General features: G+C 56.5%; 50 protein-coding genes, 1 tRNA gene and 1 pseudogene (1 of these 52 running past the window's edge). 17 read left to right on the top strand and 35 right to left on the bottom strand.

Annotated elements, in window-relative coordinates; all coding sequences use genetic code 11:
• The 7 genes from gltA to PZA18_RS15845 form a co-directional block, all read right to left on the bottom strand.
• Window positions 1–739, bottom strand: partial view of a citrate synthase gene (gene gltA, locus PZA18_RS15875; RefSeq protein WP_284101847.1) — the 5' portion only. Its footprint begins 554 nt before the window's first position; 739 of the gene's 1,293 nt are visible here — the first part of the coding sequence; the start codon lies at window positions 737–739; its stop codon lies beyond the left edge, outside the window.
• A gap of 37 nt (window positions 740–776) precedes the next feature.
• Window positions 777–1,037 carry an FAD assembly factor SdhE gene (locus tag PZA18_RS15870; protein ID WP_284101846.1) on the bottom strand — a complete coding sequence of 87 codons (261 nt, stop codon included), beginning with the start codon at window positions 1,035–1,037 and terminating at the stop codon, window positions 777–779.
• 3 nt (window positions 1,038–1,040) lie between these two features.
• Window positions 1,041–1,751 carry a succinate dehydrogenase iron-sulfur subunit gene (locus PZA18_RS15865; protein ID WP_284101845.1) on the bottom strand — a complete coding sequence of 237 codons (711 nt, stop codon included), beginning with the start codon at window positions 1,749–1,751 and terminating at the stop codon, window positions 1,041–1,043.
• 15 nt (window positions 1,752–1,766) lie between these two features.
• Window positions 1,767–3,557, bottom strand: a complete 1,791-nt coding sequence (sdhA, locus tag PZA18_RS15860; RefSeq protein WP_284101844.1) for a succinate dehydrogenase flavoprotein subunit — start codon at window positions 3,555–3,557, stop codon at window positions 1,767–1,769.
• Entirely contained in the window at window positions 3,557–3,904 is a 348-nt protein-coding gene (gene sdhD / locus PZA18_RS15855; RefSeq protein ID WP_284101843.1) for a succinate dehydrogenase, hydrophobic membrane anchor protein, read from the bottom strand. The genes sdhA and sdhD overlap by 1 nt, the downstream gene beginning before the upstream one ends.
• Entirely contained in the window at window positions 3,898–4,272 is a 375-nt protein-coding gene (sdhC, locus tag PZA18_RS15850) for a succinate dehydrogenase, cytochrome b556 subunit (protein WP_284101842.1), read from the bottom strand. The genes sdhD and sdhC overlap by 7 nt, the downstream gene beginning before the upstream one ends.
• A gap of 243 nt (window positions 4,273–4,515) precedes the next feature.
• Complete coding sequence (locus PZA18_RS15845) at window positions 4,516–5,235, bottom strand: GntR family transcriptional regulator (protein WP_284101841.1); 720 nt, start codon at window positions 5,233–5,235, stop codon at window positions 4,516–4,518.
• 317 nt (window positions 5,236–5,552) lie between these two features.
• Here PZA18_RS15845 and PZA18_RS15840 point away from each other — a divergent pair, with 317 nt between their 5' ends.
• Window positions 5,553–6,536 (top strand): malate dehydrogenase, encoded by a 984-nt coding sequence (locus PZA18_RS15840; RefSeq protein WP_284101840.1) that lies wholly within the window; start codon window positions 5,553–5,555, stop codon window positions 6,534–6,536.
• 70 nt (window positions 6,537–6,606) lie between these two features.
• Here the strand turns inward: PZA18_RS15840 and PZA18_RS15835 are convergent, their stop codons facing one another.
• Entirely contained in the window at window positions 6,607–8,439 is a 1,833-nt protein-coding gene (locus PZA18_RS15835) for an ATP-binding cassette domain-containing protein (protein ID WP_308447402.1), read from the bottom strand.
• A 241-nt stretch (window positions 8,440–8,680) separates the two neighbouring features.
• On the opposite strand from PZA18_RS15835, the gene PZA18_RS15830 reads away from it, so the two are divergent.
• Together PZA18_RS15830 and PZA18_RS15825 are read left to right on the top strand one after the other, a co-directional pair.
• The gene (locus PZA18_RS15830; protein WP_284101838.1) at window positions 8,681–9,373 is read left to right on the top strand and encodes a hypothetical protein; all 693 of its coding nucleotides are present in this window, start codon (window positions 8,681–8,683) and stop codon (window positions 9,371–9,373) included.
• 22 nt (window positions 9,374–9,395) lie between these two features.
• Window positions 9,396–10,079 carry a hypothetical protein gene (locus tag PZA18_RS15825; RefSeq protein ID WP_284101837.1) on the top strand — a complete coding sequence of 228 codons (684 nt, stop codon included), beginning with the start codon at window positions 9,396–9,398 and terminating at the stop codon, window positions 10,077–10,079.
• Window positions 10,080–10,082: 3 nt separating this feature from the next.
• On the opposite strand, the gene PZA18_RS15820 is transcribed toward PZA18_RS15825, so the two are convergent.
• From PZA18_RS15820 to apaG, 3 genes are all read right to left on the bottom strand, one after another.
• On the bottom strand, window positions 10,083–10,985 hold the full coding sequence (locus PZA18_RS15820; protein ID WP_284101836.1) for an alpha/beta fold hydrolase: 903 nt from the start codon (window positions 10,983–10,985) through the stop codon (window positions 10,083–10,085).
• Between the two features lie 120 nt (window positions 10,986–11,105).
• Complete coding sequence (locus PZA18_RS15815) at window positions 11,106–13,643, bottom strand: DUF1631 domain-containing protein (RefSeq protein WP_284101834.1); 2,538 nt, start codon at window positions 13,641–13,643, stop codon at window positions 11,106–11,108.
• A 345-nt stretch (window positions 13,644–13,988) separates the two neighbouring features.
• On the bottom strand, window positions 13,989–14,372 hold the full coding sequence (gene apaG / locus PZA18_RS15810; protein WP_284101833.1) for a Co2+/Mg2+ efflux protein ApaG: 384 nt from the start codon (window positions 14,370–14,372) through the stop codon (window positions 13,989–13,991).
• A 165-nt stretch (window positions 14,373–14,537) separates the two neighbouring features.
• On the opposite strand from apaG, the gene rpe reads away from it, so the two are divergent.
• On the top strand, window positions 14,538–15,215 hold the full coding sequence (rpe, locus tag PZA18_RS15805) for a ribulose-phosphate 3-epimerase (RefSeq protein ID WP_284101832.1): 678 nt from the start codon (window positions 14,538–14,540) through the stop codon (window positions 15,213–15,215).
• A 590-nt stretch (window positions 15,216–15,805) separates the two neighbouring features.
• Complete coding sequence (locus tag PZA18_RS15800; protein WP_284101831.1) at window positions 15,806–18,562, top strand: diguanylate cyclase; 2,757 nt, start codon at window positions 15,806–15,808, stop codon at window positions 18,560–18,562.
• Between the two features lie 53 nt (window positions 18,563–18,615).
• On the opposite strand, the gene PZA18_RS15795 is transcribed toward PZA18_RS15800, so the two are convergent.
• On the bottom strand, window positions 18,616–19,224 hold the full coding sequence (locus tag PZA18_RS15795; protein ID WP_284101830.1) for a thermonuclease family protein: 609 nt from the start codon (window positions 19,222–19,224) through the stop codon (window positions 18,616–18,618).
• A 48-nt stretch (window positions 19,225–19,272) separates the two neighbouring features.
• Window positions 19,273–20,112, bottom strand: coding sequence for a squalene synthase HpnC (hpnC, locus tag PZA18_RS15790; RefSeq protein ID WP_284101828.1), 840 nt, complete (start codon window positions 20,110–20,112; stop codon window positions 19,273–19,275).
• A gap of 258 nt (window positions 20,113–20,370) precedes the next feature.
• Between hpnC and PZA18_RS15785 the strand changes: the two genes are divergently transcribed.
• Window positions 20,371–20,997, top strand: a complete 627-nt coding sequence (locus PZA18_RS15785) for a YchE family NAAT transporter (RefSeq protein ID WP_284101827.1) — start codon at window positions 20,371–20,373, stop codon at window positions 20,995–20,997.
• A 94-nt stretch (window positions 20,998–21,091) separates the two neighbouring features.
• Here the strand turns inward: PZA18_RS15785 and PZA18_RS15780 are convergent, their stop codons facing one another.
• Together PZA18_RS15780 and fliW are read right to left on the bottom strand one after the other, a co-directional pair.
• Window positions 21,092–21,658, bottom strand: a complete 567-nt coding sequence (locus PZA18_RS15780; protein WP_284101826.1) for a hypothetical protein — start codon at window positions 21,656–21,658, stop codon at window positions 21,092–21,094.
• A gap of 305 nt (window positions 21,659–21,963) precedes the next feature.
• Entirely contained in the window at window positions 21,964–22,380 is a 417-nt protein-coding gene (gene fliW / locus PZA18_RS15775; RefSeq protein ID WP_284101825.1) for a flagellar assembly protein FliW, read from the bottom strand.
• 238 nt (window positions 22,381–22,618) lie between these two features.
• Here fliW and flgM point away from each other — a divergent pair, with 238 nt between their 5' ends.
• On the top strand, window positions 22,619–22,933 hold the full coding sequence (flgM, locus tag PZA18_RS15770) for a flagellar biosynthesis anti-sigma factor FlgM (RefSeq protein ID WP_284101824.1): 315 nt from the start codon (window positions 22,619–22,621) through the stop codon (window positions 22,931–22,933).
• A gap of 19 nt (window positions 22,934–22,952) precedes the next feature.
• A complete protein-coding gene (locus PZA18_RS15765; RefSeq protein WP_284101823.1) occupies window positions 22,953–23,453 on the top strand; it encodes a flagella synthesis protein FlgN in 501 nt (166 codons plus the stop codon).
• Between the two features lie 14 nt (window positions 23,454–23,467).
• Here the strand turns inward: PZA18_RS15765 and motD are convergent, their stop codons facing one another.
• From motD to PZA18_RS15740, 5 genes are read right to left on the bottom strand one after another with little or no spacing between them, the layout of a single operon-like run.
• On the bottom strand, window positions 23,468–24,247 hold the full coding sequence (gene motD / locus PZA18_RS15760) for a flagellar motor protein MotD (protein WP_284101822.1): 780 nt from the start codon (window positions 24,245–24,247) through the stop codon (window positions 23,468–23,470).
• A 21-nt stretch (window positions 24,248–24,268) separates the two neighbouring features.
• Window positions 24,269–25,213: a S49 family peptidase gene (locus tag PZA18_RS15755; protein ID WP_284101821.1), complete on the bottom strand. Its 945-nt coding sequence runs from the start codon at window positions 25,211–25,213 to the stop codon at window positions 24,269–24,271.
• A complete protein-coding gene (locus tag PZA18_RS15750; RefSeq protein ID WP_284101820.1) occupies window positions 25,206–25,571 on the bottom strand; it encodes a Rieske (2Fe-2S) protein in 366 nt (121 codons plus the stop codon). The genes PZA18_RS15755 and PZA18_RS15750 overlap by 8 nt, the downstream gene beginning before the upstream one ends.
• Entirely contained in the window at window positions 25,550–26,206 is a 657-nt protein-coding gene (locus PZA18_RS15745) for an HAD-IA family hydrolase (protein WP_284101819.1), read from the bottom strand. Before PZA18_RS15745 ends, PZA18_RS15750 begins: the two co-directional genes overlap by 22 nt.
• Window positions 26,207–26,208: 2 nt before the next feature.
• Window positions 26,209–27,156, bottom strand: coding sequence for an RluA family pseudouridine synthase (locus tag PZA18_RS15740; RefSeq protein WP_284101818.1), 948 nt, complete (start codon window positions 27,154–27,156; stop codon window positions 26,209–26,211).
• Window positions 27,157–27,912: 756 nt separating this feature from the next.
• Here PZA18_RS15740 and PZA18_RS15735 point away from each other — a divergent pair.
• Both PZA18_RS15735 and PZA18_RS15730 read left to right on the top strand, forming a co-directional pair.
• Entirely contained in the window at window positions 27,913–31,194 is a 3,282-nt protein-coding gene (locus tag PZA18_RS15735; RefSeq protein ID WP_284101817.1) for an Rne/Rng family ribonuclease, read from the top strand.
• A 413-nt stretch (window positions 31,195–31,607) separates the two neighbouring features.
• Window positions 31,608–32,435: an HDOD domain-containing protein gene (locus tag PZA18_RS15730; RefSeq protein WP_284101816.1), complete on the top strand. Its 828-nt coding sequence runs from the start codon at window positions 31,608–31,610 to the stop codon at window positions 32,433–32,435.
• A 174-nt stretch (window positions 32,436–32,609) separates the two neighbouring features.
• Here PZA18_RS15730 and PZA18_RS15725 read toward each other — a convergent pair whose 3' ends face one another.
• Window positions 32,610–33,548, bottom strand: coding sequence for a fatty acid desaturase family protein (locus tag PZA18_RS15725; RefSeq protein WP_284101815.1), 939 nt, complete (start codon window positions 33,546–33,548; stop codon window positions 32,610–32,612).
• A gap of 8 nt (window positions 33,549–33,556) precedes the next feature.
• Window positions 33,557–34,435: a lipase family protein gene (locus PZA18_RS15720; protein WP_284101814.1), complete on the bottom strand. Its 879-nt coding sequence runs from the start codon at window positions 34,433–34,435 to the stop codon at window positions 33,557–33,559.
• Between PZA18_RS15720 and PZA18_RS15715 the strand changes: the two genes are divergently transcribed.
• Window positions 34,434–35,366 (top strand): fatty acid desaturase family protein, encoded by a 933-nt coding sequence (locus tag PZA18_RS15715; RefSeq protein WP_284101813.1) that lies wholly within the window; start codon window positions 34,434–34,436, stop codon window positions 35,364–35,366. The genes PZA18_RS15720 and PZA18_RS15715 overlap by 2 nt on opposite strands.
• Here the strand turns inward: PZA18_RS15715 and PZA18_RS15710 are convergent.
• The 4 genes from PZA18_RS15710 to PZA18_RS15695 form a co-directional block, all read right to left on the bottom strand.
• A complete protein-coding gene (locus PZA18_RS15710; RefSeq protein ID WP_284101812.1) occupies window positions 35,257–36,033 on the bottom strand; it encodes a phosphatase PAP2 family protein in 777 nt (258 codons plus the stop codon). The two genes, PZA18_RS15715 and PZA18_RS15710, sit on opposite strands and share 110 nt — an antisense overlap.
• On the bottom strand, window positions 36,030–36,896 hold the full coding sequence (locus PZA18_RS15705) for a GNAT family N-acetyltransferase (protein ID WP_284101811.1): 867 nt from the start codon (window positions 36,894–36,896) through the stop codon (window positions 36,030–36,032). Before PZA18_RS15705 ends, PZA18_RS15710 begins: the two co-directional genes overlap by 4 nt.
• Before the next feature lie 99 nt (window positions 36,897–36,995).
• Window positions 36,996–37,442 (bottom strand): SRPBCC family protein, encoded by a 447-nt coding sequence (locus PZA18_RS15700; RefSeq protein WP_284101810.1) that lies wholly within the window; start codon window positions 37,440–37,442, stop codon window positions 36,996–36,998.
• 257 nt (window positions 37,443–37,699) lie between these two features.
• Window positions 37,700–38,332, bottom strand: a complete 633-nt coding sequence (locus tag PZA18_RS15695) for a TetR family transcriptional regulator (RefSeq protein ID WP_284101809.1) — start codon at window positions 38,330–38,332, stop codon at window positions 37,700–37,702.
• A gap of 130 nt (window positions 38,333–38,462) precedes the next feature.
• Between PZA18_RS15695 and PZA18_RS15690 the strand changes: the two genes are divergently transcribed.
• The 3 genes from PZA18_RS15690 (at window position 38,463) to PZA18_RS15680 (ending at window position 40,557) form a co-directional block, all read left to right on the top strand.
• The gene (locus tag PZA18_RS15690; protein ID WP_284101808.1) at window positions 38,463–39,122 is read left to right on the top strand and encodes an O-methyltransferase; all 660 of its coding nucleotides are present in this window, start codon (window positions 38,463–38,465) and stop codon (window positions 39,120–39,122) included.
• A gap of 105 nt (window positions 39,123–39,227) precedes the next feature.
• Window positions 39,228–40,091 carry an SDR family oxidoreductase gene (locus tag PZA18_RS15685; protein ID WP_284101807.1) on the top strand — a complete coding sequence of 288 codons (864 nt, stop codon included), beginning with the start codon at window positions 39,228–39,230 and terminating at the stop codon, window positions 40,089–40,091.
• 82 nt (window positions 40,092–40,173) lie between these two features.
• The gene (locus tag PZA18_RS15680) at window positions 40,174–40,557 is read left to right on the top strand and encodes a darcynin family protein (protein ID WP_284101806.1); all 384 of its coding nucleotides are present in this window, start codon (window positions 40,174–40,176) and stop codon (window positions 40,555–40,557) included.
• 223 nt (window positions 40,558–40,780) lie between these two features.
• Here the strand turns inward: PZA18_RS15680 and PZA18_RS15675 are convergent.
• Window positions 40,781–40,870 (bottom strand) — tRNA-Ser (locus PZA18_RS15675).
• An 88-nt stretch (window positions 40,871–40,958) separates the two neighbouring features.
• On the opposite strand from PZA18_RS15675, the gene mltF reads away from it, so the two are divergent.
• The 3 genes from mltF to PZA18_RS15660 all read left to right on the top strand — a co-directional run bounded on the left by mltF (window position 40,959) and on the right by PZA18_RS15660 (window position 46,384).
• Window positions 40,959–42,398, top strand: coding sequence for a membrane-bound lytic murein transglycosylase MltF (mltF, locus tag PZA18_RS15670; RefSeq protein ID WP_284101805.1), 1,440 nt, complete (start codon window positions 40,959–40,961; stop codon window positions 42,396–42,398).
• Window positions 42,399–42,490: 92 nt separating this feature from the next.
• The gene (locus PZA18_RS15665) at window positions 42,491–44,947 is read left to right on the top strand and encodes a phosphocholine-specific phospholipase C (RefSeq protein ID WP_284101804.1); all 2,457 of its coding nucleotides are present in this window, start codon (window positions 42,491–42,493) and stop codon (window positions 44,945–44,947) included.
• A 372-nt stretch (window positions 44,948–45,319) separates the two neighbouring features.
• A complete protein-coding gene (locus PZA18_RS15660; RefSeq protein WP_284101803.1) occupies window positions 45,320–46,384 on the top strand; it encodes a hypothetical protein in 1,065 nt (354 codons plus the stop codon).
• A 39-nt stretch (window positions 46,385–46,423) separates the two neighbouring features.
• On the opposite strand, the gene PZA18_RS15655 is transcribed toward PZA18_RS15660, so the two are convergent.
• From PZA18_RS15655 to PZA18_RS15620, 8 genes and pseudogenes are all read right to left on the bottom strand, one after another.
• Window positions 46,424–48,553, bottom strand: a complete 2,130-nt coding sequence (locus tag PZA18_RS15655) for a hypothetical protein (RefSeq protein ID WP_284101802.1) — start codon at window positions 48,551–48,553, stop codon at window positions 46,424–46,426.
• 212 nt (window positions 48,554–48,765) lie between these two features.
• Entirely contained in the window at window positions 48,766–49,311 is a 546-nt protein-coding gene (locus tag PZA18_RS15650) for a PulJ/GspJ family protein (RefSeq protein ID WP_284101801.1), read from the bottom strand.
• 50 nt (window positions 49,312–49,361) lie between these two features.
• Window positions 49,362–50,477: a hypothetical protein gene (locus PZA18_RS15645; protein WP_284101800.1), complete on the bottom strand. Its 1,116-nt coding sequence runs from the start codon at window positions 50,475–50,477 to the stop codon at window positions 49,362–49,364.
• Window positions 50,478–51,515: 1,038 nt separating this feature from the next.
• Window positions 51,516–52,589, bottom strand: a complete 1,074-nt coding sequence (locus PZA18_RS15640) for a type II secretion system F family protein (RefSeq protein ID WP_284101799.1) — start codon at window positions 52,587–52,589, stop codon at window positions 51,516–51,518.
• On the bottom strand, window positions 52,576–54,495 hold the full coding sequence (locus tag PZA18_RS15635) for a GspE/PulE family protein (RefSeq protein WP_284101798.1): 1,920 nt from the start codon (window positions 54,493–54,495) through the stop codon (window positions 52,576–52,578). The genes PZA18_RS15640 and PZA18_RS15635 overlap by 14 nt, the downstream gene beginning before the upstream one ends.
• A gap of 15 nt (window positions 54,496–54,510) precedes the next feature.
• Window positions 54,511–55,314 (bottom strand): hypothetical protein, encoded by an 804-nt coding sequence (locus tag PZA18_RS15630; protein ID WP_284101797.1) that lies wholly within the window; start codon window positions 55,312–55,314, stop codon window positions 54,511–54,513.
• Window positions 55,315–55,816: 502 nt separating this feature from the next.
• A complete protein-coding gene (pilO2, locus tag PZA18_RS15625) occupies window positions 55,817–57,148 on the bottom strand; it encodes a type 4b pilus protein PilO2 (RefSeq protein ID WP_284101796.1) in 1,332 nt (443 codons plus the stop codon).
• A pseudogene (locus PZA18_RS15620) lies at window positions 57,145–57,671 on the bottom strand (hypothetical protein); the annotation flags it as partial. The pseudogene PZA18_RS15620 and the gene pilO2, both read right to left, overlap by 4 nt.

Genomic DNA, 57,671 nt, shown 5'->3' with positions numbered 1-57,671 from the left:
AAGAGCCAGACAGGCGAACAGTAGATGTCGAAGCGTTCTGCTCATGATCGGCGTGGAGAATGAAGATACGATCCAGCGCCTTGGCCAGTACGGGGTTAACCTTGTACTCGGAAACCGGGGTCGAGAACATCATATGCAGGAAGTTCTCGGCATAGGACAAACCAGCCTTCGGATATGACAGTGGCAGACCCTTGTTATAGCGATATGCCTGCGCGGCAATCGTCGGCACCTTGGCAATCAAACGGAAAGCCGCCACCTTGCGATGGTGAGGATCATTGATGTCGAGTGAGTCGTGGTAGAACGCCGACAAAGCGCCGACAACCCCTACCATTACCGCCATCGGGTGTGCGTCACGACGGAAGCCACGGAAGAAGTTGTGGATCTGGTCATGCAGCATGTTATGGCGCATCACCATATAGTCGAAATCGGCCTTCTGCTGAGGTGTTGGCAACTCGCCATTCAACAGCAGATAGCAGGTTTCAAGGTAGTCACTGTGTTCGGCCAATTGCTCAATCGGGTAACCCCGGTAATACAGCAGGCCCTGATCGCCATCAATGAAGGTGATCTTCGACTCACAGCTGGCAGTGGCCAGAAAACCAGGGTCATAGGTAAACATCCCGGTCTTGGCGAAGCTACGAATGTCTACAACATCCGGCCCCAAAGAGCCGGATACGACCGGCAGTTCAATTTGTTTTTGTCCGCCATCGTAAGTCAGCGTGACATTGCGCGAATTTTCCATTCGAAATGCTCCTGAAGTCAGTTCAGCGTTGACTGCATTATTGTTGCTTTTTGTCGTTATTCCAGCTTCTTAATCGTGCCAGCATCGGCACGAAGCGCTCGTCTTTGCTTTCGGTTTTGCCGTCAACTAGATCGAGTAAATCGTTGTCCGGTAGGAGCAATAAATCCTGATAAATCTCGAATTCAGCATCTGAAAGCGAGTCGAATTCATGCTGCAGAAACCTGGAAAACACCAGATCAAGCTCCAGCAAGCCGCGCCGAGACCGCCAGCGAAGTCTGTTTTTCTCTGCCTCGTCCATTCCTTATGCAACCCGCTTGATCATCAATTCCTTGATCTTGCCGATGGCTTTGGTCGGGTTCAGTTCTTTCGGGCACACATCAACACAGTTCATGATGGTGTGACAACGGAACAAGCGGTAGGGGTCTTCCAGATTGTCCAAGCGTTCGTTAATCGTTGTATCGCGGGTATCCGCAATAAAGCGATAGGCCGCCAGCAGGCCAGCAGGGCCTACGAATTTGTCCGGATTCCACCAGAATGAGGGGCAAGAAGTGGAACAGCATGCGCACAATATGCATTCATACAAACCATCCAGCTCCTTACGATCTTCAGGCGACTGCAGTCGCTCCTTTTCTGGAGGCGGCGTATCGTTAACCACGTAAGGCTTGATCGAATGGTATTGCTTGAAGAACTGGGTCATATCAACGATCAGGTCACGCACCACCGGCATTCCGGGCAAGGGGCGTAATTCGATCGGCTGCTTCAGCGTGTCGATATCGGTGATACAAGCCAAACCATTCTTGCCATTGATATTCATGGCATCCGAACCACAGACGCCTTCCCGGCATGAACGACGGAACGACAAGGTATCGTCCTTGACCTTCAGTTTCACCAGAGCGTCGAGCAGCTTGCGCTCACCCGGCTCAACTTCGACACTGATGTCCTGCATGTAGGGCTTTTTATCCTTATCGGGATCATATCGGTAGATACTGAATTTAACGGTCTGAGTGGTCATTGTTCATTCCCCCTCTTAGTACGAACGAGCTTTAAGCTCGATGGTTTCAACAGTCAGCGGGGTCAGGTTGACCGGCTTGTACTCCAGCTTGTTCCCTTCGCGATGCCACAGCGTATGCTTGAGCCAATTGGCATCATCACGTCCATTCGGAGTGGCCGGGGTATCCGGTGCGTCATCACGCACATGGGCACCACGAGACTCGGTACGTGCTTCAGCCGAGATCATGGTGGCCTTGGCAACTTCGATCAGGTTATCCAGTTCCAGAGCTTCGATCCGGGCAGTGTTGAATACCTTGGACTTATCTTTGATCTGGGTCTTCTGCACCATTTTCTCGACCTCAAGAATCTTCTCTACGCCTTGCTTGAGCATATCCTTGAAGCGGAACACACCACAGTGGGCCTGCATCGTACGTTGCATGGCCAAACGTGCGTCGTTGACTTCCACGCCATTCGTCTGGTTATTGAGGCGATCAACCCGAGCAAGCGTCCGGTCGATTTCAGATTGTGGAATCTCCGGCATGGATCGCACTTCGCCCTTGACGTACTTAATCAGTGAATCACCCGCGCTCTTGCCGAATACCAGCAAGTCCAGCAACGAATTCGTACCCAAGCGATTAGCGCCATGGACCGAAGCACAGGCCACCTCCCCTGCCGCGTAGAATCCAGGCACGACGACATGGTTGCCAGCGCCGTCAGGAACCACCACTTCACCGTGGTAGTTGGTTGGGATGCCGCCCATTTGGTAATGACAGGTCGGCACAACGGGAATTGGAGCCTTGATCGGATCAACCCCCGCAAACTTGATGGAAATTTCGCGGATGCCGGGCAGTCGATGCTTGATGACCTCTGGGTCGAGGTGCGTAATATCAAGCAATACGTGATCTTTACCTGCACCACAGCCACGGCCTTCGTTGATTTCAGTCACCATGGCGCGAGAAACGACATCGCGCGAAGCCAAGTCCTTCGCAACAGGGGCATAACGCTCCATGAACCGTTCACCAGATGCATTGCGCAAGATACCACCTTCGCCGCGCACGCCTTCCGTGATCAATACGCCAGCACCAGCCACCCCGGTCGGGTGGAACTGCCAGAACTCCATGTCTTCAAGAGGAATACCGGCGCGGGCAGCCATACCCAAGCCGTCGCCGGTATTGATAAATGCATTGGTCGATGAATAATAGATACGGCCGGCACCACCGGTTGCAAACAACGTAGCCTTTGCCTGGAAAATGACGATTTCAGCCGTTTCCATCTCCATCGCAATGACGCCCAGCACTTTGCCTTCGGCATCACGAATCATGTCGAGTGCCATCCATTCGACAAAGAACTGTGTGTTAGCCCGAACGTTACGCTGGTACAGCGCGTGCAACATGGCATGACCGGTTCTATCGGCGGCAGCACAAGCACGACGGACTGGCTTCTCACCGAAATTGGACATATGTCCGCCAAAAGGACGCTGATAGATGGTTCCGTCGTCGTTGCGATCGAATGGCATTCCGAAATGCTCAAGCTCAATCACAGCCTGCGGGGCAGCACGGCACATGAATTCGATAGCATCCTGATCACCAAGCCAGTCCGAGCCTTTCACGGTGTCGTACATATGCCAATGCCAATGATCAGGCTCCGAATTACCTAGCGATGCAGACACACCACCCTGAGCAGCAACGGTATGTGAACGAGTCGGAAAAACCTTGGACAGCACGGCAGTCTTGAGTCCTGCTTCGGACAACTGCAATGCAGCGCGCAAACCAGCGCCACCAGCCCCTACAACTACCGCATCAAACGTACGCTTAGCGAGCTTCGCCATTACACACCCCACACCACTTTAACCGCATAAACGAGACTTGCTACCAGCCACAGGATGGTCAATACATGCAACGTCAGCCTCAGGCCGAGAGGTTTGACGTAGTCCATCCAGATATCCCGCACCCCTACCCAGGCGTGAAGTGCCAACGCAATGATGGAAACCGAAGTAAACACGCGCACCCAAGTCATGCCCATCAGGGCTTTCCAGCCTTGAAAGCTTGCGCCTGAAACCATGACCAGAAAAAAGATCAATCCAATGGTGTACGCCAACATGACAACAGCCGTAATGCGCTGCAAAAGCCAGTCGCGCAGACCATAGTGCGCACCGATAACGTGACGATTTACCACAGCACACCTCCGATCATGACCGTCAGGGCAAGGCTGACAAACATCACTACCTTGGCCGTCAGGCGCGCAGTGTGGAGATCAACCCCTTTGTGAATATCCAAGAACAGGAAGCGGATGCCGGCACAAGCGTGGTGCAGATAGGCCCACAGCAGGCCGATCAACCCAAGTTTGATCACTGGATGGGCGATGAAGCTTCTGAAGTCCTCGAACTGCGTGGAGGAACGCAGCGAACCATCAAGCAGGAACAGAACCGCAGGGAGCGCCAAAAACAAGACGGCGCCACTGACGCGGTGGAGGATGGAAACAAAACCCGGGATTGGCAATCTGATCTTCGGCAGATCAAGATGCTTGGGGCGGGATTTCTGCATGTCGACTTCCCTTATATCTTAATTGGCACCACGTAATGCAGCGCCACTCTCAAAAACCGATTACCCGGCGTCTTTCGCAAATCTCACCAGAATCAGGCTTGACTGCGACACCGAATGAAACCGACGCAATTCAAACAGGGCCGGTATTTCTGTTGCTGACCAGCCGCGGAGCGTGGCGATTGTAGCAAAAAAATACCCCCTTCATTTCCTTGACAGACCAATCAAACACCCCAACAAACCAGCTTAAGCATCGCAATTGGGGCGATATGCGTAGCGATCTGTCCGGCACAGCAAGCGCGACCATTCAATTTTCCGCCCATCCAGTGTCTGCGCGACACGGATAGATTCCAGCAAGGGGAAATCGACCTCCAGCTGCAACAGTCGGGCCACTTCTCGTTCCGCCAGAACCGTTCGTAGCCGCGGCGTCCCTTCCAGTAGCCGCAATCCGAACTGTTTCAGAAAAACACCTCTTGGGTTGCCACCTGCCTGCTTGATCCGGCGGGCATCCAGACCTTCAAACTGATCCGAGGGTACGCAAATCTCTTCAACCCCAAAGGCATCCGCCCCTACACGAATCAGCCGTTTGATCGAGTAAACTTGAATTCCGCGACGCAGCCCCAAGGCAGCTGCCACCTCGTCGGAAGCATGCACCCGGCTACACGCGAGCAGCTCAATTACCGTCGTCAGCGCGACTCCGTAGGTATCAAGCAGCTCTGCACTGCCCCAAGCATCTGGGGCATCGGCAATGAAAGTACCAATGCCCTGGCGTCGAATCAGAACCCCCTCAGCCACCAATGCATCCAGCCCTTTGCGTACAGTGCCTTGGCTTACCCCTAGCTTTTGCGCAAGCTCGAATTCGCTAGGCAGCGCATCACCGACCGGCCAGTCGCCCGCAGCTATTCCAGCCACGATCTGATCTCGGACTTGCAGGTAAAGCGGCGATTTGTTGGGCAGCTCAATCATCAGGCCGAATTGTCACATCGCCTGCCAGCGTTGTCCATAAATGTCTTATATAAGACATAAGATATAGACAACCCATATGCACAGGAAGGTCAAAATCTAGTGCGTTCTCAATCGACTACGTGCTAGACTCGGCGCGGTCGTCAACCGCATCGACCTCTTCAGAGCGCGCGGCTGATCATCTTTGTTTGGCAGGTTTTTGCGTGGTAGTCCAGCTCTATTTAACAACTTTGGTGCAATGCATCACGCCAGCCTCGTCAGGCAATCATTTACCGACTAAAACTAAGCTTGTCGCCCTACCCTTATACGGAGCTTTCGAGATGAAAAAACCCGTTCGTGTTGCCGTTACTGGTGCAGCCGGTCAAATTGGTTATAGCCTCTTGTTCAGAATCGCCAGCGGCGAAATGCTGGGCAAAGACCAGCCCGTGATTCTGCAACTTCTGGAAATCACCCCTTCACTGCCAGCACTCAAGGGCGTCGTCATGGAGTTGGATGACTGCGCATTCCCATTGCTGCAGGGTATTGTCCAGACAGACGATGCGAAGGTAGCCTTCAAGGATGCCGATATTGCACTGCTGGTGGGCGCACGTCCCCGTAGCAAGGGCATGGAGCGCAAAGATCTGCTGGAAGCCAACGGCGCTATTTTCACCGCACAAGGTCGTGCATTGAACGAAGTCGCCAGCCGCGATGTAAAGGTTCTGGTTGTTGGCAACCCAGCCAACACCAATGCCTATATCGCCATGAAGAATGCACCAGACCTGCCGGCTGGTAACTTCACAGCCATGATGCGCCTGGACCACAACCGCGCTCTGACCCAGATTGCCCAGAAAACTGGCAATGCTGTCACTGCAGTCAAGAAGATGACGATCTGGGGTAACCACTCCGCAACTCAATATCCCGATCTGTTCAGCGTAGAAGTTGATGGCAAGTCCGCCGCCGGCCTGATCAACGATCAAACCTGGATCGAAAGCGATTTCATCCCAACCGTGCAAAAACGCGGTGCAGCCATCATTGAAGCACGTGGTCTATCCTCCGCGGCATCTGCTGCCAATGCAGCGATTGAACACATTCGCGACTGGGTGCTGGGCACACAGGAAGGTGATTGGGTTACCATGGGCATTCCATCCGATGGCAGCTATGGTATCCCGGAAGGTGTGATGTTCGGCTTCCCTGTTACTTGCAAGAATGGCAAGTACGAAATCGTGAAGGGCTTGACCATCAGCGAATTCAGCCGTGGCCGCATCGACGCCACCCTGAAGGAGCTGGAAGAAGAGCGCGACGCCGTGAAGCATCTGCTGAACTAAGCACAGCAGCCAACAAAAAGCCCATCCAGAAGATGGGCTTTTTGTTTTTGCGTGCGGCCGTGTGTGCGCCCTACTCTGCCGTCAACGACTCCATCTTTTCCTGCAGATCCAGCCAATGCCCTTCCAACTCGCCAATGCGCTCAGACAGCGTGGCTTGTTTCAATAGCATCTGCTTCAGCTTTTCCTTGTTCTCAGCAAGATAGATCGCCTCTCCAGCCAATTCTGTCTCTATCACCTTTAGCTCTGGCTGTAACTGGGCCAACTGCAGCTCAACTTTATCCAATTCCTTTTGCAGTGGCTTCTTTAGCTGCGACATTTTCTGGCGCAGCTCCGCTTCCTGGCGCTTCTGTGCCTTACGGTCTGAGACGCCGTTCTTGGCATCTGACGTAGCCTGCTCGGCCGCATCAGCCTCAATCCGCCATCGGCGATAATCGTCAAGATCCCCATCGAATGGTGCAACGGTGCCTTGATCCACCAGCCAGAACTGGTCCGTCGTTGCCCGTAGCAAATAACGGTCGTGAGATACCAGCACTAGTGCGCCTTCATAGTCCTGCAATGCCAGTGAAAGGGCATCACGCATCTCAAGGTCGAGATGGTTGGTAGGCTCATCCAGCAGAAGCAGATTTGGTCTCTGCCAGATCAGCAACGCCAAGGCCAGGCGCGATTTCTCACCCCCCGAAAATGGTGCAATGGCTGCCGTCGCCATCTCACCACCAAAGTTGAAACCACCTAGGAAGTTTCGCAGATCCTGCTCTTTTGCTGTGGGGTCCAGCTTTTGCAAATGCCAGAGCGCACTGTACTCAGGCCGCAGTTGTTCGAGCTGATGCTGGGCAAAATAGCCAATCTTGATCCCCTTCCCTTCAACCTTACGACCATCCGACAATGCCAGCTCCTCCGCCAGCAGCTTGATCAGCGTTGACTTACCTGCGCCGTTACGGCCCAGCAAACCGATTCTGGCCCCAGCCTGAATGCTGAAACTGAATTTGTTGAGAATCGTGCGCTGCGGATAACCCACGGCGCCCGACTCCACTGCCAGTACAGGATTTGGGCTTGACTCAGGTGGCGCAAAAGAAAACTCGAATGGCGAGTCAACATGGGCTGCGGCAATCTTCTCCATGCGCTCGATTGCCTTGACACGACTCTGCGCCTGCTTAGCCTTGGTGGCCTGCGCCTTGAAGCGATCAACAAACGACTGAAGGTGCTGGATTTTGCGCTGTTGGCTTTCGAACGCCGCCTGTTGCTGAGAGAGTTGCTCAGCCCGCTGATTTTCAAAGTCCGCGTAGTTGCCGGTATAGAGCGTGATCTTGTTATTGGCCAGATGAGCAATCCGGTCTACGGTTCCATCCAGAAAGTCCCGATCATGGGAAATCAGCAGCATGGTACCGCGATAGGCATTCAGCCAACCTTCCAGCCACATGACCGTTTCCAAGTCGAGGTGGTTGGTCGGCTCGTCCAGCAGCAACAAATCGGAACGGCACATCAGCGCCTGCGCCAGATTCAGCCGCATGCGCCAACCACCAGAGAAGTCGGTCACCGGCCGAGCCAGTTCATCTGCTGAAAAACCCAGCCCAAAAAGCAACTTGCCTGCTCTGGCTTCAGCCTGATATCCACCGGCCTGCTCAAAGCGCGCCAGGCATTCAGCATGAAGCACGCCATCGTGCTCACTGGCCCTGAGCTGAGCCTCGATTTCCCGCAGCTCGCGGTCGCCGTCGATGACATACTCCAGCGCTGACCGGTCTACCGCCGGTGTCTCCTGCGCCACATGGGCAATCACCCAGGAGGGCGGCATCGAGAGTTCGCCGCTTTCCAACGACAAATCACCCATCAGCAAGGCAAACAAGCTGGACTTGCCAGCCCCGTTGGCGCCGATCAATCCAACCCGCTGGCCGGGATGTAAGGTCAACGCTGCATCTTGAAATAATATTTTTGCGCCACGATGCAAGGTGGCATTCGTCAGTCTAATCATAGAGAGGATTGTACCAGCGCCATCGTTGGAAAATTTGTCTTGTTCCCACGCAACCGAATCTGAATCAACGAGGGCTTGGCAATGGCAATTTTTCACTTGCCATCCCCTGCCGACAGAGCCGGTTAAGCGCCAAAACCACTGCTAGAATGTATAACAATCAAGCTCTTGAGCCTTACCCATGTCAACGCCAGACAGCATGCATGCCGATCAAGCTCTGAACGCCTACCTAGCGCTGCTTAAAGCGAATGGTGCAGCTACGGCACATATCAACCTGCGCAAACATCTGCTTCGGCATCTACTGTCGGTTCTGGAAGAAGTCAGCCTGGAACAGACCGAAGGAGCCGACCATGGCTACCGACTTGCCGTAGACCGACTGCTAGGACACTTTCCTGATGAGCAGCACGTCGAGATCATCAGCACCGCTCGCGAGTTCTATCCGTTCTGGGTTGGAGATCTGCGTACCATCGCCAAACTCAATGCCGCCAAAGCGCTGACAACCCAACATATACCACTTGATATCTCCGGCTCTCTGACCGACATGCTGGAGCGCATGGATGCAGACGATACCCAACACGCAGAACCCCCGGTCCTGTGCGCCTATATTGAGATGATGGCCAGTCAGGGCGTAGAAAGCGCCGTCATTGATATTCGCGAGAGGCTTCTGAGGCTATTGCTATATGTCATTCGAAATGCCGACCCAGTCCCGACGGCATATCGGGCTGGAGTAGATGCAATGTTGACGCTATTTCCACGAGAAGACACCCGACAGGCGTTTATTGAAGTCGCCAGAGAGTTTTTCCATTTCTGGAACGACAGCCTTACCTGCCCGCCCCGTCCCGCAAGGCATTCCGAAGCCATTCGTGCCCTGTAGGCTACTGCGATAAGAGGACATCATGCCCGTCGCCAATACCGAGCAAGCCCTGAATCAATACATTGAAGCGTTGAGAGCCCGTGGCGTCGCAACCAAGTCACTAACACTGGCCCGGCACTTCCTGCGTTACCTGCTAAGCGCCCTCAAGGATCAGCCCCAAAATGGCAATGGTTATCGGCGCGCCGCAGATGAAACCCTGCGCAACTTTCCAGATCAGCCTCAGCTTGTAGAATTTGTCCGGCAGTTTTTTCCTTACTGGAGTGGCGAAGTCGATCTGGAATCCGGTCCAGACTCGATCGGGCTGAACTCCAACCAGAATCTCTCGGAAGCTTTCATGAAAATGGAGTCTGACCCCTGGAGCAGCGCCACCATCACCTCGCTCGAACGTCAGCTACACCTGTTGAGAAGTCTGGCGCGTTATGAAGAGCAACTACGCCAAGCTGGCATCAACGAAGAAAACGCCAAGGCCAGAGCCAGACTGATCAAGCTATTGATTTATTCGATTCGCGACTCAGCACAAAATACCGATACCTACCGAGCAGGCGTTGATGAAATGCTGAAGCTATTTAAAGACACCGAAAAATGGCATGTTTTCGTAGGACTCGCCCGTGAATTCTTTTATTTCCTTGCTCACGATAGCGATGCGCCCAGCAAGCTTCAAAAGAATATTGATCTCGAAGATATTCGCGCCCTGATGGCTGGTTAATTACTATTCGTGGGAAGAATGCAGAAAACGGGCTATTTCGGCAGCCAAACCAGCCGGCTGATCATGATGAATATTATGCCCCGCATCCGGTATCGACACTATTTTCAAGGAGCGAATACATTCAGTCCGAGCCGCAAATTGCGCGTTATCTTCTTTTAGCCATTTTTGTATTCCCGAGTCCCCTCCCTCGACCCAAAGCGCAGGCGCTGAAATATTTTTCCAACATGCTTTAGCTTCTTCCAGCCGGTATAAAACCGGATTTACCCAGCGATGGCGCGGATCTGCGCGATATCGAAAACCGTCTGCAGCTTCCACCGCCATGGCAGGGGCCAGATAATTGGCTTTATCTATCGTCAAACGGCTATTTGATTTGATCAGTCGAGCTGCAACTTCACCCAGTGTCCGAAAAGATTTTGTTGGAATGGGGTTTGCACATTCATCCAACCAACGCCGATAGCGGTCTGGAGCTTGTTCTGGCTGAGTTTGTGGCAATCCAAACCCTTCTATTGATACAAGCTTATTTATTCTTCCTGGTCGAATTCCGGAATACAGGCATGCAATCATTCCCCCCATGCTATGCCCGACCAAACTAACCCTTCCGTCTGCTCCTGCGAAATGCTCTATCAAAGCATCAAGATCCGCCAGATAATCTGGAAAATAGTAACTACCGCCAGACCAATCGGTCTTGCCGAAGCCTCGCCAATCGGGTGCAATGAAATGGTAATTGACCGCCATGCGATCCACTAAAAACTGAAAGCTACTTGCACAGTCCATCCACCCATGCAGCAGCAATAGAGGGGGTGCGTCAATCGCGCCCCACGATAAATAGTGGTATACCAAACCACGTATTTCGACCTTGTGCGATCTTGGGGCTAGAATTGGCTGGTAAATTTCTGAATTATTCATATGAATGATCCAACACCCGAAAATTTATTTAGCAGTAGTGCACATTTTTCAATTCATAACAAAAAGCCCCGCATAAATGCGGGGCTCTTCGAGATATGGTGCAACCAGTAAGCCATTCGCTCAACCGGCAACAGGTTGCAGCATATCAATCATGTCGCTCACTGCACGCTCTACCGATGCGGCACTTTCGATAATTCGCACCTCATCCGATCTGAATTTTCCAACCAACTCAGCCAGAGTATATTCCTGCCCATTCTGACCCTGGCGATTGGTAAACAGGAATCGGCTCTTCATGGGGCTCACCCATGCCAGTTTCATGCGATGTAATTCGCCATCCCCATCCGAAAACTCGACCCAAGTCCCTCTCTTCAGCTGATTCGCCACGACATCGTTGTAGTCGCTGTACTTATCCATGCCGCCTTCCCACTGCCCGCCCGCCCCTTCAAACGCGCCGAGATTATCGAGGCTAAACGCAGGCAAATCTGCCAGATGTGAGGAGGAATCTGTAGAAGCAGTCGTTGAGGGTACTGATGCAGGAGCGGCCGCCCCTGGCGCCACAGCTGGTACAGCAGGAGCCGTTGCTACCGACACCGGAGCTCCGGGAACCGCACCATTCGGCATCGGTGCAGCAGCAGCGGGCCGCATGCCGGATTTGATAGCCAGAGCATGGGAATGTACCAGCTCAGAGAAGAAACGCTCGCGCTCCTCTCGCGCCACACCAGCTTCTTCGGTGCCACGCTCTAGAAGCTTAAGCAGCTTCGGCAGCATATTAACCAGACGCAGGCGATCTTCTACACCAGCTTTGGGCGCTACACTCCAGATCAGGTCGTCCATCGCCTGAACATAAGTCTGCCAGTCATTACCTTCCTTGCCGCCATTGCGGAAGGCAAATTCCAGGGCCGGCCGCCAGCAGTCCGAAACGAACTTACGAATCAGATCGGGCATGGCACAAGTCACCATCCTACGGTCGATTTCTGCCGCAGCATGGGCTTTCGCCAGCTCAATCTGCTCCTGGGCCTCAAGAACTTTGGCAGCCTTCTCAGCCTCCAGATCGGCGAGCTTGTCTTCCTCGCTCAGAAAAACATCAAGGTCCGCATGGGCTTGTTCAAACACTGCAATGTTCTCGTCGAACTCGCGAATGATGAATTCGACGATTGACTCGATCTTTTTATAGAGCCGGTCTTCCAAGCCATCTGCCTCTCGCCAGCCAAGTGCAGCCTCGCTCAGGCGATCAAGCAATCTGCGAGTGGGATGATTCTTCCTCGCAAAGAACTTGGTATCAAGCATGGCGACTTTGAGCACCGGTATCTGCAAACGCCCAATCATGGCCTTCATTGCACCGGGAATACTCTTGTCGTCGAAGATGTAATCAAACAACATCGCAACGATGTCGATGGTCATCACATCGACATGACCTAACGACGAGGCAAAGCTGGTGTCCTTAATTTGGTGCAAGACGTTGCCGGCGCCGGACAGCAAGGCTTCGGTATCAAACAGGGTGTCGCCTCTGACGGGATCAATTCGACCTTGTTGCAGATCATTCAGCGCATCCAGAAAACTCTGCCCAGCCATGGTGCCAAGTTGTGGCATGGATAAGGCTGGCGCAGAAGGCGCTTGGGCAGGGCTTCCCTGCCCAAGCAGCGATGGGCCGACACCTTGTGTCAGCTGCATCATTTGTGAGGGCAAGACCTGATTGAATGCCAGCAGCTGCTGCAATGTGCTCAGCAGTTCCTGCTCATTGCCTACGGCGTAGCTGGGTACAGACTGTCCTGCTGCCCCGCCAGGGATATAGTTACCGACGTACTCCTCAACCATCTCGCCAGGACGCCCCTGACGCGACGGCATACCGCCGCCAACAGGGCGCTTCTTGCGCTGCATCTTTGGCAGAACAGGCAAAATATTCCGTTGGATAAGGAATTTATTCAGGTTCGAATAGACATTTGGCACGTTCTCGGCCGCGACTTGCTCAAACTGCTTGAGAACAATCAGGCGGACATTGAGGTCGGACTCAAGCTGCTGGCAGGCCGCACGAAACGCGTCGCAGATGGACTGCGGGCTCATGGGGTTGCTGCCCTGGTCGTCGTCGCTCAGTTTCATCAGCGTACCAATTCGCTGATTCAGGGCATTGAGTTCGTCACTGCAACGATTCTTCAGACGATTCGCCATATTGGTAACGGCGAGATCCTCTTCATAGTCATCATGAGCGACCAGCGACAGCTGCAGGCTGTCTACGTCAAGGTTGCCAAACGTGGCTTTATCACCACCACCGCCGACAGCGCGATCAAACGCAGACACAAACTGGCGGCGAAATTCCACCTCGATGACGCCACGCTTACTCTGGGCATCGCCGCGTGCCTGCATATACAGGTTGTAAGCCTCGCGATCGAGGGATTGCTCGGCTAGCTCCAGCAATGATTCTTCGATCTTGTCGAGCATTGATGACAAGGAGCGGCAAAGCAGGTCTGCGGCCATGTCGCGGCAGGACGACAACATTGCCAAGGAGTCAATTCGATTCATCGCTTTGTTGACTGTCTCCGGTGGCCGGTTTGGTACAACATGAAGATGGGCTTCGACTTTCATATCGACATGAGTTGCCAACGGCTCGCGCGATTCGCGCGAATCCGTGGCCCCCTCTCGCATATTAGCATTGCGTGACATGATGCGTTCCACCTCATACTTGACCCAGATGATCACATCGGCCAGAAGCGCTCAAGCATCCGATTCCGTTTGTGACAAAAGCATATTAGCAAATGATAATTGACGAAGCAAAGTCAGGTCAAACCGTCCATCGGACGTATAGGACTTTCCGTCATACCCTTGTTTTATCAAGAAATTCCCAACATACAGAATTTTTGAACCCACATAGTACCAGTTGATAACTATTGTTGATAACTTCTTAGACACCCAAGTTGTAAATTATTTCGACAAGGGATAAATACAAGAAGCATCCGAGGCGGGAAGGGCTGAGACTGGCTGCCCTATTGGCGGGCAGCCAGTGTGGGGTCAGTGCAGGGTGCGGGGAACCGAGAGGACAAATTCAGGAATTTCTGCTTCGAATCGATGGCCATCCTGCGCGACCATCTGATAGCTACCGCGCATGGTACCGACGGGCGTACCCAAAGCCGTGCCGCTGGTGTACTCGAAACGCTCACCCGGATTCAACAAGGGTTGCTCTCCCACAATACCGGCCCCCCGAACTTCTTCGACGGTGTTCATTGCGTCCGTAATGATCCAATGGCGGCCTACCAATTGCGCCGGCTGCTCGCCGGAGTTCGCTATGGATACGTGGTAGGCGAATACATAGCGCTCATCAACTTCGCTCGACTGATCGGGCAGATACTGCGCCTTGACCTCGACAGTAATCAGGTATTTCTTCTCTTCAGACATCTTTTCTTCAGGCATCGTTGTAGCGGTGTGAATTAACTTGGAGCTGCGTACAGCAACAATCGTGCAGGCAGAATGCCCACGCAACCGTGCATTGCACACGAATTCGGGGGTAGTCGCAAGTTGGCGTTAAAATTGAATTTTTCAATCCGCAAGGCTTAAAAAAATATGCGCAACTATCGCATTGCTCCGAGCATCCTGTCTGCCGACTTCGCCCGTTTAGGGGAAGAAGTAAAAGCGGTCATCGCAGCAGGTGCTGACATCATTCACTTTGATGTGATGGATAACCATTATGTGCCCAATCTGACAATCGGTCCGTTGGTGTGCGAGGCAATACGGCCGCACACCCAAGCGCCGATCGATGTGCACTTGATGATCAAGCCTGTTGATAGCCTGGTGCCGATGTTTGCCAAAGCCGGTGCCAATATCATTACCTTTCACCCGGAAGCCAGTGAACATATCGACCGTACCTTGCAATTGATCCGGGATCAGGGCTGCAAGGCCGGATTGGTGTTCAACCCAGCCACGCCACTCTCCTATCTCGATCACGTCATGGATAAGATCGACATGGTGCTGATCATGTCGGTTAACCCCGGGTTTGGCGGCCAAGCCTTTATTCCTGAAGCCTTGCGCAAGATTTCACAGGTTCGCGCCCGTATCGACGCTTACCAAGCAGAAACCGGGCAGGAAATCTGGCTGGAGGTCGATGGCGGCATCAAGACCGAGAACATCGCGGCGGCGGCCAAAGCAGGCGCAGATACTTTTGTTGCAGGTTCTGCGATTTATGGCAGTGGCGACTATCGCACCACCATCGAGGCCATGCGGGCACAGCTGGCAACGGTATAAACCAAGCCCCCTGGCAGGGGCTGTTACGCGACGACCACGGCATCTTGGTCGTCGCATCAATTGAAGCAGGAGGTCAGGCATCTCGGATGTTTTCGCGACGACGACCTTGCACCACCTCAAGGAGACACCGCAAAACGTCATTCGCGCCTAGGAGTCCCCTCTGATTCAGTTCTATAGTGGTAAGTGAAAGGGCTTTCATCGGCTTGCTGTCGTTCGCGAGAAACTTGTGGCGCACAATGATCTGGCTGTTGCGGTGTTGCATCGGCCTGGCACGCCCGGATACTCCCAAACAAGACCGCCCCCCCAGCCAGGTGAGCAGAGACTGGAACGAAGCCAACTGGCGGCTTCACCACACCGCAAATGGATTGTGCTGCCTGTTTGCATCCTTCGGCCCTATGGCATTTATGAGGTGGTCCGATGCTGCCAGTTCTTGCACTGTTTCCCTCTGGCCTGTTGCCCGACCCAATACGGTATTGCCCTTTTCTGCCTGCCAGTGCTTCATATCGCTTCTCTGGCCCGAAATGCCGCCCTCCCCCTACATCCCTTAGTGCTTCTGTCACCCCTGCCAATTGGCGGCCACCGGGGTGGTCATGATTGCACCACGGCTATCGAGCAAGCTCATATTGCTGCTGGTGGTAACGCTTTGTGCGTCTACCATTGGTCTGTCGTTTTCGATCTGGCAAGAGCTACGTACTACGCGAGCCGAAGTCGAAGCCCAGAGCAAGACGATCTCCGACCAATACACCGAGACCTATCTAAGCCAGCTTTGCCGAAGCCGGGCCACCTTGCTGGATGTAAGGCTGGCTGAGCTGCAAACCCGTCTTCTGCATGACGCCAAGGCGCTATCCGGCCTGATTGCCAATCGCCCGGATGAACAAACCATCAAGCAGGCACAGTTCGGCACAATCGACCAAGGAGCCAATGTCTGGTTTCTGCCCACGGGCAAACCTTATGTGCTACTCCCCAGCCGCAGTGGGGCAAACATGCGCAAAGAGCCGGTTCCCGATAGTTTCACTTCTATCACCAGCACCGGGCCGGAACCCGGCTGGCACCCTCCGCGAATTGATGACTTCGGTGTGCGGAACCGCTGGGTCGTAGATTTCACGGCACCGGTCAGCAATGGTCGGGGCGACCATGGCATTCTGGGAGCCAGCGTGGCGCTAGGGCAGCTGCTGGCCGAGCTGGATCGAAGCAACGCAGTACCCAATAGCTATTCCGCGTTAGCTGATGCCAATGGCCATCTGCTCGGCGTCAGCTTGAGCCAAACCAGTACGGGCTACTCCTACGAGCAGAACAGCGAGCTGATTCAGGATGCAGCCATCATTGAGCGAACCCTGGCCAATCTGAAAACCGGGGAAAGCGATCTGATCAAGGTGAGCATTCATGATGAGCAGCACTATCTGGTGCTCCGCCCCCTCGCCAGTGTTCCCTGGCGACTGGTCATCGTGATTCCGGAACGCTCGGCAAGCCCGGTCACCAACAATCTGTCCCAAGTGTTACAGGATGCCCGTCAGCGTTCGCTCAAGCGCATCATTTCTGGCCAGCTCGTCACGCTCTGCATCATCATCGGCATCGCACTGGGTTGGCTGGCCAGACTAGTCGAACCGCTGGAAAAACTTGCCACGGTTGCACGCCTGGCGGCCCAAGGGGATTTCAGTCGCCGGGTCTACCTCAAACAGAACGATGAAGTCGCCGAAGTCGCCTCAGCATTCAACGCCATGGCTGAGCGGGTGGAAACCACCGTCCGCCAGCTTGAAACCTCGAATCAGGAACTCGCGACCACCAACCAGCACCTGTCACTCAAGCTCGATGAGCTGCAAATTGCCAATCGCGCTCGCCAGCGTGAAATGGCCCGCCGCGAGCATATCGAAGCCGCCTTGCGGGATAGCGAAGCCCGCCTGACTGCGTTGCTGCGCTATACGCCGATTCTGGTCACCCTGAAAGATCTGGAAGGTCGCTATCTGTTGGCGAATGCGCGCTTTTCCCGGCTTTGCAATCTGCTTCCAGAACAAATCATCGGCCGCACAGATCGAGAATTATTCGAGCCCGAAGTCGCCGCCATGCTGCATAACCACGATGGCCATGCCCTCAAGCTGGGGGATCTGACCCCCACGGAAGAATGGCTACCCTACGAGGGCGAGCAGCGCCTGTTTCTGACAACACGTTTTATTTTGAACGACCCACTGGGATCTCCATACGCGATCGGCACAACGGCAACCGACATCACCGAGCGCTGGCAGACCGAGCAAGAGTTGCTCGATACCAAGGCGAACCTCGACAGGCTGGTTGAAGAAAGGACCATGGCGTTATCCGCCGCCAATGCTGCACTGGAGCGGGAGATCAGTCAGACACAGCGACTGGTGAGTGAGCTGGAGGAATCGGAGCAGCGCTACTCCTTGCTGCTGGATCACGCGTCGGACGGGGTGGTACTGACGCAGGATGACAAAATTCTGCTCGCAAACCCAGCGTTTGCCAGGCTGGTAGGCGTATCAGGCCAGGAGGTGCTTGACCGCGCCTTTATCGACTTTGTCTCACCGAATTTTCGCGACAAGTTCGAGATGCGCAGTCGCCAGCGGCTGGCTGGTGACCGGGTAGACACCATTGATGACACGCGCCTGCTGGACATGTTTGGCAAAGAGATCGAGGTTGAAGTCTCGTCCGGGATAGTCAGCCTGCATGGCAAACCAGCGCTGATTGCGATTCTGCGCGATGTGCAGCAACGCAAGCAGGCCGAACGGGCATTGAAGGAAGCCAACGAGCACCTGCGTCGGCTGGCGATTACCGATGCTCTGACCGGCCTCTATAACCGCCGTCATCTGATGCAGCAACTGGAGCTGGAATTCGCCAGGGCCGAGCGCTACGACATGCCCTTGAGTGTGCTGATGATCGACATCGACCACTTCAAGCACGTCAACGATCAGTTTGGCCATCAGGTTGGCGACAAGGTCTTGCAGCATGTGGCCGAAATCCTGCGGGACCGCACCCGCAATACCGATTTCGTCGGACGCTATGGCGGCGAAGAATTCACCGTGATTCTGACCAACACCGGTTCGCAGGATGCCGCTGCACTGGGGGAATCGCTCAGATCGAAGCTTGAGAGCACCCCCTGCCAGCTTGATGGCGTCAATCCGGTTCGCCTGACCATCAGTCTGGGTTGCGCGGCCATTCCGCACACCGAAATTCACAGCACGGACAGCCTGCTCAAGCACGCTGATGACGCGCTCTACAAGGCCAAACATGCCGGCCGCAACCAGCTATGGCTCGACGAATCGGGCTGCTTCACCCCAGGTGCCGCGCTGGAGCCAGATTCCCCCTCACAACCACCCCAGGCCAGTGCGGAACCCTGAATACTGCCAGAGCCTAGGGTTGCACGGGTGATGCGCGACGCAATCCAGTACCCTCAACCACCACGCGCTTCCTTCTGGCTACGGCGATAGTCCCAAGGCGCCGTCGGCCCCGGATCGGACCATAGGCCGGCACGCTGATGCTTGGCCTTATCCATAGCATCTTCATAGCGCCCAAAGTCATCGCCGGACTGCTTCCCCTTGGCGAACTGGGTGTAATGCCATGCCAGCCCTTTGGCGACCTGCTCGTAGTTGATGTCCGCCCCCTCCATGCGTACCCGCCCAACGGTACGGCCATAGCGGTCGGTATCAATGACCTCGACTTCAACCCTTTGCTTGAGCACGCGATCCGCCAGCTGCTGGCGAGCGCGCGGGCCGAACGGCTGCGCCTTTTCGGGCGCATCAATGAAGGCAAGCCGCACTTTATATTGCTGATCACCATCCACCACGGTAACGGTGTCTCCATCCGAAACTGCGGTTACCGTGCCTTGCACGCTCCCCTTGGGTGGGCTGCCTGTCCGGGCGGGTTTGAAAGGTGGATTGGCATACCATGAATAACCCGCCCCGATCAGGATGGCCAACGCCCCGATCCGCGCGGTCCAGGTGCGGGCGGTGACCAGGGTGTACACGGCTTTCACTTGTTTCTGAGAAGGTCTGCGCGCCATTGTTTGTGATCCTGTTTCATTGTTTTGTATCTGACATCCGACTCGGTGTTAGCGCTTGCGCAGAGCGCGCCAGATCATGCCTGGCCAATCTCTCGCGCCCAGCACAGGGCGATGCCGGAAGACATCGCCTCCACCCGCTGCCAGCTTCTGCAAAATGGTATCGCCCCCTACCACAATCAGCCGTATCTCCAGCCCAATCCGCCCCTTCAGCCGAACCCCGAGTGGCGAACCGGCACGCAGAATCTTGCGGCTTCGCTCGATCTGCATCATTAGCAGCGCTTTGAATCGGGCATCGGCGGTACCCGCAGCCATTTGCTGCGCCAAAGCTTCCTCAGAGACGCCGTACTCGGCCATTTCGTCCTGCGGCAGATAGATCCGCCCCTTGGCGTAATCAATCGCCACATCCTGCCAGAAGTTGATCAACTGCAAGGCAGAGCATATGCCGTCAGACAGCGCGAGATTGCGCGGCTCAGCCTCTTTGAACAGGTGCAGCATCAGCCGTCCCACCGGGTTGGCCGAGCGACGGCAATACTCCATCACCTCACCAAAATGGGCATACCGGGTCTTGCTGACATCCTGCACAAAAGCATCGAGCAGATCATGAAACAGCTGCAGCGGCAGTTCGTGCTCGGCCACGACACCCGCCAGGTCGCGGAACAATGGCGTCAGCGGTGTTTGCCCAGCGGCAATACGATCCAGTTCAGCCCGGTACTCCCCCAACAAGCGCAATCGCTCTGCAGCGGGCAGATCACCTTCATCAGCAAAGTCATCCGCATTGCGCGCAAAGTGGTAGAGGATGGATACAGGGCGCCGCAGATGCCTGGGTAGCAAAATTGAAGCAACCGGGAAATTTTCGTAGTGATCAACCTGATAGCTCGCAGAAGACATTCCGAATCGCGCCAGGACAAGAAGAGGCGCGGATTATACCCGTGACCGGCAGTCTGGCGGTGGCCAGGGATACGGGGCGTTCGGCCAGCACACAAAATGTATGCCAGTCTGCTCGCTTACTGTGGAAAACCTTACTGCGAGGGCTCCAGATCAGCTGCTAAGCTTGATTGCATACGCTGATCGGCTGGTATCCACCCTGACTCTACCAGAGCCGACCAGACCGACAGGCCTTCCCCCTCGACCCAGATGGAGCCCCACATGGAAGCGTTGAAGTCCTTTATCTCGCTACTGGTGATTATCAATCCCATCGGCGCCATCCCCATTTTTATCAGTCTGACCAGCCATCAAAGTGACAAAGAGCGCAAGCGAACCATTCGTCTCGCAGCGTTTGCCGTCGCAGCCGTGTTAACCGTTACAGGGTTGATCGGCGAACGGGTAATCGCCCTGTTTGGTATCAGCATCGCTTCTTTTCAGGTAGGCGGAGGAATTCTGATCCTGCTGGTTGCCATTACCATGCTGAATGCGCAGGTGGGCGGCTCAAAGCAAACCAGTGAGGAGCGTGTCGAAGCCGAACACAAACCCAGTATCGCCGTGGTGCCACTGGCCATCCCCTTACTGGCTGGCCCCGGTGCGATGAGTACCGTCATCATCCATGCGCAGAAAGCCACCCATTGGTATGACTTTGTCTATCTGGTTCTAAGTGCCGGTGGCATCGGCATCATTTGCTGGCTTTCCTTGAAAATGGCAGCCCCCATCAGCCGGATACTCGGGCAAACCGGCATCAATATCGCTACCCGTATCATGGGCCTGCTGCTGGCCGCCATCTCGGTTGAGTTCATGGTGGATGGGCTGACCCAGATGATCCCGGCGCTGCAACGTCACTAAGTTGTTCCTGGCGGGAGAAAAGACCGATCGCCAAGATCATCTGGCGATCGCCCCCTCAGTCCACCCACAGCAACGCCGGGGCATCAAACACCTGTTATCGGGTCAGAACCGGCTCTTTGGAAATCGTCAGCGGCGAAGTGCCTAAGTCCTTGATCGACTTGATGCCGACTTCCAGCAAAAAATCCATCTTGCAAGGCTGCCCATTACATCGTGGCGGTTTGAATGGGGTCATCATTAGCACCGCACCCGCCACTTGCGCCAGCTTGGGGTCAGGGGTTTCCAGTGACGACACCGACTGCACTACACCGGCATCATCCACCGACGCCAGTAAAGCCAGCGTGCCTTTAGCGTCAATGCCAGCTTTGTCCTGCTCAGCAAGAATATGTTTTAGCAGCGGCCGCAGCCCTTTGGCAGGAAATGGCGGCTCATCCGACTCAGCCATCTTTTCGTAGCTATCCCTGATCTTTTGCTTGAAGCGGCTTTCCAGCGAGGCATATGTCTGGTCGAGAGGGAGCTCCGACACCATCCGGACGGGGCGCAAGTGCGTGCCGGTTGGTGCATCTTCATCCCGCAAGCTGAACATCGCATCACCCGCCGCAAGGGCTTGGCCAGCAATCATGGAAGCAATAAGCACCGAGAGAATTTGTGTCATTTGTTTCATTTGTTTTATCCGTGCGTAGTTTGATGAAAACCATGTCTGAAAGCGGAAAAATCTAGCAAAGTTGCCCGACGCCCAAGCACGCTTTGCGACAGAAATACCGATTGGCGTGATGAAATGCGATACGCGACGGATGGCTGATCACCGCATCAAGCGGCGCTGCCGATCAAGAGTTGGCTGGGTAGCATCCTGCTGGCTGGCCTGAATACAAGAGCGGCTACCGCATTTGACAAGCCCAAAGGAAGGATTTGGAAGTACAGCGCACGGGAGAAAGAGCGAGGAGACCCTCGCCCCACATCAATCTGACATCACTCACTGAATACCAACTGACATCGCATGCCCATTTTCTGCAAGGCAAGGCGGCTGGCCGTGTTCAGAATCACCGGAGCCTGTGTATTGGCCTTGATTTCGGTGGTGTTTTCGATGTCTCGAAGCAGCAGTAGCAACAGCACCAGATCAGCCGGGTCTTTGACATTCAGCAAGGCACTCTCCTCATCGGACAGCGCGACCTCATACTGAACCGCCAGCCTCGCCGGCTCAATGACACTGAATACGATTTCCGTGTCATCCAGTGACTGAAGCCACAGCGCAATAGGGGTTGGTGATTCCTCATGCAGCAACTTGAAGCGATGACAATGCTCAAAACCCGGCAAGCCCCGCGGAAAGGTAATGATGGTGGATTCATCGACCTCGATCGGGCCAAACCGTGGAGTAACTATCTGCATGAAGATGCCCTTTCCTTGGTTGATTACCTGGCCTTGCCTGCAAAACCAGGGCGAATATAGTGTCGTATAATTCCAATCGGGCTGAAGTGCCAGCCATTCATTATAGAATCCGTAAAGATTTCGATTTTTTTGCCAGAACGGGCTAAAGTTTTGGCATGACCTGTCGATATACGGCGTAAGATCGTTTGCCGTCTAAAGCGGCAGTCTGGCAGTGCAGATGCCGCAGCAGGGGATAGTCATGAAGATTGACAACACAGGAAAGCCGATTTCAGCACCTTTAACAAAAGGAGCAGAGTCCCGCGCATCGGCCGCGCCACGCGCCAGCAAGGATGAGCCCGCCCAGCCCAGCCGCTCGGACAGCGTCGAGATCAACCCACTGACTTCTCGCTTGCAGTCTCTTGAAGCGCGACTGGCGAGCCAGCCTGTGGTGGACGAGAGCCGGGTCGCCGAGATCAAACAAGCGATTGCAGATGGCCGCTTCAAAATCCGGGCCGATGTGATTGCGGACAAGCTGGTCGCCAGCGTGAAAGAGCTGCTGGCCAACAAAGGATGAAGGCTGTCAGGGGAACTGATTGAGCAAACCACCCAATCTCAACACAAATAATCAACTTCTGACTTTGCTGACGACTGAATTGGCAGCGCTTCAGCGTTTTGTCGAATTACTGCAGTCCGAACAGACTGCCCTGATTGAAAATCGCCTCGACTCACTGATCGACCTGGCCAAGACCAAATCCGATCTTTCCGCTGAACTCGAATCACTGGCCAAAATCCGCAAAGCAGCTTTTGGAAGCCTCGGCATCCAGATCAGTCCAGACTTTCCCCACGATTTACTCATTCCTGACAGCGTTTGCCTGGATGATGCTACAGACGTGATTCCCCGGTGGCGAGACCTACTCCAAACCGCAAGGCAAGCTAGCGCACTCAATCAGACCAATGGCAGCCTGATCGACACCCGCCAGCAACAGAATCAGCAGTTATTTTCGATTTTGCGAGGAAGTTCTTCAGTCACTGGCTACGATGCCAGCGGGCAGATCAAAATGACGGCGAGCGGCAATCGCCTGGGAGAGGCTTAGGCTCTGTAGACATTTTAGGGTGATGGCTTGACCGACTTAAGAGTAGCCATTTCCTCACTGTTTTTCGCCAGTATTTCAATCGTCACCCGACGATTTCTGGCACGGCCTTCCGGCGTATCGTTACTCTCCAAGGGGCGATTTTCCCCATAACCGAGCGCCACCATTTTCGACGAGCTGACCCCAGTCGCTTCAAACAACCTCACAACCGTCCCAGCACGCGCCGCAGACAGCTCCCAGTTAGACGGAAACACGGGTGAATTGATCGGCACGTTATCGGTGTAACCAGAAACCTTGATCAACTTGTCAGGCTTGGCAAACTGCTCTGCCAACTGAGTCAGCACACCAATTGAACGGCCATCGAGTGTTGCCGAACCAACAGGAAACAGCAGATTGGAAGATATTTCCACCATGATGCCGTGTTCAGTCTGCGTAATACGGATCTGACCGTCCTCAATCGGCTTGGCCATGACATCCTTCAACTGGCGCGCCAGGGCATCCATCTCTTTTTTCTGCTGGGCCCGCTCAGCCTCTTCTTTGCGTTTGACACTAGGCAGCTGGATGGCTTGTGTGCGGATATCGCCATGCTGCGATATATCTACCAGCTTGGAGCTGGTGGGAATGGTTTTGAAAGCGTTGATCAATGCATCCGACAGAATCTTCTGCTTGCCTTCATTAACCTGGGAAATGGCATACATCACCACAAAAAACGCAAACAGGAGGGTGATGAAATCAGCATACGACACCAGCCAGCGCTCATGGTTATCGTGCTCTTCGGGCTTGGGCCTGCGAGCCATATTCACCCCCTCCGGTTTTATTTAGCGCAAGGTAGGCTCAAACAGCGTACCAACGCGACTTGCCATACTGGTGCCCACCGAGCGCGCAAAGCGCTCGCTCCAGTGTTCCTTGGCAGTAAAGTTGACAATCTGATCAGCGTGGATAACTTCGCGAGCCACCTGATCAGTCGAACCAATCGCATCCGCCAGGCCAATCTCGATGGCACGCTCACCACTCCAAACCAGCCCTGAGAACATATCCGGCGTTTCCTTCAAGCGCTTGCCACGGCCATCCCGTACTGTCTTGATGAACTGCTCATGGATTTCTCCCAGCATAGCCTTGGCGTAATCCACTTGCGCCGGATTTTCAGGCGAAAAAGGATCAAGAAACGCCTTGTTACTGCCTGCAGTCAGAACGCGCCGCTCTACCCCAAGCTTTTCCATTGTCCCGGTAAAACCAAAACGATCCATGATCACGCCAATGGACCCAACCAGGCTGGCCTTATCTACATAGATGCGGTCGGCCGCCACGGCCACGTAATAAGCTCCCGATGCACAGATATCCTCAACGACCGCATACAGTGGAATATTCGGATGCTGTTTACGCAGGCGCTTGATCTCGTCATTGATCTGTCCCGATTGAACCGGACTACCACCAGGGCTGTTGATCCTGATCACCACGCCTTTGGTATTCTTGTCCTTGAAGGCATTGCGCAAACCTTCAATGACGCGCTCAGCACTCGCCTCACCGCCACCGGCAACGACGCCATGCAGTTCGACAACCGCCGTATGGGGGCCTTTGTGTGCGCCTTCATCATCCCCCCCACCAATCCAGGCGACCAACAGGCCCAACACCAAGAACAGGTAAGCAAACCCGACAAATTTAAAGAAAATCCCCCAGTTTCGTGACTTACGCTGCTCTTTCAGGGTTGTAAGAACCAGCTTTTCCAGGACCTCGCGCTCCCAGTTTGGATTCGTCTCATTCATGCAACTTGCTTTCATCAGGAAGAAAATAAACCGCACCGGCCTCTTCAATCAGGTGCAGCTTGGTCAGCCGTCGCCCTTTGCACGGACCGCCTCTGCACAAACCGGTGTCGGGGCTATAGTAGGCACCGTGGGTTGCACAGATCAAATACTGGCCGGACAGATCAAAGAAGTCACCCTCGTTGAAGTCCAGCTCCACCGGAACATGCTGGCATTCATTGATATACCCATGAACCTTGCCTTGAAAGCGGACCACAAAGGCCGGAACAGGGGTATGTCGCCACTCCGCCTGAAACCGGATACCCCGCTCCGCATCCTTCAACGCCTCACTCTGGCAGATCAGCCATTTTCTTTGAGCCATGACATCAGATGTCCAAAGTTATCGAAGCAAGCCAGCGGGTCGGCAGCCAACAGGTCATCTGCCGCATGCGCGCCGTAATTCATACCAACACTGGCAGCACCAGCGTTGCGAGCCATATTCAAGTCATGCGTGGTATCGCCGATCATCAAGGTTCTGTTCAGATCAACACCCAGATAATCGGTAATTTCAATCAGCATCTGGGGATGGGGCTTAGAGTGACATTCGTCCGCACAGCGGCTGGCATCAAAATAACTAGTCAAGCCCGAACTCGTCATGGCATGGTCCAGACCATGACGTGATTTGCCCGTTGCCACAGCCAGCCAGTACCCCTCCTGCTTGAGGTAAGCAATCCCCTCTTCTACTCCCTCAAACAAACGGATCTTCTCAGTCTGTGTTAAATAATGGTGCCGATAAGCGTCCACGACCTTATGAATCTCCTCCTGGCTGGCATGAGGTGCCAAAGTCTGCATGGCTTCCTTCAGGCCATAACCAATCACGAATGCTGATCGCTCTGCGCTGGGCTCAGGCATGCCTGCATCGCGAAAGGCCGCTTGAATGGCATAAACGATGGTTCCGGTCGAATCCATCAAGGTGCCATCCCAGTCAAATACAATCAGATCAAAGCGCTTTGCCATGGTTATTGCGCATCCTCTTTAGTCAGGCGTTCAAGGTAACGTTGCAGTTCAGGCGGCAAAGGGGCTTCAAGCACCAAGGGCTGATCGCTTAGTGGGTGCTTGAACCGTAGCCGCCAGGCATGCAGGAACATGCGCTTGAGGCCCTGGCGCGCCAGCTGCCGATTCAATCCGAAATCACCATACTTCTCATCCCCCATAATCGGGAAGCCGCAATGCGCCAGATGCACCCGGATCTGATGAGTCCGTCCTGTCTTCAGTTCCGCCTCGACCAAACTGGAGCTCGACCAGCACTGTTGCCGGCGGACGATAGTATGGGCTTCCTGACCATCTGCCGACACCCGAACCCGTCGCTCACCGTCTTCGGTGTTGTACTTGAACAGCTTGAACTTCAAATGCTGCGTCTTCTCGGGAAACGCCCCCGGCACCATGGCCAGATAGCGCTTGTCTATACCAGTACCGCGCATTGCATCGTGCATTGCCACCAGCGCCGATCGCTTCTTGGCTATCAGCAACAAACCCGAAGTTTCACGATCCAATCGATGAACCAGCTCTAGAAACTTGGCTTGTGGCCGTGCCGCACGCATTTGCTCAATCACGCCAAAGCTGACCCCACTGCCACCATGCACAGCAATCCCCGCAGGCTTATTGATAACCAGCAAGGCTTCGTCCTCATAGACGATCGGCAACTCATTAGTAGGAACAGGTTTCTCAGTCGGCGCAGACTCAGCAATACGAATTGGAGGCAATCGGACCAGATCGCCCGTGTTGACACGGTACATGGCATCAGTCCGCCCCTTGTTCACCCGCACCTCGCCACTACGAATGATGCGGTAGACATGGCTCTTGGGAACCCCTTTCAGGTGCCGCAGCAGGTAGTTGTCCAGGCGCTGGCCGGCGTCTTCTTCGCCGACCTCAAGGTAGGAAACGGAATCTTTGCTTATCGTGTTCATCTTGTCATATACTCGGAACGCCCCGGCAAATTTGGGTTCAAACGCCGGAGCCCTGCCCAAAAGGCGCGCCACTGTAATAACTTCACCCCTGACCGGCCGATGCATGATTTTCAGCCTTCGCCCGGATGTCTTTAAATCAGTGCGGTGAATTAGTTGATTGGTTTGGCAGCATCAGCCCGACTCGGTTGCCCGCTCGTTCTTTTCCCCCGTCCATTCCCTCTTGCCGTGCCATGACGAAGCTTAGTTCGTCGCTGCGCACCCTCGCGCGCAAGTTCGACGACTAGGGAAATCAACCAGCGCCCAGCCTAGCTCTCGCCCTGATGCAGGTTAACGTCGCTCACCCAAAAGCAGCGATGGTACTTGATTTGACATACAAACGCACACCCGGACACCGGCCATCACCTTATTAGCGACAAGCTCCTTTGCCCCACTTGCCCCTACAAGAACCAGCACCATGTTGCTTGGTCGGCATCTTGGCTACTCAAGCGCCATTGTCTGAACTTGTCAGGAGAACAGTGAGTGCCATACAGCTTACCGCCAGAGCCAGAGTCATCTGATCTGCCGCAGGCCATCGGTGATGTCCACTAAAAAGCAGACACGCAACCCAGCTTACAGATCTCAACGACAGGTATTTTGGAAATCCACTGTTGAACCTTCATAAGCTCAGCACACCCCAAGCGGTGTGATCCGATCCGGTGCGGCCAATAGCCGCAAGCGTGTTTGTCCTGCCCGTCCGCGTGCGCGCAGGGGATTTTGATGAAAAGAATGTTATTTAACGCGACGCAGGCCGAAGAGCTTCGTGTCGCCATTGTTGACGGCCAGAAGCTTATTGATCTGGACATCGAAACCGTCGGCAAGGAACAGCGCAAGAGCAACATCTACAAAGGGATCATTACCCGGATAGAGCCTTCCCTTGAGGCTTGCTTCGTTGACTATGGCAACGAACGCCATGGCTTTCTGCCTTTCAAGGAAATTGCCCGCAGTTATTTTCAGGATGGTTACGAAGGGGGGGGACGCCCTCGTATTCAGGACGTGCTGCGCGAAGGCATGGAACTGATCGTTCAGGTTGAAAAGGACGAACGCGGAAACAAAGGGGCCGCCCTCACCACTTATATTTCCCTGGCTGGCCGCTATCTGGTTCTGATGCCGAACAATCCTCGTGGCGGAGGCGTTTCCCGCCGCATTGAGGGCGAAGAGCGGCAGGAGCTGCGCGCATTGATGGACCAACTGGACGTGCCTGCCGGTATGTCCATCATCGCCCGAACAGCCGGCATCGGCCGTTCACTGGAGGAACTGCAGTGGGACTTGAACTACCTGCTGCAACTATGGCGCGCCATTGAGAAGGCGGCTACCGAGCAAACTGGCGCATTCCTGATCTATCAAGAAGGTAGCCTGGTTATCCGCGCAATTCGCGACTACTTCCAACCGGATATCGGCGAAATTCTGGTCGATACCGACCTGATCTACGACCAGGCACGGCAGTTCATGACACACGTCATGCCCGGCAACGTCAACCGGGTCAAACTGTATCGCGATGATGTGCCACTGTTTTCGCGCTTCCAGATTGAACACCAGATCGAAACCGCATTTTCGCGTGAGGTCAATTTGCCGTCTGGCGGCGCAATTGTTATTGACCATACCGAAGCACTGGTTTCCATCGACGTTAACTCAGCTCGTGCCACACGAGGTTCCGACATCGAAGAAACCGCGTTGCGGACCAACCTGGAAGCCGCAGACGAAATTGCCCGCCAGCTGCGCCTGCGCGATCTGGGTGGCCTGATCGTCATCGACTTCATCGACATGGAGAACGCCAAAAATCAGCGTGAGGTGGAAAACCGCCTGCGTGATGCGCTTCGCCATGATCGTGCCCGCGTACAAACCGGCAAGATCTCCCGCTTCGGCCTGCTGGAACTATCACGTCAGCGCCTGCAACCTAGCTTGGGTGAAACCAGCCACATTCCTTGCCCGCGCTGCCATGGCACCGGCTTTATCCGTGGTATTGAGTCTTCTGCCCTGCATATCCTCCGCATCCTGCAGGAAGAAGCCATGAAGGAAAACACAGGGGCTGTGCATGCACAGGTTCCAGTGGACGTTGCGACCTTCCTCTTGAATGAAAAGCGTGCCGAAATCTATGCCATCGAGGCTAGACTGAAGGTCAGCGTGGTGTTGATTCCCAACATCCACCTGGAAACCCCGCACTACAAAGTGCAACGCCTGCGTCACGATGATATCAATCAGACCGAAGACGCCCTCCCCTCCTACAAGATGATGGAAGCCCCGGCGGAAGAAGGCTATGCCGCAGCCCACCAGCATGACCAAAACAAGCCGCCACGGCAGGAAGCAGCCGTTAAGGGAATTACCCCGGCCCAGCCAGCGCCGGTTACCGTAGAGCCCATGCCGGTAGAAGCTGTTGCCGCCAAGCCGTCGCTGTTTGCCAGGATCATTGGCTGGTTCAAGGGCGAGCCCGAGCCAGCACAACCCACTCCAGCCAAGGCAGGGGCAACTGCTGCTCAACGTCCTCGTCGCGATGCCGCCCCGCAACAACGGCGTGACCGCAATGATCGGCAGGACAGGCAAGATGGCAACAAAGCCCCCCAGCCGGAACAACGCCGAGGCGGCAAGCCGCGTATCGAGGAAGACGAACAATCGCGCCGCGACAACCAGGCCAATCGCAATGAGCGTCGGGATAGCCGTAACGAAGCGCGTGGTAGCGAGCGTACGGAGGGCAGTCGCAACGAAAACCGTAGCGAAAGCCGCCAGGAACAGCGTCCTCAGCAAGAACCAAGGGAACAGCGCAGCAACCGTCAGGAGAACCAGGACACCCCGCGCGAGCCACGTGAGCCGAGAGAAGCGCGTGAGCCCCGTGAACCTAGAGAAGCGCGCGAACCTCGCGAGCCGAGAGAGCAGCGCGAACCGCGTGAGCCACGCCAGGATCGCAATGCGCAGCAGCCCCGCAACGAGCGCCCGCCGCGCGAGCAGCGCGAGCCTCGTCCGGAGCAAACATCCGCGCCTGTAGCCGTTGCAACTGCCGCGATCGAGAGCCCGGCTGCCGTAGAGATGCCGGATGGGCTGGATAGCGGAGAAGGCCGCAATCGCCGCCGTCGTGGTCGTCGTGACCGCCGAGGCGATAGGGGAGAAATGGGTCAATCCCAAGAGCAATCGCTGGCAGTTGAAACTACCGCCGTCACCAACGAAGCCGGAGTATCGCCAGTCACGCCAGTTCATCAGGAACAAGTACCGGCCAGCCATAGTGTTAACGAACCGGTAACCGTCGCAGCGCCTGTCGTCGCCGCGACCGAAGTGGTTCCAACACCGGCAAACGTAGCGGTTGCGCCTGTTGCGCAGGAGGCTACTACCGTCGTAGCGGTGCCAGCGCCAACCGCACCAGAGCCGGTGCCCGCACCCGTCGTTGCTTCAACCGCCTCTGAAGCAAGCGCTGCCCCAGCCGTTACGGCGCCAGCGTCTCTTGACCCGATTGCAGAGAGCGCACCAGCTCCCGCAGTGGCGGCACCATTGGAATCCACCCCCAAGGAAGCTGTAACGGTGGTTCATGAAACCAAGCCAGCGACACCGGTGATGCCTACGGCGGAAGTTCAGGCCGCCGTTGCACCGGCAGCGGAAGTTGCAGCTCCAGCGCCGATGCCTATCGCCCCTGCCGTAGCGAAGGTCGAAGCAGCGGCTACAGCGGCGGTGGCCCCTGCTAGCCCCGTTGCCGAGCCAACGCCGGTCGAAGAAGTGTCCGACCTCATCCAGGTTGCGACCAAGTCTCTGCCTGCCGAAGTGGTGGCTGCAGTTGAATTACCCGTTACGACCGCACCACGCCGCCGCCGTCGCGATGTCTCGCAAGACAAAACCACACCACCGCAGGCAGACGAGCTGCAGCAGGTAGAAACCGCCAGCAAGGAAGCGCTGGTGGTCGAGTCTGTCGTTGAAGCACCACGTGTGCAGCGCCGACGCGAAAAGTCGGTGGAACGCGCAGAAGTGGCTGATGCGCCACTACAGCAAGTGGAAACACAGGCCAATGGCAAAGTGGACTAGTGCCTCTGCCTGATGCCGTAGCAGGTTGCAGACAACACTGACTGCAACCTGATTTGCAACCCAAACAAAAAGAGCGGGCACTCCCGCTCTTTTTGCGTTTTAGCGCCCTGCGACCATCTCCATGTATCGAAGACTGCAGAACGAGGTTGATTTGAAAATGCTTTGGACAAGGTGCTGTTGATACATTCTTTCAGACCACGATTCGCTGGAAAATAGCCAGGTCTGCGACTTGTTCCAGGCTGTTTTCCGGCGAATCGTGGTCTGAAAAAGTGTCAACAGAGCCTAGCAATGCGGGGTGTGGACCTCATCATGGCTCTTTCTGATTGCCGTCAGCTTGGCACCCTTTCGAGCCATGCTCTAGGATGAACTAAACCACCCACCACCCCAGAATTGTCTCCTGGAGGAAGTCCAAAATGAAGATGGAAGCGATTTTCGAGCAAACTCACAAGCTACCTACAATACCGAAGGTCGTTCAGGAACTCATAGACAGCTTCAATCAGGAAGATGTCGATATTGGCGAAATCGGCCGCAAGATTGCGCTTGATCAGGTTATTACCGCCAAGGTGCTTCGTTTGGCCAATTCAGCACACTATGGTGCTGCCCGACAAATCGGGACCATCGAGGAAGCCGTGATCGTATTGGGGTTCAATACTCTGCGCACCTTGGTCGTTGCATCAGGGGTTACCGGTGCTTTTGTTGCCACCCCGGGTTTCGACCGGCAAAAATTCTGGCAGCGCAGTGTGGCAGTCGCCTCTACTGCCAAGTGGCTTGGCAAGTTTGCCAAGATCAACCCGGACGGGGCCTTTACCGCCGGCCTTATTCATAACATCGGCGAACTGTTGATTCACATCGTGGTGCCTGAAATCGCCACCAAGATTGATGCCGCCGTAAAAAGTGGCGCCAATCGGGTCAGCCTTGAAGACGTTCAGATTGGGTTTGACTACGTGATGGTCGGTGAGGAGCTGACACGGCGCTGGAATTTCCCGGCAGAAACGCAGCAAGCCATCAAATTCCAGGCCACACCGCTCACGCAGCAGCCATTCTCCAAGCTATCTGGCGTATTGCACTTGGCCATTTACCTGACCGATGCACTGGACGACAACATCCCGGCTGCTGACATCGTTCAAGACTGCCCAGCCGAGGTTGTCGAAAAACTCGGGTTGGACATTGAGTCGATTGTTGAAGGTCTACCCGAAGCAATGAAAATGGGAAGCGAACTCTCAGACATGCTTTCCCGCTAATGAGGCGTGCCCGCCACTCAGCCGCCAATCTTTCAACGGTGCCGATACCCTTAGGCGCTCAAGCAAAAGCCGACATTCAGCGTGTCGGCTTTTTGATTTCGGGCCACCACCCGAATCTGCGCCTCATTTAACCAGCAGCCACATTCACGCTTCGCCCCCTGCTGCATAATGCGATCAAGGCAAAACGCCAGCCTGCCGATACCATGAGTTCAGCGCGGCAAGCCGCTTCATACCGACTCTCGGGTGCAAGTGGTGAACTGCATGAAATCCGATCCCGTGCGGAAACAGTAGAAGCTCTCCCCACACGCCCCAGTCATGCGTCCGTGTCGTCCTCAGAACAGTCGTGGTTTTCGTATCAAGGCAAGGCTGATGCAGATGCTCGGCGATCACGCGATTCGCATTGGCAAGGCCCGCCACCGCCAAGGGCAGTGCATAGGCAAGCAAAAACGCTTTGGGTGACCACCAGGCGATTGCCATCAGTATCAGAACAAATGCCACCTGCGCGGGTTCAGCCCTCAAACAAATCACCAGCTCTTTTACGGTTTGAGGAGAAGTCAGGGGCGTGGGTGATTTGTCGCCGAGAAACACTCTGGCGTAAGTGACGCGCCAATCCAGGCCAAGCAACACAAGGCAACCGAAAAATGGACGCACATGCCAGGCCAGGGGCAAGAGCAATCCCCGCAGTCTCCCCAACACCGCAGGTAGCAAGTGATCACTTGCCCCGTGCTTGAAGTAGGGATCCGCCGGCAGGCCGTGGCCTTGATGATGCCGCAGATGGTGATAACGCATCGCCGCGAGCGTCGTTGCGATGGGGTAAGCCGCCAATAGCTGCAGCCCCCGCGTCGCCCAGGGCTGCGCGGCCAACCGGCCTTTGGGTAGATGGCAGGCATCATGCAACACCACCCCCAGCGCATGCAGCCGGCCACCTATCAGTACGATGATCAACGCTTGCAGAAGCCACGCCCAGCCAGCTACCCCCCACAAACCCGCCATTGCACCCCATAGCAGCAGGATTACCAGCCAATCCATCAAAGCCGCCCACAGCAGCTCATTGAGCGTTGATTCCGCCAGCAAGACAGCCGGAATGCCGTCGCGTCGATGTCGAGCGCTCACAGCCCGCGTCATATCTGCACACTCGCTTCGCCACGGCGGGCCGCCAGCGCGGCCAAGGTCAACCAGAGCTGACCAAGGGGAAAGCGCTGACTACCCAGTGTAGGCTGGCTATGGTTTACCGATTTCAGGATGATCGTCTCACTGACAGGCCAGAGCTGGTCATCCAGAAAGAACAAGCCATCATGCAAATGCCCCGGCGCCCGTTTGGCCATGCGTGAATGCTGAGCCTCAATCCCCCACCCCGGCGTATCGGACCAGCTGGCTACGCAGATCAGCGGCGCGGCAGGTCGCGCACCATCCCACTCCGGCAGGGCTTGGCTGATAGCGGCTGTCGTCAGCTCCTGGCTCGCAGTCCAGGCCCCCATCACTCGCAAAGCTCGCGCCTGAGACCGCTCCCGGATACCCGAAGGCCGGGCGAGATCTTCCAGCAAGGGGCAACCACTGCGAGGGGTCTGACAGAACACCAGCGCCGACACCCGCGCCGCCCAATCCGGCCGGGTACGGCATAACTCCAGCGCCTCCAACCCACCCTTGCTGTGGCAGAGCAGAATAACGGGGCGCTGGCTGGTACCCACGAATGGGCTCTCGTCCAGCCAGCGGGCCACCCGCGCCGCATTGGCAGCGATGGTTCCACCGCCCGCACTGGGCGCAATCCGGCATATCCATCCGGCGTCGCGCAAGATCTGCAATGGCACCTGAAAATGACCGGGCAACCAGGCGCCGAACAAGCCACGCCAGAGCACTAATAATGGATCTCTGGCACCCGGACGCAATTCGCTGGTGTGGCGATCACTGGCAACGACCGCTGCCAGCCGTCTAAACTCACCACAACCATCCATCGCCAGCCAGGCGCCCAGATCAGGCTGACACCAACGGGACCTCAACATGCCTTTCACCCCTCAATCCGGCGGATCACCGCGTTATGGACGTATGAATCTGGCGATTGCCCTGGCTCAGATCCTGGCTTGGGCTGGCACCCTGACAGCCCTGAGCATCGTACAAAACTGGCCTGTCCGCATCCTGCTGATCGTGTTTTTTTCCTTGATGATGCAGGGTGTGTTCTCGCTCATGCATGAAGCGATTCACGGTCAGGGTCATCCAGACCGCCGGCTCAATCAGGCCATCGGTCTCCTCACGGGCGTGTTGTTTGGCACCGCCTATACCTTGTTCCGGGTGAATCACGAGGGCCACCATGTGCGCAACCGCACTCCCGCCGAACTCTCTGAATTCATCCTGCCCGGTGAAGTGGCCTGGAAAAAAGTCGTCCTGTATTACTTTGCTGTCTTAGGGGGCATCTGGCTCGGTAGCGTCATTGCCAGCCTGTTCATCCCCTGGTTGCCCTACTCGGCTCGTCACCGATTGGCCCGGCCACGCCAGTCGATGGATGGCTATGCCCTGTCTTTTGCGCAATTCTCGCCCTCAGACTGGACAACCTTTCGCCTCGACAGCCTGTGTCTATGGCTGTTCTGGGGGGGCATCGTCTCTTTTGGTCCCTGGCCAGTCTGGCAATTGATGATGGCCTATGCAGCCTTTGGCTTCTCCTGGTCATCGCTGCAGTGGGTCTATCACCTGCGTACCCCGCTACACCCGATCGAAGGCGCCTACGATCTGCGTGCCCCAGCCCCCATTCGCTGGCTGATGCTGAACTTCTGCTACAACCTCAGCCACCACCGTCAGCCACGGCGTCCCTGGCAAGAGCTGCCATCAATCAGTCGTCCAGGGGAGACGCAACCGCTCTGGTATCGCTATCTGGGGATTTTCCGCCCCCCGGTTGCACTCCCCCAAGACCTGCGGGCACTGGAAAAGCGCTATTTCTGAAGCCGAAAAACACCCCATACGCCGCGAGCCCCAAAGCCAGCCCGGCCAGCACATCCACTACATAGTGCTGCTTGAAAGTCAGCGTGGACAGCGAGATGCAGACCGCCGCCACCCAGGCCAGAACATGCCGTCCCCACCCTCTGCACCGGGGAAACGCGGCCACGCACAACACCGAGGTACTGACATGCAAGCTGGGCAGGCAATTCACCGGCTGATCGATCAGCCGCCACCAGCCTGCCAGCGCCCGATGCACCGGTGCCGCATCCAAAGGAATCGGAAAAACTTCACGCGGGAAACGAACCGGCCAGATCACAAACACCATCACTGCAAAAAGCTGCGATGCCAACATGGCATAGATGAAGCGACTCTTCCGCTCTCCCCCATCCAGACGCAAAAAAGCCACCACAATGAAAAGATAATTACAGGCGTAGACCCAACCACTGCCGGGCCAGAATGGAATCGCATAATCCAGCGCCGTCAAGGGCAGCGTCGAAGCTGCAGCCGCCGACTGATTGGTCCACCAATAGCCAAATCCGCCAAGCACCAAACCGGTCAAGGCCACCGGCCAGATCGCCACAGACCGTAGCGGCACAACCCTGATCGGCAACATCCCCTTCACCGACTCCCCGAACCGGAATCGCCACACGCCAAAGCTCGCAAGGCTCACCCCAATTCAAACGAAGTAATGCCGTATATCTTTTCCAAAGGCATATCCGGAAAGGCTTTCGTATACATACGTGCGGTTTCAAACACCGGTTGCATCCCGAATTTTTCTGCCAGCCGGATAGCGCTTGCATTGGGCTCCGGCACATCCAGAAAGACTTCTGATCTATCAGACACCACAGAACTCAAAGCCATAAATAATGCCTCGGCAATTTCACTGTTCTCGGCATTTAATGGCCCAATTTTAAAGCCTTGATGGCTCTCTCTGATTGAGCCATACCCCACAATACGCGCCCCCTCGACAGCAACCAGGGTTTGCGTATTTTCCGGCGCAAACCAATTGCTGATAAATGCCCTTCGCTCATCCGGAAAAAACTGGCTATCGTATTGCAGTAAATTCTCCATATCGACACCCATTACCGGCAGGATCTTACTGGAAACCGTGCATTTATTTGCCCTGCCCGAATATCGAATATTCCTATGTGCCAACTTGAACCCGGACTTCTTATAATTATCCTGCTGAGCCAGCACGCCATCCAGCCCGATATTCCTGCCCGCCAGACTGGCAATCGCCGCTTCCCAAAGCTTAAAGCCCAAGCCGCGCCCCCTGAATTCATTTCTTACAATATATAAACCAATAAAACCAAAACCCGCCCCATACTTTACCGCTGAAATAGTCGCCACCATTTGATTGGCGTATTTCCCTGCCAGAAAACCGGTTGTATCTGCTTTATAAAACCCCAGGACATCGCGCAGGCCAGGATCCCACCCTTCCGCCTTGGCCCAATCCACTGCGGTGGCCAACTCATCGGCAGACATGATGGAGATAGAATACTGCGAGGGATCAATTACACGCATCATCGACATATCAGGCTCATCGGTTAAATGCAGAGCAGTCGCTATCCGTATCAAATACCCGGCACTGCACGCATGTTCTGGTCACTTTCAAAGCTACTTTACTGCAGATTATTCGCGAATTTCCGGCTCAACCAGCAACGTCAGCAATTGCAATGACTCCTGCCAGCCTAAATAACACGCTTCAATAGGTATCATGTCTGGAATGCCCTCCTGAATAATGTGCATCTCAACCCCGCACCAAATACTCTTCAAGGTCACGGTCGTTTGCATGATTCCGGGCAAGTTCGGGTCATCAAATACTGCGGTATATCGCAGTTTCTGATTCGCCATCAGCTCCAGGTATTCGCCGCCAAAAGAATGGCTTTTACCTGTTGTCAGATTTGTAAATGACATTTTGTACTGACCACCCACCTCCGGCTTCATTTCATGAACCCTGGCGGTAAATCCATGCGGCGGCAACCATTTTGCCCAAGCGTCAGGATTCACAAATGCAGCGTAAATTCGTTCTGGACTAGACCGGATAACACGATGTAATTGCACTGTTTGTGTCGGCACTGCAATCTCCCAATCATGGCTCACCCAAAGAATGATGGCAGACTACCAAACCGATTGCTGGGATTTACCGACCACCTAGCAGGCTGGCCCCTTCTATACGGCTGTTGCCTCAAGCCTGTGCTGACATTGCCCTGCTGCATTGCCAAACCTGACGGACCGGGTTACGCGTCACAGAGCCGACGCCCTGCAGGCAAACCCGGCTGAGCTTGATTGCATTGACGTATCCAACATTGCAGCAACGGGCGGCCCGCAAACGCTTAACGGCCTGCCAGCTCCTTCAAATACGCACTGAACATATCTGCCATGGCATCGGCGTAGGCGCTTATCTCTGATGGCGTACGAGGCGTCTGGGAAAACTCCTTGCCTCCACTACTGAAGGTCATGGTGATCATATTGCCTGCCATGTTCCGGACCTCATCCGAAGCATCTGGCAGGACTTCCTGCATAAATGCCAGGAATATCGCTTCAAATGCCTCTCTCGCTTCCTGTGACTCTGGTGCATCGCGATAAAGCGGGGCCGCATCGCTAAGTGCCGTGCGCATTTCTGCTTCATCACACTCCGATCGGATGAAGGCGTGGACCAACCCACGCAGTCGCTCAAGCGGCGGCTTATGCATTTCCTGCAAGATGCCGAGCAGCATTTCGGTAGTCCGCTGCCATTCATCACTCTGCAACCGGAACAAAATCGCGGCCTTGTTCGGAAAGTATTGATATACCGATCCAACACTGACTCCGGCTTTCTCTGCAACACGCGCAGTGGTGAAACGTTGCGCACCTTCCTTGGTTAAAACCTGAATAGCCGCCTCCAGTATCGCGGCGACAAGTTCTGTTGAGCGGGCCTGCTGCGGCTGTTTTCGCGAGGCAATCTGCGGGGTTCGGCGGTTGGTCATGGGCGCGTCAAGACTCCAAAGGCAATGCGAATATTAAATGCGAATAGTTCGTCGTATTATGTAAATGCGACGAATCAATCGCATTTTAGTCATGCGCTACACGGCGCTCAACCAAAATCTGGAGGCTCCCATGGCCACAACACTCAATACCCCGTTGTTTTCCACCCTGCTGGATCGCCTGTTCAAACAGGCCGATCAAGCCACCAGTCCGGCTCTGCAAGCGCTCACGTCCGACGAACACGAACGCTTGATGCATAGCAAGACTGAATACCTGAGCCTCTACGGCCTGCTGAAGGAGGCATGGCTACCCGTCTCTCGTGAAACCGGCACGCTGCTGTACATGCTGGCGCGCAGCATTCGCGCTGAGTCTGTGGTCGAGTTTGGCACATCATTCGGCCTCTCAACGCTTCACCTTGCGGCAGCCTTGCGTGACAACGGCGGCGGTCGTCTGATCACTACCGAATTTGAGCCGTCAAAGGCCAGCAAAGCCAAGGCGCACCTACAGGAAGGCGGCTTGCTTGATCTGGTCGAAATTCGGGAAGGTGACGCACTCAAGACCCTCGCCACAGACCTGCCAGAATCCATTGATCTTCTGCTGCTTGATGGCGCCAAAGCGCTTTACAGCGACGTTCTGAGCCTGGTGGAAAGCCGACTGAAGCCCGGCGCACTCATCATCGCCGACAACGCCGACTTCAGCCCGGAATATCTGGCACGCGTGCGACAGCCGCATGGCGGCTACTTATCCGTCCCTTTTGCCGAAGATGTCGAGCTATCCATCCGCCTCGGCTGAGGGAGTAACGGTAGCAAACAAAGTCATGCCGACACCGATCTGCATCCTGCGGCAGGGCTGCAATGAGATAGACCTTATTTACAGGCTTTTCTGAAGGAAATTTCCATGCATGTATTTATAACAGGTGCCACCGGCTGGGTAGGCTCCGCCATCGTTGAAGATTTACTGGATGCCGGTCACACCGTGACAGGCTTGGTACGCGATAGCCACAAGGCAAAGCCTTTGATCGCCCGAGGCATGAAGATCGTGAGTTCTACCCTTGATGATCTGGGAACCTTGCGTGCCGCCGCTTCTGCAGCGGACGCAGTCATCCACACCGCGTGGGGTCGCGACTACTCCAAGATCGCCGAGAACAGTGAGCAAGACCGCCAGGTCATCAACGCATTGGGTGCCGCGCTGGAAGGTTCAAACCGCCCGCTTCTCGTCACCTCGGGCCTGCTGGGTTTGCCAGCTGGCGCCACCGAATCCGACTTGCCCAATCCTGCATCGCCCCGCAAGTCCGAAGCCACCGCTCGCGAGTGGGCAGAACGTGGTGTCCGGGCGGCAACAGTGCGCCTAGCACCGTCAGTTCACGGCCTGGGAGATCACGGCTTTGTGCCAATTCTTATCCGTATCGCAAAACAAAAAGGCGTGTCGGCCTACATTGGCGAGGCTCAAAACGACTGGGCCGGGGTGAGCCGGCTAGATGCCGCACGAGTCTTTCGCCTTGCCTTGGAACAAGGCGTTACCGACCCGGTTTATCACGCCGTTGCAGATGAAGCCGTGTCATTCAAAGCCATTGCCGAGCGCATAGGCAACCGTCTCGGCATCCCGGTCGAATCGCGAGAACCCGCGCACTTTGAATGGTTTGCACACTTCGCCAAATCAAGCATGTCTGCGTCGAGCGCACGCACACGCGCAAGCATTGGCTGGACGCCACAAGGCCCGAGCCTGTTGGAAAACCTGGAACAACCTGGCTACTACGCATAAGCGCTCCGCCCAGAATCCTGCTGGCTTCACACAGGCCAAAACCTCTTTACCGCGACACCCTCATCACAAAACTGGAAATAAAATGACAGAAACCCATTCAAAATATGACCTTGCAACCAACCCTCTGACAATCTTCTGGTTGATCAAAACCACACCCGAGTGGCTAGCGCTGCCCCCTCATGGCGACAACGGCCGCTTTGCCTGGGGAAGGACAGTCCTGAACCCGATCCTCGCCCGCTACCCAGGGGCACGGATGGGTTTCTACGACTCCGAAGCCTTTACCGCCGACTGCACCGACGTCATGGTCTGGACCGTAACAAGCCTGGAACATTACAACGGCCTGGTGAATGAGCTGCGAGAAACCGAATTCTGGAGCCACTACTTCACGGTCGAAAAGATCATCCCTGCCATCGAAAACGAATACGCCAAGCACTACAAGACCGAGGTCTTTGGCCAGACGCAGTAAGCTTTTTGCTGCGGCAGACTTCAGGCTCCTGAGGCACGTTTTTCAAGCCGAATCAGGCTTAAAAAAGGGTAGGAATAAGTAGATCTCGGCTGAAACGCCATCCCAATCCAAAATCGCCTGCAAGGTGAAAGCTGGCGCAGAAAAAGGATGACCGCCAAATTAATAGCTGCCAAATTTAGGCAAGAAAAAAGCCGCTTAAAATCAGCGGCTTTTTTCTACATTTTGGCGGAGAGGGTGGGATTCGAACCCACGGTACCGGTGAAGGTACACTTGATTTCGAGTCAAGCCCAATCGGCCTCTCTGGCACCTCTCCAAAAGAGGGCGGATTATAGCATGGGTTTTGGTTTGTAGAAGAGACAATCAACGATAAAATGCAAAAAATCCAATCTTCATAAAAGCCTATGCGAAAGCTCTTTGGTGCAGTGATTACCACTCTGGCGCTATCGGCGTGCGAGCCTGCGCCGCCGCCGGAGTCAAAAGCAGTTCCGTCGCTAGCGAGTTCAAAAGAACTCGTTGTGCTGGTACGCAACGGTTCGACTTCGTTCTACGTTGATCAGGAGGGCAAGTATGCCGGGCTTGAATATGATCTGGTAACCCGCTTTGCCGAGGAAATCGGGGTGAAGGTCCGGTTTGAAGTGGTCCCGCGCTATGACGAAATCTTTCCCAAGCTGGCTGCGCATGAAGCGCATCTGGCGGTAGGAGTATTGAAGCGGGAAGCACCGGGCATCAGCTATGGGCCGGACTACCAGCCTGTACAGCCCGTGCTGGTCTACCACGCCGAGAACGATCCCCCCAAGACCCTGACTGATGCGATCGGTCAGGATAAGCTGGTCATGGTGGCGGCGCAGCATGTGCCGGCAATTGGCAAGCAGTTGCCTCGCGGGGTGCATCCCAACTGGCATGCGGATGATCATCACGACACCGAAGAGCTTGTCGAAAAAGTCGCGCAGGGCTTGATTGACTACGCGGTAGTCGATGCACATGGCGCCAAAGTCGCCAAGCACTACTACCCCGACGTGGATATCGCCATGGAAATTGGCAAGCCACAATCGCTGGCGTGGGCCATTACGCACGAAGAGGGTTTGCAAAAAAAGGTGAACACCTTCTTCGATAAAGTGCGTAAGGACGGCACGCTCTCCAGGCTGCTTGATCGGTACTACGGCCATTCCAATCGCCTGCAGCAGGTTGATGCCGCAGAGTTTCTCAGCCGACGGCTGACCATATTGCCCAAATATCGGCACCTGTTTATCGAGGCCGGGGAAAAATACGGCATCGACTGGCGCATGCTGGCGGCGCTCGGTTATCAGGAATCGCATTGGGATCCTTACGCCACATCGCCTTTCGGGGTGCGGGGCATCATGATGCTGACCACCAACACAGCCGATCTGCTGGGCGTGGACGACCGGCTTGATCCCAAACAGAGCATCATGGGCGGGGCTAAATATCTGGCCAAACTCAAAGAGCTGATACCGGCCCGCATTGCCGAGCCTGACCGCACCTGGCTGGCATTCGCCTCTTACAATATTGGCAGCGCCCACCTTGAAGATGCCCGCATCCTTGCTGCGCGCCTGAAGCGTAATCCCGACTCCTGGACAGACCTCAAAGCCACACTGCCGCTACTGCGTAATGCAGAGTATTTCAGCACCCTCAAATATGGTTATGCGCGCGGGGGGGAGACGGTCATCTTTGTTGAAAACCTGCGCAGTTACTACGACATCCTGGCCCGTTTCGAGCCCCCCGCCTACACCATGTTTCCCCCGTTCAACGAGCGGGTATCGGTCGCCAACCCGGAAGGCGTAAGGCTGAGCATCGACGCACCCACCGCCGCCCCGGCGCACTGATGCCCTGCGCGTTTCGCGCGAGGCGGCGACTGTCATCTTCCTGACTTCAATGATCGAAACAATGCCGTTTCGACCCCATGGAGATCAGCGATATGGCATTGGAAAACCCTTCGCGGCGGCGCTTTGTGATTGGTGGCGCAGCGGGCCTGGCGGCCGCACCATCGTTTGCACAGATCATCGCCCAAGCCTTGGCCACCCCGGCACACCAGGCCAGCGGTGGCTTGCAGGATATTGGCCACTTTGTTTTCCTGATGCAGGAAAACCGCTCATTCGACCACTACTTTGGCAGTTTGGCCGGAGTACGCGGGTTTAGCGACCCTCGCGCCATCACCTTACCCAGCGGCAAACCGGTCTGGTACCAGCCCGATGGCGCCCGCCATGTCCTGCCCTACCATTTCGACGCCCGCCAAACCAACGCCCTGCGGGTCGGGCTTGATCACTCCTGGAAAGGCACCGAGGCCGACTGGAAAGACTGGGATGCCTGGATCAAGCGCAAGACGGCCAAATGCATGGGCTATTTCAATCGGGGCGACCTGCCCTTCTATTACGCACTGGCCGATGCATTTACCGTTTGCGATGCCTATCACTGCTCGGTCTTCGGGCCCACCGACCCCAATCGTCTATATGCCCTGAGCGGCCACGCCGATGGCTTTATGACCGGCTTGCAGGATCGCCGGCTCTACAACGTCAACCAGGGCATCTATAACGCCGACGTAGCCAATGACCACGCCACCGCGCCGGGACTGAACTGGGCCAGCTACGCCGAGATACTCGAAGCCAACGGCATCAGCTGGAAGGTCTACCAGGAATGGGACAATTACGGCGACAACTACCTGCAATACTTCAGGCGCTTCCGGTTTGACGACAACGGCCAGCGACTGCGGCCTGACTCGATCTGGTACCAACGAGGCCGGGCGATGGCCCCTGGCTCGCACTCAGCCAACGCAGCCGGAACCACCGGCCAGTGGCTGATCGACGATTTTGCTGCCGACATCAAAGCCGGTCGGCTACCACAGGTATCGTGGATCTGCGCACCCACCGAATACTGCGAACACCCCTCGGCGACGCCCAATGCGGGGGAAAACTTTACCGCCCGGCTGCTGGCGGCCTTGGTCGAACAACCCGAAGTGTGGTCCAAAACGGTGCTGATCATCACTTACGATGAAAACGATGGCTTCTTCGACCATATGCCGGCCACCCTGCCGCCACTGAGCGCCGCTCGCGGTCGCACCACACTGGCCGATGCCACCCAAGGCGAGATCTACAACAAAGCCGAGCCCATCGGTTTGGGACCACGCGTGCCGACGCTGGTGATTTCACCGTGGAGCAAGGGCGGCCGGGTCAACTCCGAGCTGTTCGACCACACCTCACTGATCCGCCTGCTCGAATCCTGGCTGATCGCGGGGCAGGGGCGCCCACGCCAACAAGTGCAATGCCCTTTTATTTCCCCTTGGCGCCGGGCGGTCTGTGGAGATATGACCAGCACTCTGGACCTCACGCACCCCCAGACCGCCTGGCCAAGCCAGGTGCCGCTCCAGGCCGACTACCTGAAGAACTGGGGCAGTCGTGATGCAACACCGCCGGCTCAACAAACACCGCCGCAGCAGGAAAGGCTTGCAGGCCCCCTTCCCCGTCCGGCTTGCCCCCTGCCCTACCGGCCGCAGGTGGATGGCCGTGCTACCGGCCCCCGGCAATTTGCCCTGAGCTTTGCCAATCTGGGGCAGCAAACCGCCACTTTCATTGTCTACTCGTCGCTGCGGCAAGATGGACCGTGGCATTACACGGTCGAGCCCGGCAAGCAGATCTCAAACGAACGCTGGCAATGGGCCGGCCCGCTCTACCAGCTGCGTGCGCACAGCCAGAACGGCTTCTGCCGCGAATGGATGGGAAACCTGGAAGGCCCGGCACAAGGCGCCGAGGTACAACTCAGCGAAGACCCCGCCACCCGCAGCATCCGGCTGACCTTCATCAACACAGGCACCCAAACCTGCCACTTCAAACTGGCCGACCTTGCCTACGGTGACACCACCTTCCAGACCATCGAAGTCCCCGCCGGGCAAAGCCGCAGTACCCAAAGATCGCTCGACACCAGCTTTAGCTGGTATGACCTCGGCGTGACGCTGGATGAAGACAGCCACTACTGGCGACGCCTGGCCGGGCATCTCGACGGTGCCGGGCTGGACTTCACCGACCCCGTATTGAATGGCCTCGCGCAGACGCAGCCCTCCCCTCCACTTCCCACCACACCCGCCCCAGCAGTCCGCTTCAGTGCCAGCAGCCCGCAAATCGGTGAAGGAGAATCACTGACACTCAGCTGGTCCGGCCTGCCTGCAGGCGACAAGCATTGGATCGGCGCCTACCGCCAAGGGCAAACACCCGGCCAGACGGGTGCCAGCAAATGGTTTTACCTGCCTACCGCTGCCGGCAGCCAAGCCTTGAGCGGACTGACAGAAGGCCAGTATTTTCTCGGGCTGTTTCTGAACAATGGCTACAGCGAAGCCGCACCGCGCCTGGCCCTGACCGTCAGCCGCAAGGCTCGCGCCGGCTGAAGCCGTTCAGCGCCGGCCACGCAGAGTCTGGGTACGAGGTGTCTCGCAGACACCTCGTACCCATTGCCTATCATGACAAGACGCCCCTCCGGCGATAGCTATCAGGCGCTGTTACCCCTTCCTGCTCATCAAACTGAACGTCGCTTTCGGCGTAGCGGCCATATGCCTTGAATGGTCAAGGCGGGATAACCCGGCTTGGCTTATTCAAAGTGCCAGAATTACCAAAAACACAAACAAAACAATTACATGGACTATAAATACAGTTAGAATCGCGGGTTCTGGTTTTAATGCTGTTCGCGTATCACGTTGAACCCTGCCCGACGCGGGGCAAAGTCATCTGATGCCGGGAAGCCCGGCCCTGTAGGAGAAAATATGTTTTACCGCTCGTTTCTAAGCACCGCCATCCTCGCTGTGCTGGCCACCTCAGCCCACGCCGTCAAACTTGAGAACGTCACCCTCAACGGCCAACCCTATGTAGAAGGCATGACCGTCTACGGCGCCACCAGCAATGGCGCTGGTAAATATAATGTGACGATTGCCGGGAAATTGAGTGTGGAGGATAAGGATTGGAATACATGGAAAAATGTAAATCAAACGCCGGATCCTGTTGGTGATAACAAATGGGATCCTAGTCGTTTTCAAAAAAATGGGGGTATACAAGGAGCGTTTGCAATTGGCACAGATGAATGTAAATTCCCCATTTACAATAGCAATGGATTTGATTATCCTGGCGGATTGCCAAACTTAAGAATAAGTCAATTCGCAATAGATAAATTTAAATTCACAGAAAGCGAATCTAGATGCTTTGCACTATTCGAGGCAACAGGTAAGTTATATACAGACTCAAACAACGGGCCAAACATATACGACATAACCTATGGCTTTGGCCTTAAATTCCATACCAGCGAGGATGGAACTTTTAACAAGGTCATTCCAACAAAACTTGGGAGTAATGTACTAAGCTATCAACTTCCTTCAGCTCAACCTTACCGTGAATTCCCATCTGGTGGCGATATATGGAAGACTCAAATTAGCCTAAAATTTAGCTTATCTGACCAAGCCCCCCCTGCCGACTTCAGGCGTAGTTTTAGTAGCCAAGTAAATGGCATGGCCAACGCCAGAAATATTCAAGCTCAATTTCGTGGCGACTCCAAATACCTTGGCCAAACAGCTCAATTATACATTGCTGCAAAAGTTACCGCAGGAAATACGGATACATGGTTTTTTCTCAGCGGCAACAACTGGCAAGCCTGGGATTTAAACATTGATCATTTAGCACCTGTGCAATCGTTGACTCTGAGTAGTAGCTTTACCACACTTCCTATTTTAGAAAATATCGACTTGCGCAATTATTCAGGTAGCGAGATTTGGATAGCCTACAAACCGCAAAGTGGCGCTTTGGATTACGAGAAAATATATACAGAAACAGGTAATTAACTAAAACAAGGAAATCAAAGGGGTCTACGACCCCTTTGATTATTCATAGCTTGCAATCTGCACCCCATTATCATCATAGGTCTTACAGTCAATCTCATTGGGAGGCGCCTCCGCAGAAGGCGGCAAACCCCAATCTACAGCAGATCCTCCCACAGTCGTACAGATTGTCCTACGCTTGAAATTAAACGACTGCGTAATAGAAACAGGTGACTGATACCAAATAGGTTCAGTGGTTTTCAACTTACCCTGCACATAAAAGGTTTGGAGAGTATTAGTACAGCTTGCAACATAGGTAATTCCAGCTGTTGAGCCATAAGTACAATCTGTTACAGGCACTTCCACTCGTCGCGCTTCCGCCAGACTTTGGTCTTCGACAGGTATTCCTCCATTATCTGAATTCAAAGTATAATTTGGTGCAACGCCAGTTCCGCGATTAGCTTTCAATATACGAGTCCCGCCAGCCGAGTAAAAAACTCCATTTGGAGTAAACCACCATGAACTAAACCCACCTAAAGACGAATCCCCATAGCTAACATTAAATTTATCTTTATACAGTGGAAGGCGACAAACCCAAACCCCTTTCTGATTATCAAATATAGGAATACCAGTAGGGACAATATCCCTTGCAACGTTTGAATAATAACCGTACTCATCCAAAGGATTATAATGAACTCCATTCTTAGTTACCATTACCCATCTATTATCAAACCCATTCCAAGGATTGGGTTGCTGCGCTCGCGCATAAGCCACCACCCTTCCCCCTTTCATTATAAATTTCAGCCACGATAATCCATAACCTGGGTTATACGAATGATAAACCCCATCATCGTCCGGATTGAAATTCCAGTACTCTTTCCCACTCGACGGTTGCCGACCATAATTTTGATCTCCCGGCTTTTCATCCGGCCAGCACGCAAAATTGGCATTGGTTTCATAGCCATCCATTAAACCCGCCTTAGCTTCTTCCTGCCCGCTAATCCCGCCTGTTGCTTTTAGCCAGGCAAATTTTGCAGGAACCACTACTCCAGGCGGTGCCAATGCTTGTGCTTGTGCTGTCTTATTCCGGTCATAGCTACAGGTTAATAACATCCCGGTTGCCCAATTCTGCGGCAAGCTGGCTTTGGGTTTGTCTTGTCGAATCGCACCAAATGCCCCCGGTTTGGCCATCAGTCGCTTTTTTCGCCGGGTTGCATCATCCGTTGCCGCAGTGGGGCTGGTGGCCATAAAGGCCGTTGCCTCTGCATCCGTAAGGTTGCAGGGCTCACCAATCATGGGCGTAAACGTATCGGCAAACTCAATCCCCCCCACGTTCACGATGGTATTGCCGCCGAGGTTGAGGTTGTTGGTCATCTGCAGGGTGCCGTCGCGGCGCAGGAATTCGGTGAAGCCCTGGCTGTTGTAGCCGTTGCGGGCGGCCAGCAGGCCGAGGGTGGTGATGCCGGCGACGAGGTTGGGGTTGTTGCGGGGCGAGGTGGCGTCGAACAGCAGCTGGCCGTTGAGGCCGGTGAACTGGGTGGGGCTGCCGGTGGTGGTATTGGCGCCAAACAGCTGGCCAAGGGTGCGGACCACATAGCCCAGCCGCCGCTCATTCGGGAGGCCGCTGCCGTCGTCGGTGAGCAGGGGTTGGCTGAGGGTGATGAAGCTATCGAGCCCGCAGTCTTGCGGTACGGTGGCAGGCACGGGCAGGCAGTTGCCGGTGCGCCCCACCCGCAGCTGGAAGGTGGCCGGTGCCGCAGCCTGCGGCAGGATCACGCTATCGGGAAAGTCGGGCCGCAGCAGGCCGAGGTTACGCAGCTGGGTGAGGCTGGGAGCATAGATTTCCGTATCGGGCACTATGATCGGGTTGCCCCCCGCATCGACTTGGGGCGCGCAGTTGAGGTAGTCCGACACGACATTGGATGCATCAATGGGCTGATGATCTGCATTCACCTTACAGCGACGTATCGGCTTTTTGAGCACCAGATTCTGGAAGTAGGCGGTCATGTAAGCGCCCACGGCTTTGTTGGCTTCGTCGAGCGCCTGCCCGGCGGCCAGCGCTTCCTGATCGCCCATGTCGCGTACCTGATAGTCGAGGTACCAGCTGAAGGCCCAGGAGGCAGTACCGATCAGGGCCAGCACGATGGCGGCTTCTGCCAGCAGGTAGCCTTGGTAGCGGGGCAATCGGCGCATGGTGATCCTCCGGGCGGGTGGATGTGGGCGGCGTTTGGGGCAGCTGGCCGTAGGTTCTGTGCGGGCGCCTGGTTGGTGAGGGCAGCCTTCTCCCTCTCCCCGGCCCTCCCCCGTCAAGGGGGAGGGGGTTGGGGGCGGCGGCGACGCTTCTGCATCCGGACGGCAGGATGGTTGCCGCCCGAATGGTCTGCCTTGGCGCTGGCCGGGGTGGCTTAGCCTTTGCTGAATTCAAAGATGATGGTGTTGCTGTCGGTGTTGCAGTTGGTTGCCACGGTATCCAAGTTGATCTGCGCGCCTGGGGCTGCTTTGACCACCGTGCCATTTATCAACACCTGGCGATAGGTGGTGGTATTCAGCTCGCGCACGATGTCGCGGCATTCGCGGTCGGGTACGCGGTTGATCGTCGATCGGATGATGTTGTTCGCCATGCCGGCAAACGTCCACGTCCCCCACTCTGTTACCACGGTTGCCGCGTTGCCTGTTCCGGCAATCATGTCGGAAGGTACCAGCTGCCACTGCGCCACCTGGTTGGTAATGTCTGCGACAGGCACCTGCGCCTGCCGGGCCAGATGGGTCTGAATCGACGGCACGCCTTTCTGGATCGCCGTAATCATCTTCTTCGCTGCATTGCCGCCGATGATGTCGGGCAGGAAGGTCCAGCCCAGAGCGGCGAGGATCAGGCCCACTGCCACCACAATGGCGAGTTCGACCAGGGTGAAGCCGCTTTGGCGGCGGGGGCTGCGAGGGGTGCGGTTCATGGTGGTTCTCCTTGAGTGGGCGGTTGGGTTTGGCTTGCAACGGGCATCTATCAGTACAGCAACTGCACCTGACAGCTATCGCGGCTGCCGGTCACGGCGATCAGGTAGTCGGCTTCGATGCGGTAGATCGAGACCACGGGGTTGGTGGTGATGGTGGCCGGGCCGTAGACAGCAGGCTGGGCCGGGGTTTCGGGCACATAGCCCACCTGGCCGGGGGTGCCGGTAGCCGGTTTGGCCGCCACAGCCGGGGTGATGATGGGCCGGCTTTCGTCGCTGGACGGAATCTTGCAATCGCTGCCGCCACGCCAGGCGTGGCTGATGCCGCCGCTGGTAACGGTAAAGATGGTTTTGGACGAGATGCCCTGATAACCCGCGATATTGCCGGTCTGAAACAGTTCGCTCTGGGCGCGGCCCACGCGGTATACCGACCAGATGCCATCGGATTTGACGTTGACCATCAGCCCGCCATACCAGCGGCCGTCGATCACCAGATCGGGCACGGTGATCAGATTGATGCCGGTGTCGAACACGGTGGGGTTGGCACGGCCCAGGTCGTATTTGGCCACCGGCTGGCCGCGTGTCTGGTTGAGCGGGTAGTTGCCATCGGTGCTGGCGGTCAGAAAGCGCCAGGCGCCATCGGGCGAGAAGTAGAAGCGGGCGTCGTAGTATTGGCCGGGGCTGGGGGTTTCGCTTTTGAAGGGGTTTTCGGTGCTGCCGGTGCCGCCACTGGTGGCGCCGCCGGGTATGCCCACCGCCGCGCCGCCGCCGCTGCTACCGCTGCTGCTATTGGCGCCGCGCACTTGCAGCACCGGCACATTCAGCAAGCGGCTGCCGCTTTCATAACTGGCCGGCGGGGGCACTTGTGAATAGGGCAGCTGCCATTCGAGGTTGTAGCCCTGTTTGCTGATGGCGCGGCCATTGAGGAAGTTGACGACGATGCTTTTGTTGGCCGTGGCCCAGGTGCCGGTTTGGGTTTTGCGGCCCAGCCGGTCTTCGGTTTCGGCGCTGAGGGTGCCGTCGCAGAGCAGAAAGCCGGTGATCTCGGCGGCCTTCCAGCCATCTTGTATGCCGGCAAGCTGGTAGGGGGTGAGGTCGTTATCGGTGCAGGGGCGGCCTTGGGCCACGCCGGCTACGGCGGCTAGGGCCAGCAGTATCAGGGGGCGCATGGGGATTCCTTTCTGGCGGGGGATGGGGTTGGCAGAACGGTGCTTGCCGCACCTGACGAGAGAAGTTGGTTCAGCGCCTTGCGGCGCAGTGTTTGGGGGCGGGGGGCGCCCCGCATGCGCCCATCTTTCTTTGCTTTGCCAAAGAAAGGATGCATCGAGCGGCAACCCGACTTCACCGCCCTGCGGGTTCCCTGCGCTCCTCGCCCTGCGTGGCCGGTGCGTAAACTCGCCCGCCCTTCGGTCGGACTCAGACAAACGCCCCGGACACCCCCACTCCGGTCTGCGGTGCTCGGCGGTTCAGATGGGACAGGACTCATAACAATCCTCTTCGGGTTGGCGCCACGGCAGGTGAAGGGTTTGAGGTACTTCTGGCGGATTGCCATACATGCCCTGTCTTTCCATTCTTGAAATTCCACTGACTTCTCCACAGCGAGCCCCTCTGCCCTCTGAGCCGCCGAGGGCCGGGGAGCTGGGCGGGGGGTGTCGGCGGCAGCCTGTCTGAGTCCGGCCGCAGGACGGGCGAGTTCTGCCGACGCCCGACCAGATGCCCGGACCGAGGGAAGTTGCGCAGCAACCGGAGAAGTGGGATCGCCTTTCTTTGCTTCCTTTCTTTGGCGAGACAAAGAAAGGAAGGTGCATGCGGGGCACCCCCCGCTCCCAAACACCGCGCCACAGGCGCTGCAACCCAAGCTCCGCCAATCTCTTCAGCTAATTGCCAACCCCAACCAACAGCAGCTATGCACCCCCTCCCATCTGAACCGCCGAGCACCGGAATCGCGGGTGGGGCCGTCTGGCGCAGCCTGTTTGAGCCGGGCCGTAGGACAGGCGAGTTCTGCGCCAGCCACCCGGGATGCAGGCGCGCAGGGAACCCGTAGGGCGGTGAAGCTGGGTCGTCTTTCTTTGCCTTCTTTCTTTGACGACGCAAAGAAAGAAGGGCGCATGCGGGGCGCACCCCGCTCCCAATCACCGCGCCAACGGCGCTAAATACACTTTGCGTCCGAATCACTTCACGCTTCCCGGCTGGCTCCCCCATCCCCCTCACCCCTTCCCACTCATCGAATCGAACTTCGCCTTCAAGGTCAGCGCGATGTCGCCAAAGCCCAGAATCATCAGGATCAGCACCACGGCAATACCGGCCAGCGAGACATAACCAATCAGCAGCGTGGCGTTTTCGAGGTTGCGGCCCAGACGCTCGAACTCCTGCGCCGACAGCTTGCCCAGCGCATGCTCAAACCCTCGTCGGCCGCTGAAATCCATGATCCGGTCCATCAGCCGCTGGCTGAACAGACCCACATCCAGCGCATGGGCGCCATCCAGATTGCGGCGTTCGATGTTGTAGAGCATCCGGTCGATGTACATGGCCAGCCACGGGCTGGCATTGGATTTGACGATGCGCAGCCCCTTCACCATGCCGGGCCGGCTTTCCAGCACCGCCTGGAGCGCGTTCAGAAAAATGACGCTCTGCGCTTCCCGCCGATAGCTGTACAGCGGCAGCCAGTGATCCAGCTTGCGCCGCCACGGATGAACCCAGTTATTGAGCGACCACAGGTAGAACACCAGCAGGCTGCCCACAATCAGCAGCACCAGCCACCAATAGCCGGTGATGGCTTCCGAGATGAGGTAGAGCAGGTAGGCGGCGCGCTTCCATTGGGTGGGGGGCATCAGCTTCGAGAGCATCGGTACGGCCTTGAAGCTGATCAGCATCAGCAACACGGTGATGATGACCGTGGCCACGGCCGGGCCGATCATCGCCAGGGTCAGCGCCCGTTTGATCTTGAGCTGCTCGCGGATGAAACCCGCCAGATAGCGCATGCCTTCAGAGAGCTTGTGCATGCGCTCGTAGGCGCCGAGGATCATCACATCGGTATCGGGCACCGTGCCACGGATCGCCTGGGAAAATTGTTTGTGCCCGAGTGCCACCACCCAGTTGCGGTAAACCGGATCCAGCCCGGTCTTGCGTTCGGCCGAGCGCTCGGCCGCCCGCCGTACGCCATTGAGAATGGGCTCACCATCGTCGAGGTGGTCGGCGAAGTCTTCATACCATTCGTGGCGGATGGCATTGAAGCGCATGCGGGCACGCCCCTCGCGGCTGAACAGGTCACCGGCGCTCATCTTTTTTCACCAAGGGTACGATTTCGTGCAGCGGATACGGCGTGAAAGGCCGCTGGGCTTCGTAGGGGTCTACCAGACCGAGCGAGACTTTGTAGAGCGCGTGTTCGAGTGCGGTCTTGCCGGTCATGTCGTCTTCATCGAAAGCGGCACGGCGGCTCTGGCGCCACAGGGTTTCGGCTTCGACCAGCTGGCCGTGCTCGATCATCCGCCGCATGGCGGCGTTCAGCACCACGACTTCAGCGGCCACGGTCTGGCCCTTCACCCCCACTCCGCCGCACTTGGCACAGCCTTGCGGGTTTTCAACAAACAGTTTTCGGGTGTCCAGCCCGAAACGTTCCATCTGCGTACGCATTTTCGGGTCGAGCCGGTCTTGCGCAGGTAATTTGCAGTGCTCGCACAGCACCGGCAGCAGGGCCTGATAGATCAGCAGCGAGAGGAAGTTAGGGTCGCTCAGAATCTCGCGCTTGATGCCGATGACGTCGGACCCCAGCCGTTTGACGGCACCGAAGGCCGAGGCGGTGTGCAGGGTGGTGTAGACGCGGTGGCCGGACAGCACCATCAGCTCCAGCGTCTGGCCCATTTCACGGGTACGGACTTCACCGAGCATCACATCGTCAGGGTCGGCCCGCAGCAAGGCATTGGCCATTGCCAGCATTTCCGAGTCATCGCCAGCCGAGGCACGCTTCACGGCAATCTGCGAAACGCCGTAGATCTTGTATTCAACCGGGTCTTCCAGGCTGTAGCGTTTGCGTTTGCCACGATCCGGGTCGTAGCTGAGCAGGGTGCGGATGGTGGTGGACTTGCCCGAGCCGGTCACGCCGCAGACCGTAATCAAACCGCTGTTGCGAGCCTGGCCCAGCTCCATCAGATCGACGTGCGATTGCGCATAGCCCAGATCGGGCAGTGTCGGCACCCGGTCTTTCTGGCGGATGAATTCCTTGCTGATGACGCCATCGGCATCGGTTTCCGGCGCGGCGAAATCCAGGCTGTTGGCCATCGGCAGCACCCGGAACACCGCGTCGCCGCCATCGAAGGTCTTCACCCACTGAAAGCGCAGCTTGACCTTGCGCTGGTCGGCCGTGATTTCGAGCACGGTATCGAGCGATTTGCTGTCGGGGCTGAACTGGTTCTGCGACTGCGAATCGGCCTGGCTCATGGTGTTGAAGGCCGCGTGGCAGACATCGACCAGCTCGCTCGCCGGCACCTTGCGCAACGAGACGATGCGGGTGTGCTGGCGGATCATCGCCGCGCCCCGGTTGCCGGGCCGCACACACAGGTGCAGGTCGGTGCCATGCTTGCGGATGGTGTCGCTGATCAGCTCATAAAACAGCGTCTGCGAATTCGAGGTGACGGCACGGGAGCGCTTTTCCTTGACGGCCTCACCCAGATTCAGCTTCTGCACCACGGCCGTCGAAGCCGGAAAATACCCGGCCACCCGATAGCCCGCCGCTTCGATCCGGGCCGCCAGCGTGAGCGTGTGCTGCGAGGATCGGCGCGATTCGGTGACGATCACCAGTACATTGCGCCCCCCCACCAGTACGGCGGCCATATCGTTCTGCAGATTGCCCGCGAGCGGAATTTCACCCCCCTGCGCCAGCGTCAGCACCTTTTCGTGCTTGGGCACGTCTTCGATGTAATCAATGCGGGGCGCCGCCGCACGCGCCCGACGCTCGGGCACGGCTTCTGCCGCTTCGCGGCTGGCGTCGGCCTGCCCTGGCTGTTGCGACGCTCGAATGGATGCCGCGCCATCGTCCGCAGAGCGGGTGTCGTCGTCGGTGTCGGCTTCGTCATCCTCTGCCGGCCCGGCGGCGAACAGATCGTCTTCGTCTTCCGGGCGGGGACGTGGCCGCTTTTTCTTCGGGGCTTCTTCGGGTGGCTTTTTACCGCCGATCAGCTTCTTGAACATGGCATCCCCCCTGCATCAGCGTGGCACCGGCGCTATCGGCACCGGCGAGAAGCTGCCCGGCAAGGTAGGTGGCGCAAAGCTCGAAGGGCTGTTGTTGCTCTTCTCTTCACGCCCGGCGGCAATCTGCGAAAGGTAGAGCGTGCGCCGCGCCGTGATTTCGTCGCGTTCGATCTTCTGCTTGCCCTTGCCGGTCATCACCCGTTTGGATTTGACCATTTCGACGGTCGAAGGCGTCATGCCCACCAGTTTCCAGCCTTCCAGGGTCGAGATGAACGGCTGGTTCTTGGAGATGGTGAAGATGGTGCCCCGGTGCAGAATATCCGCCATGTAGAAGTCACCACTGCGGTAGACGGCCACCAGCACCGGCTGTTCATCGGCCTGCTGCTGCAGCTGGGGCAGCATCATGGTGGGCGCGCCGAGGCCATAGGGCGACAGCTGGGGAATCGGCGGCGTTGGCTCTTTGGGCTTCGGGCTCGATTCTTCGAGCTTTTTCATTTTCTCGGCCTGCAGCAGTTGTCCCTGCTTGCTGACGAGGTCATCGACCATATCGGCGTGGCAGGTGTTGCTGCTGTAGGCGATCCACATGGCGGCGGTGACGATGCTGTAGAGCAGGTAGTGGTGCAGGGGCCGGGTGGTGGTTGGCGGATTGGGTTGGTCCGGCTGGCCTGTGGGCGGCAGAGAGCTGCGGCGAGACTCACCCGCTTGTAATGGGTTCAGCGCCTGCGGGACTGAGAGCCGCTGCGAGATGCCCGATGAGGCAAGTCGGTTCAGCGCCTTTGGCGCAGTGTTTGGGTGCGGGGGGTGCCCCGCAGGCACCATCCTTTCTTTGTCTCGCCAAAGAAAGGATGCAAAGAAAGGCGAGCCCGCTGTGGACAGATCAGTGCCAGTCCAAAAATTGAAAAGCAGGGCATGCATGGCAAACCAGTGAGAGTCACCCAACCCCTTCGCCTGCCATAGCTTCAGCCCGAAAAGGGCTGTTATGAATCCCCTCCCGTCTGAACCGCCGAGCACCGCAGACCGGAGTGGGGCCGTCCGGTGCGTTTGTCTGAGCCCGGCCACAGGACGGGCGAGTTTACGCACCGGCCACGCAGGACGAGGAGCGCAGGGAACCCGAAGGGCGGTGAAGTCGGGTCGCCTTTCTTTGCATCCTTTCTTTGGCGAAGCAAAGAAAGGATGGTGCCTGCGGGGCACCCCCCGCACCCAAAACCACGCGCCAGAGGCGCTGAACCGACCAGCCCCTTTGAATACCCTCCCCACCACCAGCCCTCTCCACCGATCCAGCGCCACAAGCATCGCCGACCACCCCACAACCAAAGCATCATCACGGGAGTACATGGACTTCCCCCTCCAGATCGAACTGACCTGAGTTATCAGAAAAACGCACAGTGAGTTTTTTCAGAATGGCGTTAGGCGGCAGGCGGTCGATAACCCCCGGCAACAAAGCCAGTGGGCCACCGATACGCAAGGCAGCCGATTGTGCCTGCTTGAAACCGTCGGGCCAGGGTTTGAGCTGGCCATTCGGCGGCGCCACCACGCTGACGATAGGGTTCAACTTGTCGGCCGCCATGGTATTGGTGACGCCGATGTAACCCAGCTGCTGCAACACACTGCCAAACCCCAGCTGAAACTGCCGCAGCTCGGGAATCGCTTCGAGCTGGTAACGGCCGGGTTTGATGGGTGGATACAGCAAGGGCGCGGTAATGGCGTTATTGCCAAATTGCGGCAAGCCCATTGGCGACATCTGGCGGAAGCTGGCATTGGTGGCCATCGGCAAGGGCGAATAAGTGGCCGAGCAGGCTTCGGCACAGTCCACCGCCGAGAGGTGCCAGCCACCGTTATCGAGCGGCAAACTGCGGATGGTGGACCAGAGCACACCGGCCGCTTCCTTGGCCGGCACCCATTGCGCCGACGCCTCGGCCATCTTGCTGCGATACAGCTCGACCGGATCAACCTGCTGAATGGCTGCCAGCCGGCGCAGACGCTCCTGCTTCTTGTGCTCCTGATATTTCTTGATACCCACCAGACTCCCCGCCCCCACCGCCAGCACCAGGCTGACCACGGCCACATAGGGCAAAGCCTGCAGTACGGTAGAGGTCGGCTGCAGACGGATCTGCTTGGCGACCAGCTCACCCACCATCTCCAGCGCGGCTTGCGGCTCCCACTCGCCCAGCACCTGGCCGGGAAAGACCTCGGGTGCGTTGCCATACATCACGGCATCGTCATTGCCGGGTAGCGCCAGAAAGCGCGACACCATCGCCCTCACTTCATTCGGGGGGCCGACCAGCTCGAAAGTCGGCGCCGGATGGCCATCCATCACCCCGACCATCCACACCTCATCATCGACCACGCGATGCAGCAGAATCGCCCGGGTCTGGCCGATCGAGCGGGCGAACAGCGCGCCCCCTGCGATCAGGCCGCTGCTCGGGATACGCCCTGCCCCGCGCACCAGATAGCCGCTGGTAATGTCGAGCCGTTCGTCGCCATCAATTTCGCGACGGGTCTCCATGCGCACCCAATGGCTGGCCTTCAATTCGGTGGCGTAGCGGCGGATCTCCCGCTTGGCAGCGCCGCCAGCCTCGGACACCGTGCGCCATTCGAGGCCCGCCACCACCGCCTGCCGCCGCCCGACCGGGATAGCGACTGCACCCATCATCGTGCTCCTTCCACCACCGTCGGCGTGATCATCACCACCAGCGTCTCACGGGTGGTGCGGGCAGACAGGGCGCCGCCGAGCAGAATGCCCGTGGTCCGGTCCAGCCCACGCTCGCTGTACTGCCCCTGCGTCGATTCAAAGCCCATCACCACCAGCGTGTCGCCGCTTTTCACCGTGGGGGATTGAATAAAGCTCGTGGTATCGACCTCCGGCGCCTCAATGCTTTGTGTACCGCTACTGACCTGCTTGATCGCCTTCAGGCGTGAGAGGTCGAGCGAGAACTGCAGCAGCACCGACTTATTGGGCAGCACGGTAGGCAAGATCTGCATATAAAAGCCGGTATTGACCGTGCCCGGCTCCAGCCCCGGCGTGCCATTGCTGTTGCTGCCGCTGCCTCCGGATGAAGCTGTGGTCTTGGCCAGATACACGGTTTGCGTCACCTGGGTGACGGGCACCGGCCGGTTGTTGGTGGTCAGCACCGTGGCGCTACGGACCAGACTGGCGCGGCCGACCTCGTTCAGCG

Source organism: Parachitinimonas caeni, assembly GCF_030129945.1.
In the GTDB taxonomy this organism is placed as follows: Bacteria; Pseudomonadota; Gammaproteobacteria; order Burkholderiales; family Chitinimonadaceae; genus Parachitinimonas; species Parachitinimonas caeni.
This window is presented reverse-complemented; position numbering and strand designations above follow the sequence as displayed.

Coding starts and splice junctions, on each gene's coding strand:
- PZA18_RS15870 (WP_284101846.1), bottom strand. CDS start 1,037: ATGGACGAGGCAGAGAAAAACAGACTTCGCTGGCGGTCTCGGCGCGGC.
- PZA18_RS15865 (WP_284101845.1), bottom strand. CDS start 1,751: ATGACCACTCAGACCGTTAAATTCAGTATCTACCGATATGATCCCGAT.
- sdhA (WP_284101844.1), bottom strand. CDS start 3,557: ATGGCGAAGCTCGCTAAGCGTACGTTTGATGCGGTAGTTGTAGGGGCT.
- sdhC (WP_284101842.1), bottom strand. CDS start 4,272: ATGCAGAAATCCCGCCCCAAGCATCTTGATCTGCCGAAGATCAGATTG.
- PZA18_RS15845 (WP_284101841.1), bottom strand. CDS start 5,235: ATGATTGAGCTGCCCAACAAATCGCCGCTTTACCTGCAAGTCCGAGAT.
- PZA18_RS15840 (WP_284101840.1), top strand. CDS start 5,553: ATGAAAAAACCCGTTCGTGTTGCCGTTACTGGTGCAGCCGGTCAAATT.
- PZA18_RS15830 (WP_284101838.1), top strand. CDS start 8,681: ATGTCAACGCCAGACAGCATGCATGCCGATCAAGCTCTGAACGCCTAC.
- PZA18_RS15825 (WP_284101837.1), top strand. CDS start 9,396: ATGCCCGTCGCCAATACCGAGCAAGCCCTGAATCAATACATTGAAGCG.
- PZA18_RS15820 (WP_284101836.1), bottom strand. CDS start 10,985: ATGAATAATTCAGAAATTTACCAGCCAATTCTAGCCCCAAGATCGCAC.
- PZA18_RS15815 (WP_284101834.1), bottom strand. CDS start 13,643: ATGTCACGCAATGCTAATATGCGAGAGGGGGCCACGGATTCGCGCGAA.
- apaG (WP_284101833.1), bottom strand. CDS start 14,372: ATGTCTGAAGAGAAGAAATACCTGATTACTGTCGAGGTCAAGGCGCAG.
- rpe (WP_284101832.1), top strand. CDS start 14,538: ATGCGCAACTATCGCATTGCTCCGAGCATCCTGTCTGCCGACTTCGCC.
- PZA18_RS15800 (WP_284101831.1), top strand. CDS start 15,806: ATGATTGCACCACGGCTATCGAGCAAGCTCATATTGCTGCTGGTGGTA.
- PZA18_RS15795 (WP_284101830.1), bottom strand. CDS start 19,224: ATGGCGCGCAGACCTTCTCAGAAACAAGTGAAAGCCGTGTACACCCTG.
- hpnC (WP_284101828.1), bottom strand. CDS start 20,112: ATGTCTTCTGCGAGCTATCAGGTTGATCACTACGAAAATTTCCCGGTT.
- PZA18_RS15785 (WP_284101827.1), top strand. CDS start 20,371: ATGGAAGCGTTGAAGTCCTTTATCTCGCTACTGGTGATTATCAATCCC.
- PZA18_RS15780 (WP_284101826.1), bottom strand. CDS start 21,658: ATGAAACAAATGACACAAATTCTCTCGGTGCTTATTGCTTCCATGATT.
- fliW (WP_284101825.1), bottom strand. CDS start 22,380: ATGCAGATAGTTACTCCACGGTTTGGCCCGATCGAGGTCGATGAATCC.
- flgM (WP_284101824.1), top strand. CDS start 22,619: ATGAAGATTGACAACACAGGAAAGCCGATTTCAGCACCTTTAACAAAA.
- motD (WP_284101822.1), bottom strand. CDS start 24,247: ATGGCTCGCAGGCCCAAGCCCGAAGAGCACGATAACCATGAGCGCTGG.
- PZA18_RS15755 (WP_284101821.1), bottom strand. CDS start 25,213: ATGAATGAGACGAATCCAAACTGGGAGCGCGAGGTCCTGGAAAAGCTG.
- PZA18_RS15750 (WP_284101820.1), bottom strand. CDS start 25,571: ATGGCTCAAAGAAAATGGCTGATCTGCCAGAGTGAGGCGTTGAAGGAT.
- PZA18_RS15745 (WP_284101819.1), bottom strand. CDS start 26,206: ATGGCAAAGCGCTTTGATCTGATTGTATTTGACTGGGATGGCACCTTG.
- PZA18_RS15740 (WP_284101818.1), bottom strand. CDS start 27,156: ATGAACACGATAAGCAAAGATTCCGTTTCCTACCTTGAGGTCGGCGAA.
- PZA18_RS15735 (WP_284101817.1), top strand. CDS start 27,913: ATGAAAAGAATGTTATTTAACGCGACGCAGGCCGAAGAGCTTCGTGTC.
- PZA18_RS15730 (WP_284101816.1), top strand. CDS start 31,608: ATGAAGATGGAAGCGATTTTCGAGCAAACTCACAAGCTACCTACAATA.
- PZA18_RS15715 (WP_284101813.1), top strand. CDS start 34,434: ATGCCTTTCACCCCTCAATCCGGCGGATCACCGCGTTATGGACGTATG.
- PZA18_RS15720 (WP_284101814.1), bottom strand. CDS start 34,435: ATGTTGAGGTCCCGTTGGTGTCAGCCTGATCTGGGCGCCTGGCTGGCG.
- PZA18_RS15705 (WP_284101811.1), bottom strand. CDS start 36,896: ATGTCGATGATGCGTGTAATTGATCCCTCGCAGTATTCTATCTCCATC.
- PZA18_RS15695 (WP_284101809.1), bottom strand. CDS start 38,332: ATGACCAACCGCCGAACCCCGCAGATTGCCTCGCGAAAACAGCCGCAG.
- PZA18_RS15690 (WP_284101808.1), top strand. CDS start 38,463: ATGGCCACAACACTCAATACCCCGTTGTTTTCCACCCTGCTGGATCGC.
- PZA18_RS15685 (WP_284101807.1), top strand. CDS start 39,228: ATGCATGTATTTATAACAGGTGCCACCGGCTGGGTAGGCTCCGCCATC.
- PZA18_RS15680 (WP_284101806.1), top strand. CDS start 40,174: ATGACAGAAACCCATTCAAAATATGACCTTGCAACCAACCCTCTGACA.
- mltF (WP_284101805.1), top strand. CDS start 40,959: ATGCGAAAGCTCTTTGGTGCAGTGATTACCACTCTGGCGCTATCGGCG.
- PZA18_RS15665 (WP_284101804.1), top strand. CDS start 42,491: ATGGCATTGGAAAACCCTTCGCGGCGGCGCTTTGTGATTGGTGGCGCA.
- PZA18_RS15660 (WP_284101803.1), top strand. CDS start 45,320: ATGTTTTACCGCTCGTTTCTAAGCACCGCCATCCTCGCTGTGCTGGCC.
- PZA18_RS15655 (WP_284101802.1), bottom strand. CDS start 48,553: ATGCGCCGATTGCCCCGCTACCAAGGCTACCTGCTGGCAGAAGCCGCC.
- PZA18_RS15650 (WP_284101801.1), bottom strand. CDS start 49,311: ATGAACCGCACCCCTCGCAGCCCCCGCCGCCAAAGCGGCTTCACCCTG.
- PZA18_RS15645 (WP_284101800.1), bottom strand. CDS start 50,477: ATGCGCCCCCTGATACTGCTGGCCCTAGCCGCCGTAGCCGGCGTGGCC.
- PZA18_RS15640 (WP_284101799.1), bottom strand. CDS start 52,589: ATGAGCGCCGGTGACCTGTTCAGCCGCGAGGGGCGTGCCCGCATGCGC.
- PZA18_RS15635 (WP_284101798.1), bottom strand. CDS start 54,495: ATGTTCAAGAAGCTGATCGGCGGTAAAAAGCCACCCGAAGAAGCCCCG.
- PZA18_RS15630 (WP_284101797.1), bottom strand. CDS start 55,314: ATGGTGCCTGCGGGGCACCCCCCGCACCCAAACACTGCGCCAAAGGCG.
- pilO2 (WP_284101796.1), bottom strand. CDS start 57,148: ATGATGGGTGCAGTCGCTATCCCGGTCGGGCGGCGGCAGGCGGTGGTG.